The 57,671-nt window shown below is 66.5% G+C and carries 39 protein-coding genes and 1 tRNA gene (1 of these 40 cut by a window edge); 25 read left to right on the forward strand and 15 right to left on the reverse strand.

From position 1 onward, the window contains the following. Positions 1 to 2: 2 nt before the first annotated feature. Together ASE88_RS15060 and ASE88_RS15065 are read right to left on the reverse strand one after the other, a co-directional pair. Positions 3 to 2,321 (reverse strand): 3-hydroxyacyl-CoA dehydrogenase/enoyl-CoA hydratase family protein, encoded by a 2,319-nt coding sequence (locus ASE88_RS15060; protein WP_056479667.1) that lies wholly within the window; start codon positions 2,319 to 2,321, stop codon positions 3 to 5. Next, positions 2,321 to 3,457, reverse strand: coding sequence for a thiolase family protein (locus ASE88_RS15065; RefSeq protein ID WP_056479023.1), 1,137 nt, complete (start codon positions 3,455 to 3,457; stop codon positions 2,321 to 2,323). The genes ASE88_RS15060 and ASE88_RS15065 overlap by 1 nt, the downstream gene beginning before the upstream one ends. Before the next feature lie 132 nt (positions 3,458 to 3,589). Here ASE88_RS15065 and ASE88_RS15070 point away from each other — a divergent pair, with 132 nt between their 5' ends. Further along, positions 3,590 to 5,275 (forward strand): long-chain-fatty-acid--CoA ligase, encoded by a 1,686-nt coding sequence (locus tag ASE88_RS15070; protein WP_056479670.1) that lies wholly within the window; start codon positions 3,590 to 3,592, stop codon positions 5,273 to 5,275. Continuing rightward, a complete protein-coding gene (locus ASE88_RS15075) occupies positions 5,272 to 5,664 on the forward strand; it encodes a MerR family transcriptional regulator (protein ID WP_056479026.1) in 393 nt (130 codons plus the stop codon). The genes ASE88_RS15070 and ASE88_RS15075 overlap by 4 nt, the downstream gene beginning before the upstream one ends. 132 nt (positions 5,665 to 5,796) lie before the next feature. Here the strand turns inward: ASE88_RS15075 and ASE88_RS15080 are convergent, their stop codons facing one another. Both ASE88_RS15080 and ASE88_RS15085 read right to left on the reverse strand, forming a co-directional pair. Further along, complete coding sequence (locus tag ASE88_RS15080) at positions 5,797 to 8,268, reverse strand: PhoX family protein (RefSeq protein WP_056479029.1); 2,472 nt, start codon at positions 8,266 to 8,268, stop codon at positions 5,797 to 5,799. A gap of 50 nt (positions 8,269 to 8,318) precedes the next feature. Next, entirely contained in the window at positions 8,319 to 10,745 is a 2,427-nt protein-coding gene (locus ASE88_RS15085; protein ID WP_056479032.1) for a TonB-dependent receptor, read from the reverse strand. 169 nt (positions 10,746 to 10,914) lie between these two features. Between ASE88_RS15085 and ASE88_RS15090 the strand changes: the two genes are divergently transcribed. Further along, a complete protein-coding gene (locus ASE88_RS15090; protein ID WP_056479035.1) occupies positions 10,915 to 12,591 on the forward strand; it encodes an alkaline phosphatase D family protein in 1,677 nt (558 codons plus the stop codon). 159 nt (positions 12,592 to 12,750) lie between these two features. Here ASE88_RS15090 and ASE88_RS15095 read toward each other — a convergent pair. Next, positions 12,751 to 12,827, reverse strand: a tRNA-Pro gene (locus tag ASE88_RS15095). Positions 12,828 to 12,839: 12 nt separating this feature from the next. On the opposite strand from ASE88_RS15095, the gene ASE88_RS18990 reads away from it, so the two are divergent. Genes ASE88_RS18990 through lepA form a run of 4 tightly spaced genes read left to right on the forward strand, consistent with a single transcriptional unit; the run spans position 12,840 to position 17,195 of the window. Continuing rightward, on the forward strand, positions 12,840 to 13,415 hold the full coding sequence (locus ASE88_RS18990) for a hypothetical protein (RefSeq protein ID WP_156357036.1): 576 nt from the start codon (positions 12,840 to 12,842) through the stop codon (positions 13,413 to 13,415). Between the two features lie 4 nt (positions 13,416 to 13,419). Continuing rightward, on the forward strand, positions 13,420 to 14,565 hold the full coding sequence (locus ASE88_RS18995) for an aminopeptidase (protein WP_056479040.1): 1,146 nt from the start codon (positions 13,420 to 13,422) through the stop codon (positions 14,563 to 14,565). Beyond that, positions 14,538 to 15,329, forward strand: a complete 792-nt coding sequence (locus tag ASE88_RS15110; protein WP_056479043.1) for a methyltransferase — start codon at positions 14,538 to 14,540, stop codon at positions 15,327 to 15,329. Before ASE88_RS18995 ends, ASE88_RS15110 begins: the two co-directional genes overlap by 28 nt. 45 nt (positions 15,330 to 15,374) lie before the next feature. Continuing rightward, positions 15,375 to 17,195 (forward strand): translation elongation factor 4, encoded by a 1,821-nt coding sequence (lepA, locus tag ASE88_RS15115; protein ID WP_055877500.1) that lies wholly within the window; start codon positions 15,375 to 15,377, stop codon positions 17,193 to 17,195. 154 nt (positions 17,196 to 17,349) lie between these two features. Here lepA and ASE88_RS15120 read toward each other — a convergent pair whose 3' ends face one another. After that, on the reverse strand, positions 17,350 to 17,571 hold the full coding sequence (locus ASE88_RS15120) for a hypothetical protein (protein WP_156357038.1): 222 nt from the start codon (positions 17,569 to 17,571) through the stop codon (positions 17,350 to 17,352). A gap of 303 nt (positions 17,572 to 17,874) precedes the next feature. Here ASE88_RS15120 and ASE88_RS15125 point away from each other — a divergent pair, with 303 nt between their 5' ends. From ASE88_RS15125 to ASE88_RS15150, 6 genes are all read left to right on the forward strand, one after another. Then, positions 17,875 to 20,181 (forward strand): TonB-dependent receptor, encoded by a 2,307-nt coding sequence (locus ASE88_RS15125; protein WP_082466597.1) that lies wholly within the window; start codon positions 17,875 to 17,877, stop codon positions 20,179 to 20,181. A 355-nt stretch (positions 20,182 to 20,536) separates the two neighbouring features. Next, positions 20,537 to 23,905, forward strand: coding sequence for a polysaccharide deacetylase family protein (locus ASE88_RS15130; protein WP_056479047.1), 3,369 nt, complete (start codon positions 20,537 to 20,539; stop codon positions 23,903 to 23,905). Positions 23,906 to 24,068: 163 nt separating this feature from the next. Further along, positions 24,069 to 24,824, forward strand: a complete 756-nt coding sequence (gene modA / locus ASE88_RS15135; RefSeq protein ID WP_056479050.1) for a molybdate ABC transporter substrate-binding protein — start codon at positions 24,069 to 24,071, stop codon at positions 24,822 to 24,824. Further along, positions 24,825 to 25,514: a molybdate ABC transporter permease subunit gene (modB, locus tag ASE88_RS15140; RefSeq protein ID WP_055877486.1), complete on the forward strand. Its 690-nt coding sequence runs from the start codon at positions 24,825 to 24,827 to the stop codon at positions 25,512 to 25,514. Beyond that, positions 25,504 to 26,115, forward strand: a complete 612-nt coding sequence (locus ASE88_RS15145) for an ATP-binding cassette domain-containing protein (protein WP_056479053.1) — start codon at positions 25,504 to 25,506, stop codon at positions 26,113 to 26,115. Before modB ends, ASE88_RS15145 begins: the two co-directional genes overlap by 11 nt. Positions 26,116 to 26,234: 119 nt before the next feature. Further along, positions 26,235 to 26,687, forward strand: coding sequence for an SRPBCC domain-containing protein (locus ASE88_RS15150; RefSeq protein WP_056479676.1), 453 nt, complete (start codon positions 26,235 to 26,237; stop codon positions 26,685 to 26,687). A gap of 116 nt (positions 26,688 to 26,803) precedes the next feature. Here the strand turns inward: ASE88_RS15150 and ASE88_RS15155 are convergent, their stop codons facing one another. Further along, positions 26,804 to 29,062, reverse strand: a complete 2,259-nt coding sequence (locus tag ASE88_RS15155) for an alpha-galactosidase (RefSeq protein WP_235527959.1) — start codon at positions 29,060 to 29,062, stop codon at positions 26,804 to 26,806. Between the two features lie 184 nt (positions 29,063 to 29,246). Between ASE88_RS15155 and ASE88_RS15160 the strand changes: the two genes are divergently transcribed. The 4 genes from ASE88_RS15160 to ASE88_RS15175 are packed head-to-tail and all read left to right on the forward strand — an operon-like array spanning position 29,247 to position 34,832. Then, positions 29,247 to 30,800, forward strand: coding sequence for an aldehyde dehydrogenase (NADP(+)) (locus ASE88_RS15160; protein WP_056479056.1), 1,554 nt, complete (start codon positions 29,247 to 29,249; stop codon positions 30,798 to 30,800). 56 nt (positions 30,801 to 30,856) lie between these two features. Continuing rightward, positions 30,857 to 31,849 (forward strand): AraD1 family protein, encoded by a 993-nt coding sequence (araD1, locus tag ASE88_RS15165; RefSeq protein WP_056479059.1) that lies wholly within the window; start codon positions 30,857 to 30,859, stop codon positions 31,847 to 31,849. Positions 31,850 to 31,851: 2 nt separating this feature from the next. Beyond that, complete coding sequence (locus ASE88_RS15170) at positions 31,852 to 32,778, forward strand: Gfo/Idh/MocA family protein (RefSeq protein ID WP_056479062.1); 927 nt, start codon at positions 31,852 to 31,854, stop codon at positions 32,776 to 32,778. Positions 32,779 to 32,813: 35 nt separating this feature from the next. Next, positions 32,814 to 34,832: an MGH1-like glycoside hydrolase domain-containing protein gene (locus ASE88_RS15175; protein ID WP_056479065.1), complete on the forward strand. Its 2,019-nt coding sequence runs from the start codon at positions 32,814 to 32,816 to the stop codon at positions 34,830 to 34,832. A 124-nt stretch (positions 34,833 to 34,956) separates the two neighbouring features. On the opposite strand, the gene ASE88_RS15180 is transcribed toward ASE88_RS15175, so the two are convergent. Then, the gene (locus ASE88_RS15180; RefSeq protein WP_056479068.1) at positions 34,957 to 38,238 is read right to left on the reverse strand and encodes a glycoside hydrolase family 2 TIM barrel-domain containing protein; all 3,282 of its coding nucleotides are present in this window, start codon (positions 38,236 to 38,238) and stop codon (positions 34,957 to 34,959) included. A gap of 97 nt (positions 38,239 to 38,335) precedes the next feature. Beyond that, positions 38,336 to 41,182, reverse strand: a complete 2,847-nt coding sequence (locus tag ASE88_RS15185; RefSeq protein ID WP_082466567.1) for a TonB-dependent receptor — start codon at positions 41,180 to 41,182, stop codon at positions 38,336 to 38,338. A gap of 124 nt (positions 41,183 to 41,306) precedes the next feature. Between ASE88_RS15185 and ASE88_RS15190 the strand changes: the two genes are divergently transcribed. Continuing rightward, positions 41,307 to 42,881 (forward strand): tryptophan halogenase family protein, encoded by a 1,575-nt coding sequence (locus ASE88_RS15190; RefSeq protein WP_056479682.1) that lies wholly within the window; start codon positions 41,307 to 41,309, stop codon positions 42,879 to 42,881. Then, a complete protein-coding gene (locus ASE88_RS15195) occupies positions 42,878 to 43,612 on the forward strand; it encodes a SapC family protein (RefSeq protein WP_055877453.1) in 735 nt (244 codons plus the stop codon). The genes ASE88_RS15190 and ASE88_RS15195 overlap by 4 nt, the downstream gene beginning before the upstream one ends. 139 nt (positions 43,613 to 43,751) lie before the next feature. On the opposite strand, the gene ASE88_RS15200 is transcribed toward ASE88_RS15195, so the two are convergent. After that, positions 43,752 to 44,447, reverse strand: a complete 696-nt coding sequence (locus ASE88_RS15200) for a TetR/AcrR family transcriptional regulator (RefSeq protein WP_082466568.1) — start codon at positions 44,445 to 44,447, stop codon at positions 43,752 to 43,754. A 105-nt stretch (positions 44,448 to 44,552) separates the two neighbouring features. Between ASE88_RS15200 and ASE88_RS15205 the strand changes: the two genes are divergently transcribed. Together ASE88_RS15205 and ASE88_RS15210 are read left to right on the forward strand one after the other, a co-directional pair. Continuing rightward, the gene (locus ASE88_RS15205; protein WP_235525705.1) at positions 44,553 to 45,755 is read left to right on the forward strand and encodes an MFS transporter; all 1,203 of its coding nucleotides are present in this window, start codon (positions 44,553 to 44,555) and stop codon (positions 45,753 to 45,755) included. A 37-nt stretch (positions 45,756 to 45,792) separates the two neighbouring features. Further along, positions 45,793 to 46,806: a zinc-dependent alcohol dehydrogenase family protein gene (locus ASE88_RS15210; protein WP_056479076.1), complete on the forward strand. Its 1,014-nt coding sequence runs from the start codon at positions 45,793 to 45,795 to the stop codon at positions 46,804 to 46,806. 270 nt (positions 46,807 to 47,076) lie between these two features. On the opposite strand, the gene ASE88_RS15215 is transcribed toward ASE88_RS15210, so the two are convergent. After that, a complete protein-coding gene (locus tag ASE88_RS15215) occupies positions 47,077 to 48,360 on the reverse strand; it encodes a DEAD/DEAH box helicase (protein WP_055877445.1) in 1,284 nt (427 codons plus the stop codon). 306 nt (positions 48,361 to 48,666) lie between these two features. Here ASE88_RS15215 and ASE88_RS15220 point away from each other — a divergent pair, with 306 nt between their 5' ends. Continuing rightward, positions 48,667 to 49,137: a nucleoside deaminase gene (locus tag ASE88_RS15220; protein ID WP_056479079.1), complete on the forward strand. Its 471-nt coding sequence runs from the start codon at positions 48,667 to 48,669 to the stop codon at positions 49,135 to 49,137. 16 nt (positions 49,138 to 49,153) lie between these two features. On the opposite strand, the gene ASE88_RS15225 is transcribed toward ASE88_RS15220, so the two are convergent. After that, positions 49,154 to 50,035, reverse strand: coding sequence for a polysaccharide deacetylase family protein (locus tag ASE88_RS15225; RefSeq protein ID WP_056479082.1), 882 nt, complete (start codon positions 50,033 to 50,035; stop codon positions 49,154 to 49,156). Positions 50,036 to 50,235: 200 nt separating this feature from the next. On the opposite strand from ASE88_RS15225, the gene ASE88_RS15230 reads away from it, so the two are divergent. Next, complete coding sequence (locus ASE88_RS15230; RefSeq protein ID WP_056479085.1) at positions 50,236 to 50,652, forward strand: secondary thiamine-phosphate synthase enzyme YjbQ; 417 nt, start codon at positions 50,236 to 50,238, stop codon at positions 50,650 to 50,652. Between the two features lie 123 nt (positions 50,653 to 50,775). Beyond that, on the forward strand, positions 50,776 to 51,390 hold the full coding sequence (locus ASE88_RS15235) for a CC0125/CC1285 family lipoprotein (RefSeq protein WP_056479089.1): 615 nt from the start codon (positions 50,776 to 50,778) through the stop codon (positions 51,388 to 51,390). Positions 51,391 to 51,560: 170 nt separating this feature from the next. Here the strand turns inward: ASE88_RS15235 and mfd are convergent, their stop codons facing one another. Both mfd and ASE88_RS15245 read right to left on the reverse strand, forming a co-directional pair. Next, positions 51,561 to 55,031 carry a transcription-repair coupling factor gene (gene mfd / locus ASE88_RS15240; RefSeq protein WP_056479092.1) on the reverse strand — a complete coding sequence of 1,157 codons (3,471 nt, stop codon included), beginning with the start codon at positions 55,029 to 55,031 and terminating at the stop codon, positions 51,561 to 51,563. Positions 55,032 to 55,151: 120 nt separating this feature from the next. After that, complete coding sequence (locus ASE88_RS15245; protein WP_056410591.1) at positions 55,152 to 55,418, reverse strand: succinate dehydrogenase assembly factor 2; 267 nt, start codon at positions 55,416 to 55,418, stop codon at positions 55,152 to 55,154. Positions 55,419 to 55,490: 72 nt separating this feature from the next. Between ASE88_RS15245 and recG the strand changes: the two genes are divergently transcribed. Then, positions 55,491 to 57,542, forward strand: a complete 2,052-nt coding sequence (gene recG / locus ASE88_RS15250; protein ID WP_056479095.1) for an ATP-dependent DNA helicase RecG — start codon at positions 55,491 to 55,493, stop codon at positions 57,540 to 57,542. A 4-nt stretch (positions 57,543 to 57,546) separates the two neighbouring features. Here recG and ASE88_RS15255 read toward each other — a convergent pair whose 3' ends face one another. Further along, on the reverse strand, positions 57,547 to 57,671 hold the 3' end of the coding sequence (locus ASE88_RS15255) for a PilZ domain-containing protein (protein ID WP_235525703.1). Its footprint extends 217 nt past the window's final position; the window shows 125 of its 342 coding nt (coding positions 218-342); its start codon lies off the right edge, out of view; it ends in the stop codon at positions 57,547 to 57,549.

The raw sequence follows: 57,671 nt of genomic DNA on the forward strand, positions 1-57,671 counted from the left end.
CGTCAGTTCCGCAGCGGCTTGCCCGTCTGCAGCATGTGCACCACGCGCGCCTGCGTGCGCGGATCCTTCACGCTCGCCATGAACGCCGCGCGCTCGAGGTCGAGCAGCCGGTCCTCGGTGACGGTGTCGACCAGATCGGCCTCACCGCCCGTCAGCACCTCGGCAAGACGATCCGCGACGACAAGGTCGTACTCGGTCGCCATGCCCTTCTTGTGGAAGTCCGCAACCGCCATGCTCAGCCCCGTACGACCGCTTTCGCCCGCCAGCCGGAAGGTCGGCGCCTCCGGTGCGACATAGCCCTCGACCAGCGCCAGCGCCTTGGCCTTGGCGTCCGCGAGCAGGCGGTCGCGGTTCATCGTGATGCCGTCGTCCTTGCGCAGGATCATCATCTCCTTCGCCTCCGCCGCCGACTTGGCGACCTGCGCGGTGGAGACCGCCTGGAACACCTTGGTCAGCACCGGCATCGGGCCCTTGGGGAGCGTACCCGACTTGGTCCAGCGATCGAGCATCTCGCCATTGCCGCCCCAGCCGGGGACGAGCCCGACGCCGCATTCGACGAGCCCTGCATAGGTCTCGGCATGCGCCTGCACCGCGTCCGAATGGAGCAGCACCTCGCACCCGCCGCCGAGCGCGAGGCCCGCGGGCGCGCTGACGACGGGGAAGGGGGCGTATTTGAGCGCCTTGTACGCCTGTTGCCCGCCTTTGACGCTGGCCTCAACCATGTCCCACAGGCCCGCCCCGACCGCGAACATCGCCGCGCCGAGATTCGCACCCGCCGAGAAGTTCGACGCCTCGTTATACACCACCAGCGCCTTGAAGCGCTCGCGCACGACCGGGATTGCCTCGTTGATGAGCGCGACGACCTGGTCGTCGAGCGCGTTCATTTTGGTGTGGAACTCGAGCGCGGCGACACCGTCGCCGACATCCCAGAGCGACGCCGACATGTTGTGGAGGATCGGCTGCGAGCGCAGCTTGATGTCCTCGAGCAGTTCGACGCCGTCCGCGCGCGGCACGTCGGCATAGTCGCCGCCCGTCGTGAGATACTGGCGGTGGCCATTCTCGACGCGGTAGAACGGACGATCGCCCGCGGTCGTCAGGATCGCGGGAACGTCGCGGCCTTCGTCGGCAAGGCGCGCGGCAAGCACGCCCGGCCCCATACGGTCGATCAGCTCGAACGGCCCGTATTTCCAGTTATAGCCGAGCTTCATCGCGTCGTCGATCGCGACGATATCGTCCGCTGCTTCACCGACGAGCATCGCCGCATAGGCCAGCGTGTTGCCGAGGATCGTCCAGGCATAGGTGCCGATCTTGCCGGGCTCGGCGATCAGCGCGGCGAGCTCCTTGCCCGTTTTGCCGGGCAGCTCGGCGGGCTTGGCCTCAGGGCGGTATTCGCCGGTCGCGAGGTCGAGCGACAGCTTGGTGCGAGTCGCCTTGTCGAAGCGGTAGAAGCCGCCCTTGCCCTTGCGGCCGGTAAAGCCCTCGGCGATCATCTTGTCGACCAGCGGCATGTCGCGCACCGTATCGAAATAGGGATCGCCCGCGGGCAGCGTGGAGGAGAGGCTCTTCGACAGCAGCGGCATCAGGTCGACGCCGACGAGGTCGACGAGCCCGAAGATCCCGGTCTTGGGCACGCCCATCGGGCGGCCGCCGATCTGGTCGGCCTCCTCGACGGTCAGCCCCTGGTCCATCGCTGCGTTGATCGCGATCGCCAGCCAGTAGGTGCCGATGCGGTTGGCGATGAAGCCCGGCGTGTCCTTCGCGCGGACGATGCGCTTGCCCATGAAGCGATCGACGAAATCCTCGACCTTCTCGGCGACCGCGACATCGGTGTGCACACCGCGGACGATCTCGACCAGCCGCATGTAGCGCGGCGGGTTGAAGAAGTGCGTGATCAGGAAGTCGGCCTTGAACTGGTCCGTCCGCCCCGCGACGAGGTTGCCGAGCGGGATCGTCGAGGTGTTCGATGAGACCGCGGTGCCCGGACGCTTCAGCGCCTCGAGCTTGGCGTAGAGCGCCTGCTTGATGTCGAGCCGTTCGACGATCGCCTCGACGATCCAGTCGCACTCGGCGACGCGGTCGAGATGGTCGTCGATGTTGCCCGTCTCGACCAGCTTGGCCGCGCGCTTCGACATGAAGGGCGCGGGGTCGGTCTTGAGCATCTTCGCGACCGCGCCCTTGGCGACCGCATCGCGATCGTCGCCGTCACGGGGCACGATGTCGAGCAGCAGTACGGGAATGCCGGCATTGGCGACCTGCGCCGCAATACCCGCACCCATGACGCCTGCGCCAATGACGCAGACCTTCTTGGCCTGATCGACCATCATGCGCGCTCCAGCACGGTTGCGATGCCCTGACCGCCGCCGATGCACTGCGTCGCGAGCGCATAGCGGCCGCCTTCGCGTGCCAGCAGCGCGGCGGCCTTGCCGACGATCCGCGCGCCGGTTGCGCCGAGCGGGTGGCCGATCGCGATCGCGCCGCCATCGAGGTTGATCGTCTCGTCCTTGAGGCCAAGATCGCGGATGCAGGCGATCGCCTGGCTGGCGAACGCCTCGTTGATCTCGACCACGTCGAGGTCGGCGACGGTGATCCCGGCACGCTCGAGCGCCTTCTTCGACGCGCCGATCGGACCGAGGCCCATCGTCTCGGGTGCGCACCCCGACACGCCGATCGACTTGATCCGCGCGAGGATCGTCAGCCCGTGCTTCTTGGCGAACTCTTCCGAGGTGACGAGCACCGCGGACGCGCCATCGGTCAGCGGCGACGACGTGCCGGCCGTCACCGAACCTTCCGCGCTGAACGCGGGCTTCAGGCCGGCAAGCGCTTCGGTCGTGGTCCCGGCGCGGATCGTGCCGTCCTGGCTGACGGGGCCGGCCTTGGTCTGGATCGTCACGATCTCGTCGGACAGGCGACCATCGGTACGCGCCGCGGCGGCCTTGTCCTGGCTCTTCACCGCGAACGCGTCCTGTTCGGCGCGCGTGATCTGGTATTGGCGCGCGACGTTCTCGGCGGTCTCGCCCATGCCCATATAGGCGCCGGCGCTCTTCTTCGCGAGCGCCGGGTTGGGGAGGGGGTTGTAGCCGCCCATCGGCACGCGGCTCATCGATTCGAGGCCCGCACAGATGAACGCCTCGCCCGCGCCGACCACGATCTGGCCGTAGGCGATGTGGATCGCGCTCATCGACGAGCCGCAGAATCGGTTTACCGTCATCCCGCCGACCGAAATCGGCAGGTCGGCGATCTGCGCGATCAGCTTGGCGACGTTGAGGCCCTGCTCGCCCTCGGGGAAAGCGCAGCCGAGGATAATGTCCTCGATCTCGGCGGGATCGACGCCGGTCTTGTCGAGCAGCCCGCGAATCGTCTGCGCGGCGAGGTCGTCCGGACGGACACGGGCGAGCTCGCCCTTGCCGGCGAGGTGGAACGGCGAACGGGCGTACCCGGCGATGACGACGTTGGTCACGATGATCCTCTCATATTGCGGTCGCCCCGCATTGACGCTTGCGGGTTACCCTTAAGGTGCGATACCTCACCTTTACGTCAAGGTGAAGCGGCCGACAATATGGCTTACGCACATCGAGTTATGGAGAGCGAGATGCAGGACACTTCCGGGGGCAAAGCGATCGGCGCGCCATTGCTGGGCGAACCGCGGTTGTTGGGCGACATGCTCGATACGTCGGTCCGCCGGTTCGGGTCGCGCAACGTCCTCGATTTCATGGGGCGCACGCTGACCTATGCCGAACTCGGCGAGTCAGTCGACCGCGCCGCGCGGGGCCTTCAGGATCTCGGCGTCTCAAAGGGGACACGCGTCGCGCTCTGCCTGCCCAACACGCCTTATTATCCGATCCTGTTCTTCGCGATCCTCAAGGCCGGCGGAATCGTCGTCAACGTCAACCCGCTCTATGTCGAGCGCGAGCTGGCGCATCTGCTCGAGGATTCGGGCGCGACGATCATCGCCACCTGCGACATCGCCGAAATTCATGCGCGCGTGCTCAAGGTCGCCGGGCAGATGGGCGTAAAGCACGTCATAACCTGCCCGATCGCCGGCGCGCTGCCGACGCTGAAGTCGATCGCCTACCGGATCTTCAAGCGCGCTGAGATCGGCCACGCGCCCAGCGATGCGCGCCATTGCACGTTCGACTCTCTGCTGAAGGCAAAAGGTGCGCCAACCCCCGTCTCGGTCTCGCCGAACGAGGTCGCGGTGCTGCAATATACCGGCGGCACCACCGGCGAGCCCAAGGCGGCGATGCTCAGCCACGCGAATCTGGTGTCGAACGCCGATGCGATGATGGTGTTCGTCGGCGGCGAGCAGCCCCATCAGGACCGGGTGCTCGGCGCGCTGCCGCTGTTCCATGTCTTCGCGCTGACGACCGTGCTGACCTATTCGATCCGCGCGGGCGCAGAGATGATCCTTATGCCGCGCTTCGAACTCGGTCAGCTGCTCAAGACGATCGACCGCACCAAGCCGAGCTATTTCCCCGCGGTGCCGACGATCTACGCCGCGATTACGACCGCTGCCGAGACGCAGAAGATCGACCTGTCCTCGATCCACGCGTGCATCTCGGGCGGCGCGCCGCTCCCCGCCGAGGTCCGCACCGCGTTCGAGGCGGCGACTGGCGCCAAGCTCGTCGAGGGCTATGGCCTGTCCGAAGCCTCGCCGATCATCACCTGCAACCCGATCGACGGCGTCAACAAGCCGGGCTCGGCGGGCTTGCCGTTCCCCGGCACGACGATCGAGATCCGCGACCGCGAGGACCCGACCCGGCTGCTCCCGATCGGGGAGAATGGCGAGATTTGCGCGCGCGGTCCCCAGATCACCCAAGGCTATTGGCACAAGCCGGCGGCCACCGCCGCGCTGTTCGCGGACGGGGCGCTGCGGACGGGCGACGTGGGGCACCTCGACGAAGACGGCTATCTGTTCATCGTCGACCGGATCAAGGACCTGATCCTCGCCGGCGGCTACAACGTGTATCCACGGGTGATCGAGGAAGCGTTGTATGAACACCCCGCCGTGCTCGAGGCGGTGGTCATCGGCGTGCCCGACAAATACCGGGGGCAAGCGCCCAAGGCCTTTGTCGTGCTGGCCGAAGGGGCGGTGGCTACCCCGTTAGAACTGCGTGATTTTCTGCGCGACAAGATCAGCAAGATCGAGCTTCCCCGCGAGGTGGAAATCCGCGACACTCTGCCCAAGACGTTGATCGGCAAGCTATCCAAAAAGGAACTTGTCGCAGAAGAGGCCGCCAAGGCCGCAGCGTCGGAGGCGAGGGGAGTGAACGCGTGAACGACCGACAGGACGATCTTACCGGCATACAGGAGGTCTCGCGCATGCTCGGCGTGAGCGCGCGCACGCTCAGATTCTACGAAGACAAGGGACTGATCGAACCGTGTCGGATCGGCACGACGCGCGTCTACACGCGGCGCGAAGTGGCGCGGATGCAGCTGATCCTGCGCGGCAAGAGGCTGGGCTTCACGCTGCGCGACATCGAGGAATTCCTCGACCTCTATGACGCCGATCCGCAGCATGTCGAACAGATGCGCGCGCTAGCCGAACGCTGCCGCCAGCGCATCGACCTCCTCGATGCGCAACGCGACGCGATCGTCCAGACGCGCGACGAACTGGAGAAGATCGAGCAGGAGGCGCTCGCGCGAATCCCGGACGAGGCGATCTGACACCTTAGACTATTCGTGAGGTACGATCGGCAAGCCTATGATTACGCCACCACCCCGGCCTCCGCCGGGGTGGTGAAATGCTGGTTCTCCCCCTTGTGGGGGAGGCTCGGCAAAGTCCGCGGGCAGCGAGGCTTAAAGCCCCACCACACCCCCATCGTTCTTCGTGATCACGATCGTCGCCGACCGCGGCCGCGAGGGGCTAGTCACCGTGCCCGCCTGGTTCGCCGGCCAGCTGCTGGTGATGTTGGTCGGGCCGCCATTCTCGCCCGGATGCTGGATGTTGACGAACAGCGACCGGCCATCGGGGGTCGAGTGGATGCCCGTGATCTCGCACTCCTTCGGCCCGACCAGGAAGCGCCGCAGCGCCGCCCCCGGTGCCTTGCCGATCCGCGTCGTCACCGAGCCGGTCGCCGCACCGATCGTGTTGGTCACGGTCCGCGTGCCCCCGTCGTTGACGATGCCCGGCACCGAGGCGAGCAGCATGCAGTTGGTGACATCGGTAAAGGCGCCGTCGTCGGTCTCGATCCACATCACCGGCGCGATCGTCCCCGACGCGTTGCTCGGCAGGCCGAACCACAGACCGTCGGGCGACGAGAAGTCGTTGGTCGCATCGAGACCCGATAGGTTGATGTTGGTCGCATCCAGATCGGAGCCTGCGCCGAACGCATAGATGTCCCACGCGAACGTCGTCGCCTCGGACGTATCACCAGTTTCGCGCAGGCGGATGATGTGTCCGTTGGCGTTGCCCGTGGTCTGTCCGCCGGTGGTCTTGGGATCGACATAGGCGCGCGGGTTGGGCGCATCCGCGGTCGCGACGGTGCGCGACGAGTTGTTGGTCAGCGTGCAGTACATCTCGCCGGTCGCGGGATTGACCGCGGTCCATTCCGGCCGATCCATCCGCGTCGCACCCAGCGCATCCGCGGCAAGGCGCGTGTTGATGAGGACGTCGACCTGGCTGGCGAACGGATAGGCTGCATTGGCCGAGGTGAGGGGTCCCTGGCCGAACACCAGCGGCAGCCACTGGCCGCTGCCGTCCGCTGCAAGCTTCGCGACGTACAGCGTTCCCGTATCGAGATACTTGTCGCCGATCGCGAGACGGTTTGCCGCGGTGGCATCCGCCGTCGCCCAGGGCGTCGCCGACACGAACTTGTAGATATACTCGTTCTGCGCGTCGTCGCCCATGTAGAAGGCGGGCTTCACGCCAGCGATCGTCCGGCCGATCTGGCACCCCTCATGGTTCATGCGGCCCAGCGCGGTCCGCTTGCGCGGGGTCGAATTGGCATCGAACGGATCGATCTCGACCACCCAGCCATACTGGAAGATCTCGTTGCGGAAATCGCCGGTGCCATCGGCCGGTGCGCCGGCCTGTGCGGTGATGTTCCAGCGGGCATAGAGCGTGCTGGTGGTGTCCGCGGGCGTCACCGTCGACCACCCGTAATTCCCGCCGGTGTTGCTCTCGGACTTGCCGTAGCGCGCCAGCGACGTGTTGGCCTTCACGCCGGCCGGGCCGCTCGCCGCGCGACGCACGCCGTCGCCAACTTCGCGCCGGAAATAGCCAACCCAATTCTCTTCGTTCGTCAGGTACGTGTTCCACGGCATCGTGCCGTTTGCACAATTGTTGATCGTGCCGCGGCCCGTGGTCGCGTCGGGCGAATAGCGCGTCTTGAGGCTGTCGGCACCGCGGACCGGCCCCGAGAAGCTCATTGGCGTCAGCGGCGTGATGCGACGGTTGAACGACGAGGCGGTCGTATAGCTCCAGGCGCTGGCGCGGTTGATCTCGATCACCGACACACCATGGCATTCCATCTCCTTCAGCGCCTCGGCCTCGGGGCGAACGCCACCGGTGTTGGTCGGGCCGTTCGGATGCAGATACGCCTGCGTGATATTCTCGTGGTTCAGCACGAGCAGCCCGCGCGTGTTGCCGTTCGCATCGGGAGTCCCGGTCGCCGACAGGCCGAAATAGCTCATGCCGTCGTGATGATCGCCCGCACGTTTCGAGAAGGTCGCGTCGGTGCCGTCATTGGCATAGGCGCCGACGCCACTGCCGATCGGGTCGCCGAGCCGGTACAGGACCGTCACGGCATAGCCCGACGGCACGGCAACGACGTCGGCGAGGCTCTTCGCGACTGCGGTGAAGCCGAGCGATGCCGCGCCGACCGTCACGCTGGTGGTCGCCGTGACCGATCCGCTTGCCGACACGGCGGTGAAGACGAAGCTCAGGACCGTCCCGGCCGGAGCGCCGGGAACGACGAACGTCGCGGTGGCGGTCGTGGCGCCGGCGAGCGTGACCGCCGGACCTGCGGTCTGCGACCAGCTCACGCTGTCGACCTGGCCGATCGCAGCACCGGTCAGCGTCGCGACGCGCCCGGCGGTCGCGCTGCCACCGGCGGTCGCGGTCACCGTCACCGGGTCCGAGCCGCCGTCATTATCGTCATCGCAGCCGGTCAGCAGCATGCCGCCGAACACCGCCGCGGCGGTTGCCGACATCCCGCCCATCAAGGTCTGGCGGCGGGAATAGCGCACCGCGATCAGGTCGTTGAGATGCGGGTTGGCGCTTGGATTGGTGTCGATATCGCCGTCGGTGTAGATGGTCTCGAACGTCATGCTTGGTCCCCCCAGGGATGGTTGCGTGGTAGTGAAACGATGCGTGGCAATCAGAATTTCGCGCCCAGTTCGATGCCGTAGAAGCGCGGCTCGCCGGCGATGTAGGTCGGGATGCCGAAGCCGCCGCCGGTGTTGCCCGCGTCGATCAGGTAGCGCTTGTTGGCGGCGTTGCGGACGAACCCGCCGACGCTGTAGCGACCCTGCGCGAACTCGAGCCCGGCACGCGCGTTGACGAGCATGTAGCCGGGCGTGCTGATCGCCGGGTTATTCGGCAGTTCGAAGAACACCTTCGACCGGTAGTTGATGCTTGGCGTCGCATAGAGCGTCGCGCCACCGACCGGCAGCCGCAGCATCAGGCCGCCCGACGCCGTCGTATCCGGCTGGAGGCGGAAGCGATTCCCTGCGAACGAGCCGGCGGGCTTGTCCGCGATCCCGCCATCGATATACGCGAACGTCGCGAATACGGAGAGGTACGAGGCGAGCTTCAGATTGCCTTCGAGCTCGACGCCGAGATTCTTCGCGGAGCCCGCGCTTTGCGTCCGTGCCGAGCCGTCGGGCTGCGTCACCGAGACCTGGAAGCCGTCATAGGTCTGATAGAACACCGACGCGGCGCCGCTGAACGGCCCGACCCGCCCCTTGATGCCGCCCTCGTAGTTCCAGACATTCTCCTGCGGGACGACCTGCAGGTTCGGGCCGACGCCGAACGCGGTGGTCTGCGCGGCGAGCTGGACGACCGGGGACCGGCGCCCCTTGCTGATCGTGGCGTAGAGATTGACGTCGTCGTCGAGCTTCAGCAGCGCGTTGAAGCGCGGCAGGATCGCGGTGAAGCTCTTTTCGGCAACGAACTTGTTGCCGTTCGTGTTCGCGGTGCCGAGCAGGCTGGTGCGGACGCCGAGCGATGCCAGGATGACCGAATTCGGCTGGACCGACGTATAGCCCGACTGACGATCTTCGATCAGGATGCGTGCGCCGGCGGTCAGCTCGAGCGCCGGCACCGGAATGTAGGTCGCGTCGGCGAACACCGAATAGGTGTCGTTGTTGCCGAAGTTGGTGAACACCGACGAATAGGGGATCGCGGTTGCCCGGCCGCCGGTCAGGACCGCGGTCGCGCGGGTTGCCGGGATCGTGCCGTTGGGCGCCACGCACGACGTGCCGGTCGGGATGCCGGCGGCGTTCAGCGCGGACCGGATCTGCGCGAAACTCGTGTTTACCGAGCAGGCGAGATACGTGCCTTCCTCCGTTGCGAACGGCACGCGTTGAAAACCGTTTTCGAAGAACGCGTTCCAGCCGACCGAGGCGCGGTATTTCGGGCCTTCGAAGGCGAACCGGCTTTCGTGGCTCCACTGGTCGCCCTTAGCGTCTTCGGCGAACTCCAGATACGCGGCGGGGCCGCCATCCGCATCGAACACCTCGTTCGAATCGAACCGGCGATAGCCGTTGACGGTGGTGAACGTGATCCCCGGCGACAGGTCCGCGGTGATCGTCAGATTGGCGTCATAGACGTTGCGGGTCAGCCCGAGCTTGCGCGCGCCGAGCGTGGCCGCGCTGTAGGGCGACCCCGAGAGTTCGGCATAGCCATAGTCGCCGGTCTGGCCGCCGGTCGGGGCATGTGCGCGGCTCTTGAACGCGGTGCCGGGGTTGCGCTGGCCGTCATAGGTGAGGACGAGATCGGCGGTGATGCTGTCGCTCGGGCGATAGCGCAGCGAGCCGCGCAGCCCGCGCTGATCCTGCCCGTTGAGATCGTCCTGATCGACGCCGCCCTGATTCTGGTTCGGCACGTTCGCGTCGCCGGCGATGTTGCGGACATAGCCCTTGCGATATTTATACGCGAAGGCGAGGCGGCCCGAGAGCACGTCGTTGCCCGCGTTCAGGAAGCCCGACACCTGCGTGCGGTCGAAATTGCCGTATGTCCCGTTGATCGCGCCCGAAAACCCGGCTTCGGGCTTCGCCGAGATCACGCTGATCGCGCCGACCGCGGCAGCGGTGCCGAACAGCGTGGCCTGCGGGCCCTTCACGACCTCGATTCGCGCCAGGTCGAACAGGTCCTGATACGCGCCGCGCGACCGGCTGATGTCGATGCCGTTGTAATAGAGCGTGACGCGTGCGCCCTGCTGCGACGAACCATTGTCCGAGGTGATGCCGCGGATCACGAAGCCGGGGTTATTCGCGCTCTGCTCCTGGATCTGGAGGCCGGGGATATACGCGGCGACCTCGCTCAGCGAATTGACGCCGATCGACGCCATCTTCGCGCTGGTGACCGCGGTGACGGTAACCGGCACGTCCTCGATCCGCTGCTCGCGCTTCTGCGCCGTGACGACGATCTCGTCGCCGGCCGTGCCGGCGGACTGCCCACCCGCCCGCGCATCGGCCTGCGTGCCGGCTTGCGTGCCGGCCTGCGTACCGGCTTGCGCCAAGGCTGCGGTCGAGCAGGTCGTGGCAAGCGTCGCAAGTGCGAGCCGCGTGAAGATACGTGTCATGAAGTCCCCCGTGTCGATGGTGAGGCAGTAGGGACGCTGCGTGACGTTTCGACGTCGTGATGATGAAGCGATGATGACGGTTTCGTAACGAGCGTGTCACATCGCTGCCACCGCGCTGTCTTCGACCGTCGCTAGCAGGCGGCGACACCCGTTACGAAAGCACGAGACGATGACGATCAACCGCCGCGAGGCCCTGAAGACCGCCCTGAAGCTTGCCGGCTCGAGCGCCACGCTCGTGCTGCCCGCGGTGACGCAGGCGGCCGGGACCGCCAAGATCGGTTTCGATCACGGGGTGGCGAGCGGCGATCCCGCGGTGGACGGGGCAATCCTCTGGACGCGCGCAACGCCGGTCGAGCCGACCCAGGCCGGCGATATCGCGCTTACCTGGCACGTAGCCGAGACCGCGGGGGGCAAGGCGGTCCGCTCGGGCACCGTCACGGCCCGCGCGGCCCGCGACTTCACGGCCAAGGTCGACGCGACCGGGCTCCAGCCAGGCCGCGAGTATCGCTACTGGTTCGATGCCGCGGACGGCACGCGCTCGCCCGTCGGGCGGTTCCGCACGCTGCCCAAGGGCAAGGTCGCCGACGTCGTGATGGCGGTGGTCTCGTGCCAGCTCTACGCGGGCGGGCTGTTCAACGCCTATGACGCGATCGCCAAGCTCGACCGGCTCGACGCCGTGCTCCATCTCGGCGACTATATCTACGAATATGGCGTCGACGGCTATGGCGCGGACATCGCCAAGAAGATCGGCCGCTTCGTCGAGCCGCGCCACGAGATCGTCAGCCTCGCCGATTACCGGATGCGCCACGCGCAGGTGAAGCGCGACGTCGACATGCAGGCCGCGCATGCGCGGGCCGCGTTCATCTGCGTGTGGGACGATCACGAGGTCGCCAACGATGACTGGATGCACGGCGCCGAGAACCACGATCCCAAGACCGAGGGCGATTGGGACGCGCGCAAGGCGGCGGCGATGCAGGCCTATTTCGAATGGATGCCGATCCGCGATCCCAAGCCCGGCCAGCCCTGGGCGGCGATCAACCGCAGCTTCGATTTCGGCGATCTCGCGACGCTGGTGATGGTCGAGACACGGTTGCTTGCGCGCAGCGAACAGGTCGCGTCGAAGGGTGAGGCGATCACGCCTGCCGACTATGCGCCGATGCTGGCCGAACGCGCGCGCGACGATCGCGAACTGCTCGGCCCCGCGCAGCTCGCCTGGGTCGAGAAGACGATGGCGACGTCGGTCGCGGCGGGCAAGCCGTGGCAGGTGCTCGGCAATCAGGTGGTGATGGCCAAGGTCGCCGGCCCCGACATGGAACGCCAGCTTGGGCCGGTGAAGTTCGCCGAGACGATGGCGACACTGCCGGCGATCTGGCGCGAGCGCTTGACCGCGAGCATCGCCTCGTATCGCGCCGGCCTGCCGTTCGGATTCGACAGTTGGGACGGCTATCCGGCTGCGCGCGAGCGGCTGTACGCGGCGTTCAAGCGCGCGAAGTCGCGGCCCATCGTGCTGTCGGGGGACAGTCACGCGGCGTGGGCGAACGACCTGCACGATGCATCGGGCAGGCTGGTCGCCGCGGAGTTCGGGTGCACGGCGATCACCAGCCCGTCCTATGGCTCGCTGCTCCCGGGTATCGGCGCGCAGATCGCCGACGCCAATAAGGGCGAAGTCCGCTTCTGCGATCAGGTCGGCAAGGGTTTCACCATGCTGACGCTCACACCCGAGTACGCGACGGCTGATTCCATCACGGTATCGACGGTGATGGCCAAGCCCTACACGCAAGCCACCGCCGCGCGGTTCCGTGCGCATGCGGATCGCCCCTCTGCGCCTCTCGAAAAGATCGGCTGAACCCACCGACGATCCTCCCTTGGCATGGGGAGGATCAGGTTCGGCGCTGGTCAATGGCGACCGGACGACGACCGCCGCTTACCCTTTCGGGTACCGCGTTGCGTCAGTCGAAAGTCGTGCTCGGGGAAGGGGGGCAAAGGCCCCGAAAAAAACCGGCAATGGTCGGGGCGATAGGATTCGAACCTACGACCCCTGGACCCCGAGACCAGTGCGCTACCAGACTGCGCCACGCCCCGACAACATTGCCGGTGAGCGCCCTAGCCGCGCGCCCGATTGCGATCAAGACAAATATCCGCCGCGCGGCCGATCTCTGCCGTCGGCGACGATCCGGGACTGCCGCGTCGGGGAAGCTGCACCGGGATGGTGGCTCTTTTTCAAGGTCATCCGGGTACCTGCGCCGCGTCCCCGCCATCCCCGCGCGTTTTGCCTCCGAAACGGAGTGGGCGGCGATTGTCCACGGCATCGCGCGGGCGCAGCGTCCTTGCAACGCGGAAGGCCGGCACGATCCGACGTCGCGTTCCCTCGACGATAGGAGAGCAGACATGCCTAGTGAGACCGAGATCAAGGAAATCGTCGCCCGCGTTTCCGCGCAGGTGATGAGCGAAGCGAAGACCAACGAGAAGGTCTTTCGAATCGGCGATCTCAGCGCGCACGTGACCGAGCTCGCCAAGGGCCGCGACGAAGCCTGGAGCGTTACCTACAGCACCACGTCGGCGCAGCTCGACGCATCGCGCATCAATCCTGTCGACCAGGTGGCATGGTCGATCAGCTACAGCACGTCGAAGCCGACGATGACCGAGCGCGGCATCGAAAAGAAGAGCTAGGGCGATGGACGAGAAGATCTGGCGCGGGGTTCAGTCCCTGCTGGACGCCTATGTCCGGATCGCCGGCGGCGACACCGCGGTCATCCTGTATACCAGCGATAGCCACCGGTCCGCCGCCCTCGTCTGCGCCGCGCTGGAGATGCGCGGGATCGCGGCCGCCCGCGTATGGATGGCGCCGCTCGTCGATGCGGGGTTTGAGGCGCGACTGCGCGCCGAACTGCCCGCGATCGAGACGTTCGGCGGGCGCCTCATCCTGTTCTCGTTCGAGCGCGACACCTTCTCGCATACCGGTGCGCTGACGCGGGCGCTCGCTGCCTATCCACCGGCACGGCTGCGGATTTTCCGTTCGATCAGCGCGAGCGACAGTCTTTTCGCCGATGCGCTGCTGGCGACGCCCGAGGACCTCTCACGCCGCAACGTCGCGCTCCTGACGCGGCTGACGCGCGCCCGGCATCTCCGGATCACGACGCGGGGTGGCACCGATCTTGACGTGACGCTCGATGCCAGACACCGCTGGATCAGCAACCGCGGGCGCGCGCGCGACGGCGGGACGGTGATCCTGCCGGCTGGCGAGGTGGCCACCTTCCCCGCGCGGATTTCGGGCGTCCACGTCGCCGATTTCGCCTATAACGTGAACGCGATCACCGAGGACGATGTACGGCTCGAGCGCTTCCCGGTGACGATCGAGATCGACGGCGGGCGGGTCGTCGCGTATCGCTGCGAGGATGCGCGGACGATGCGGTTCCTCGACGCCGCGCTGACGACGCACTGCGCGTATAATGTCGGCGAACTCGGCTTCGGGACCAATTTCGGGATCGGCGAACCGATCGCGATGAACTCGCACATCAACGAGCGTCGTCCGGGTGTCCATCTCGGGCTTGGTCAGCACAACCAGGATCCCGGCGTGGTCGGTTATCAGTGTGCGATCCACCTCGATCTGATCGCGCGTGGGGGGATCGTCGTGGTCGATGGTGGGGGCGACGTGATCGATCTCGAGCAGTTGGTACCATCGGACGCGCCGCACCCAGAAAGCACCCGCGACGAGGACGTCTTCTCGCCCGACGCGCTGTCGATCGAGGACGGCGATTGCTGCGGGCTGCTGGCGGACGGCGTGCTGATGCCGTGCCCGGTACCGCTGGCCGCGGCGTGAACTACTGGAGCGCCGCGCCCGGTCTCGCCGACGCGTTCGGACCGGCGGGTGCCGACGGCGCGACGAGCATCCCGCTCGAGCTGACGATCCGCACGCTGGCGGCGATCTTGCCCGATCGGCCGTTGCGCGTGGTCGATCTGGGCGGCGGCGATGCGGTGCTGGCGATTCGGCTCTCGGCGATGAACCATGCGGTGGTGGTGCAGGATATCGATCCGCACATGATCGCGCGCGGCGAGCAACGGCTCGCGCGACACCCGCGCGCGATTCGCGATCGGATCCGGCTGATCTGCGCGGACGGGGCGACGATCGCGGCGGATCAGGTCGAGATAGCCGATCTCGTCTGCTGCCACAGCGTGCTGATGTACGAGGATGATCCGGCGCCGCTGGTCCGCACCAGCGTCGCGCTGTGCAAACCCGACGGGCTCGTGTCGATCATCGCGATCAATCCGGCGGCGGCCGCGATGCGCGCCGGGCTGGCGGGACGGTGGCGCGAGGCACGGATCGCGCTGGAGACGGGCGACGACGCGCACGGCCCCTATGCCGCGAGCCGCAACCACGCACGCGAGACGATCGTGGCGTTGCTCGCGGCGGCGGGCGCCGCGGTCGTCGCATGGTCGGGAATCGGCATCTTCACCGATCACCATAGCGGCGCGATCGTCGCTGATGATCCACAGGAGGTGCTGCGCGCCGAATGGCTGGCGGGCCGGCAGGATCCGTATCGGCAGGTCGCGCGCTGCTATCACCTCATTGCACGCAAGACATAAGGCCACCGTCTATCGCGCGCGCGGCGTCGCTGCTAGGAGCGCGGCATGACTCCGCTCGACCGCATCCGCAATTTCTCCATCATCGCCCATATCGACCATGGCAAGTCGACGCTCGCCGACCGCCTGATCCAGCAGACCGGCGGGCTGACCGCGCGCGAAATGTCCGAGCAGGTGCTCGACAATATGGACATCGAGAAGGAGCGCGGGATCACGATCAAGGCGCAGACCGTGCGCCTCGCGTATAAGGCGAAGGACGGTCTCGATTACGTCCTCAACCTGATGGACACGCCGGGGCACGTCGACTTCGCCTATGAGGTGAGCCGCAGCCTCGCCGCGTGCGAGGGCGCGCTGCTCGTGGTCGATGCGGCGCAGGGCGTCGAGGCGCAGACGCTCGCCAACGTCTATCAGTCAATCGAGCATGATCACGAGATCGTGCCGGTCATCAACAAGATCGATCTGCCCGCCGCCGAGCCCGAGAAGGTCCGCAAGGAAATCGAGGACGTGATCGGCATCGACGCGTCCGGCGCGGTGCTTGCGTCGGCGAAGTCGGGGATCGGGATCGAAGACATCCTCGAGGCGATCGTCACGAAGATCCCGCCGCCCAAGGGCGACCCCGAGGCACCGCTCAAGGCGATGCTGGTCGACAGCTGGTACGATCCGTATCTCGGCGTCGTCATCCTCGTCCGCGTGATCGACGGGGTCCTGAAAAAGGGCCAGCAGATCAAGTTCATGCAGACCGGCACGATGCATCTGGTCGACCGGGTCGGCTGCTTCCGCCCCAAGATCGAGCAGCTGACCGAACTCGGCACGGGCGAGATGGGCTTCATCACCGCGCAGATCAAAGAGGTCGCGCAGACTCGCGTCGGCGACACGATCACCGATGCGAAGCGACCTGCGCTTGAGGCGTTGGCTGGCTTCAAGGAAGTCCAGCCGGTGGTGTTTTGCGGGATGTTCCCGGTCGATGCCGCCGAATTCGAGAAGCTGCGCGAGTCGATCTCCAAACTGCGGCTCAACGATGCGTCCTTCTCGTTCGAGATGGAGACGTCGGCGGCGCTGGGCTTCGGCTTCCGCTGCGGGTTCCTCGGGCTGCTGCACCTGGAGATCATCCAAGAGCGCCTTACGCGCGAGTATGACCTAGACCTGATCACGACGGCGCCGTCGGTGGTGTACGAGATCGAGCTGACGCACCCCGATCCCGCGGGCACGACGCATATCGAGTTGCACAACCCCGCCGACATGCCCGAGCCCAACAAGATCGCGACGATCAGCGAGCCGTGGATCGAAGCGACGATCTACGTCCCCGACGAATATCTCGGCAGCGTGCTCAAGCTGTGCCAGGATCGCCGCGGCATCCAGAAGAACCTTACCTATGTCGGCGGTCGCGCGCAGGCGACCTACGAGCTGCCGCTCAACGAAGTGGTGTTCGATTTCTACGATCGGCTGAAGTCGATGTCGAAGGGCTATGCCAGCTTCGATTATCACCAGATCGGCTATCGCGAGGGTGACCTCGTCAAGATGGGTATCCTCGTCAACGAGGAGCCGGTGGACGCGCTGAGCATGATCGTCCACCGCGGCACTGCCGAAGTGCGTGGTCGCGGCATGGTCGAACGGCTGAAGGACCTGATCCCGCGGCATCTGTTCAAGATCCCGATCCAGGCGGCGATCGGCGGCAAGGTGATCGCGCGCGAGACAATCAGCGCGATGCGCAAGGACGTGACCGCCAAATGCTATGGCGGTGACGCGAGCCGCAAGAAGAAGCTCCTCGAAAAGCAGAAAAAGGGGAAGCTGAAGATGCGCGAGTACGGCTCGGTCAGCATCCCGCAGGAAGCGTTCATCGCCGCGCTTCGCATGGGCGACGACGCGTAGGCGAGGCCGCCAATTTTCCACATTGGGGGGCGGGACGACGCTAACGTTCCGCCGCGAGTTTCGTCCGAGTGCGCGCGGCTAGCTGAAGCCGGGAGTCGCTAGCGCGCGCCGGACCGACGGGCGGGTGGCTGGTTCGCCTGCCACCACTGTGCCGTCATTCATACGTCGCCATGCCAAGTGCGATGTAGCTGATGCACAGGATGATTCGGGACAGCCAGGCGATCTCGCCATGCAGAACGACGGTGGTCGCGATTGCGACGATCCATCCGGCCGTGATCGCCCAGGCCTGCCACGCGAAAGGGAACGGGAAGATGCCGCCGGTCGCACTCGGTTCGAACCAGCCCGAGTGGCGGACGGTCAGCCAAAATCGCATCAACAGGTCCATATGGCGAGGCTAGCATGCCGTCTCGGCCAGTCGCCATCGGCAAAAATATCGCACCGTGTTGCAAAGCTGTGCTTGCCCGGCCGCGCGGTCACCAACTGTCATCATCCTAACACAATCCCCGCCTAACCGCCGGCCTGGGGAGTGAGCGTCGCGAGGCGTCCGCGCGTCGTCCGGGGAGGGCGGGCGAGGGCAAGCCGCGACGTTGTATTTTGGGATGTGCGGCCGGTCGTCAGGGACGGCGCCGCACGATTGGGGAATATCATCTTGAAGATTTCGGTCGTTAAGTCGGCGCTGATGCTCGGCGTCGCGTTTGGTTCGGTTGTGGGTGGCACGGCCGCGTTCGCGCAGGTCGCGGCGGTTCAGGATCAGGCTACGCAGGCAGCCCCCGAGGAAGGCCTTGGCGACATCGTGGTGACCGCCGAGCGTCGCTCCGAGAACCTGCAGAAGGTGCCGCTGTCGGTCGGCGTCGCATCGGGCGATGCACTGCGCGCCTACACCGCCGGTGGTGATGACACGCTGCTCGCGCTGTCGGGCCGTGTCCCGGGCCTGTACGTCGAATCGACGACCGGCCGCATCTTCCCGCGCTTCTACATCCGCGGACTTGGCAACATCGATTTCTACCTCGGTGCGTCGCAGCCGGTCACGATCATTCAGGACGACGTGATCCTCGAGCATGTCGTACTGAAGTCGAACCCGGTCTATGACGTCCGCCAGGTCGAAGTGCTGCGCGGGCCGCAAGGGTCGCTGTTCGGCCGCAACACCACCGCCGGCATCATCAAGTTCGACACCAACAAGCCTACCAACGACTTCGACAGCCGCGCCTCGGCCTCGGTCGGCTCGTACAACAGCGTCAGCCTCGACGCCGGTGTCGGTGGCCCGCTGATCAAGGACCTCCTGGCGATCCGCCTGTCGACTCTGATCCAGCACCGCGCAAACTATATCGACAACGCGTTCGCGGGCACCAGCCAGGACAGCACCGCCACGCCGCGCAAGGACGCGATGGGCGGCTTCGACGATCGCAACGTCCGCCTCCAGCTCGCGCTGACTCCGGGCACCGCCTTCTCGCTCGACCTGTCGGGCCATGCGCGCTGGTATGACGGCACCTCGACGCTGTTCCACCGCGCCGCGCTCAAGTCGGGCTCGAACGACGTCTCCGCCGAGCCGCGCAACACGGTGTCCCTCGACGAAGGCAACGACAACCTGCAGCGCTACACCACTTATGGCGGTTCGGTCCGCGCGACCTACGACTTCGGTCCGGCCGCGCTGACGTCGATCACCGCGTACGAGACGACGTCGGGCTTCAGCCGCGGCGATACCGATGGCGGTGCGGGTGCGAACTTCCCCGTGCGCGGGGTCGCCAACGGCTTCGGCCAGTCGCAGGGCCAGATCCGCGATCTCGATCAGTGGTCGCAGGAAGTGCGGGTCGCCGGCACGCCCGGCGGCCGTTTCAACTGGCAGGTCGGCGGCCTGTATTTCGACAACCGCGACATCACCGACTTCTACCAGCGGACGTTCTTCCTGACGACCGCACAGCGCAACCCGAACAACTGGGTGCGTCTGCACGACGTCAACACGTCGTGGTCGGGCTTCGGGCAGGTCAGCTACGAGCTGGTCGACAAGCTGACGCTCACGCTCGGCGGTCGCATCACCGAGGACAAGAAGCGCACGCAGCTGCTGAAGCCGGTGCAGAACGTCGCCGGTGTCAGCCAGTATCCGGCCAATTTCCGCACCGACGTGACGCTCAAGGCGACCAAGCCGAGCTGGGATGCGAGCCTCCTGTATCAGGCGACCCCGGACGTCAGCGTGTACACGCGCGTCGCGCAAGGCTTCCGCGGACCGACGATCCAGGGGCGTTCGGCGGTTTTCAACTCGGACTTCTCGACCGCGAAGTCCGAGACGATCCTGTCGGGCGAGGCCGGCGTGAAGAGCCGGCTGTTCGACAACACGCTGACGCTGAACGCGACGGTGTTCGCCTACCGCGTCAACGACATCCAGCTCAACGGCAACGACGTCAACGGCAACGGGATCCTGTTCAACGGCAACAAGGCCGATGCGTACGGCATGGAAGCCGAGGCGAACTGGAAGCCGGTGCCCAACCTGACGCTCGGCGCAGGGCTCAGCCTGTTGCACAGCGAAATCCGCGACAAGACGACCGAGGTGCAGGTCTGCGCGCTCAACAATGTCGTCGTCTGCACGCCGTCGCGAACGCCGCGCGCGGTTCCCGGCGCGTTCGGCACGACGTATCTGGTCAAGATCGACGGCGAACCGCTGCCGAACGCGCCCGAATACAATGTCGACCTCACCGCGCGCTACGACCAGCCGCTCGGCAATGGCGGTCGCGCGTTCATCGCGGGCGACTTCAACATCCAAGGCTATACGCAGTTCGTGCTGTACAAGACCAAGGAGTTCACCGCGAACGGCAACTTCGAGGGCGGCCTGAAGATCGGCTATGCAGCACCCGACGATGCGTATGAACTGTCGGTGTTCGCACGCAACATCACGAACGAGAAGAATCTCAAGGGCGTGATCGAGAACTACATGGCGGCGGTGTTCAACGAGCCGCGGATCATCGGCGTGTCGCTGAGTGGCAAGTTCCGCTGATCGGGTAGGGAGGCCATCAATCCTCCCCCGCAAGGGGGAGGTGGCCGGCACTTGCCAGACGGAGGGGGAGGCCATCAATCCTCCCCCGCAAGGGGGAGGTGGCTGGCACTTGCCAGACGGAGGGGGAGGAATGCGATACAGACGTGACGTGTCTGCCTCCGGCGCCACCTCCCGCTGGCGGGTGAGGATAGCTTCGAATCAATAGGCGGGCTGCCCGGTTCGGCGCATCGCGGCACGGCCCGGCCTGTTCTTAACGGTACCGTGACGCATTTGTCAGCAGCGTACGTCTTTCACGCACTGTAGCGGCCTGGAAAAGCAATTTGCCGTTTCCCTTCCGCCGGTTGATATTCGTCCCATGTCGCTCAATCCCGTCTTCTATGATGCCAGTGGCCGTCGGCGTCGGCGCTTCACCTTCGGCGTTGCTGCGTTCGTCATATTGTTGCTGCTGTCGATTGCGGTGTTCGCTGTCTCGATCGGCGCCGTGCCGGCGGCGCCGTTGTTGCCGATCGAGGCCGAGCATCCGGCGTTGCACAAGCTGCCGGCCCCGCGGGGTGGCATTCTTCGCCAGACGCGCCGCGACCTGAACTCTTACGCGAAGCAACTGTTCGGGACGAGCGCGGCGAAGCCCGGCGTCGGCAATGGCGCCAACCCGCAACTCGCGATCGCCTTCCACGCGCCATGGGACGAGGCGAGCACCGCCAGTCTCGCGCGGCATGTCGAGCAACTCGACTGGCTGATCCCCGGCTGGGTCTCGATCACCGGCAAGGATCACCACATCACCGTGTTCCGCGACCAGGCGGGGCGCGACATCCTCAACAAGGCGGTCCACCGCCCGATGATCCTGCCGATGGTGCAGAATGCGGTCGACGGAAACTGGGACGGCGCGGGCAGTGCGGCGTTGTTCGCCGACCCGAAGGCGCGTTCGGCGTTCCTCGACAAGCTCGTCCCGTTCCTCAGCGCGAACCATGCGGGCGGCGTGTTCTACGATTTCGAGGATCTGCCGGTCACCGCGCAGCCCAATTACCGTGCGTTCCTGGCGGAGACGCGCGCGCGGTTCGCGCCGCGCGGCTGGGTGGTGGCGATCGCCGCGCCGGTCGCCAATCCGGACTGGAGCCTGCCGGCCTACGCCAAGGTCACCGACAAGATCTTCCTGATGGCGTATGACGAGCACGAGACGAGCGGCGCCCCCGGGCCGATCGCGTCGCAGCGCTGGTTCGCGCGGATGGTCGCCGACGCAGCGCGCGGTATCCCACCCGCCAAGCTGGTCGTCGCGATCGGCTCCTACGCCTATGACTGGCATGCCGGCGCCGATGCGGGCAAGGGCGACGCGCTCGACGTCGAGGAGGCGTGGCAGAACGCCGCCGATTCGGGCACGATGCCGACCTTCGACAAGGCCAGCGGCAACAGCAGCTTCGCCTATTCGGAAGGCGGCGTGCAGCATCAGGTCTGGCTGCTCGACGCAGCGTCCGCGTACAACCAGATCGCGTTCCTGCAAAAGGCTGGCCTCGGCAGCGTCGCGCTGTGGCGGCTCGGCTCGGAGGATCCCGGGCTCTGGTCGATCTGGGGCCGCGATCACCGCAAATTGCCGGTTCCCGATTCGATCGACGCGATGCCCGCGGGCACCAATGTCGATATCGAGGGCAGCGGCGAGATCCTCAAGATCGCCGCCGAACCCGTCACCGGCATCCGCGACGCGGTCCCGGCGAAGGACGGCACGATCGCCGACGTCAACTTCACGCGGATGCCGTCGCCTTATGTCGTGGTTCGGACCGGCTATCGCCCCAGACAGATCGCGCTGACGTTCGATGACGGCCCCGATCCCGAATGGACGCCGCAGATCCTCGACGTACTCAAGCACGAGCATGCGCCGGCCACCTTCTTCGTGATCGGCGAGAATGCGCTGACGCAGCGCCCCCTGCTCGAACGCATGGTCGCCGAGGGCCACGAGATCGGTAGTCACACCTATACGCACCCCAACCTCGCCAACGTCTCGACACGGCAGGTGAAATACGAACTCAACGCGACGCAGCGGCTGTTCCAGGCGTTCACGGGGCGCTCGCTCCGCCTGTTCCGCGCGCCCTACTTCGGCGATGCCGAGCCAAGCACCGCGGACGAGATCCTGCCCGCGCTCGAAGCGCAGCAGCGCGGCTATATCTCGGTCGGCCTCCACGTCGATCCCGACGACTGGAAGCGGCCGGGCGTGCAGGCGATCATCGACCGCACGATCGCCGGCGTCGAAGCGGGCAACCCGGAGCGCAGCGGCAACGTCATCCTGCTCCACGACGCCGGCGGCAATCGTGCCGAGACCGTCGCCGCGCTGCCGGTGATCATCGAGCGGCTGCGGGCGATGGGCTACAGCTTCGTCCCCGTCTCGACGCTGGCCGGGCTGTCGCGCAACCAGTCGATGCCGGTAATCTCGTCGAGCGACCGAGTCGCGGCGGTCGCCGATCTCGCGCTGTTCAGCACGCTTGGCGGTATCGTCGTCGCGCTGCGCTGGATCTTCGGGATCGCGATCACGATCGGCATCCTCCGCGCGCTGGCGCTCTCCGCGCTCGCGCTGATCCAGGCACGGCGCGAATTGAAGACGGTGTTCCCGGCGATCGATCCGTCGCGGTTCGTCACCGTGATGATCCCGGCGTTCAACGAGGAGCGTGTGATCGTCCGCGCGGTACAGGGCGTGCTCGCGTCGACCGACGTCGCGATCGAGGTGATCGTGATCGACGACGGTTCGAGCGACGGCACCAGCCGCGTGGTATCCGACGCGTTCGCGGGCGACGACCGCGTCCGCCTGTTGACGCTTGAGAATGGCGGCAAGGCACGCGCGCTCAACCGCGGGCTCGAACTCGCGCGCGGCGAGATCGTGATCGCGCTCGACGCCGACACGCAGTTCGAGCCGACGACGATCGCCCGGCTCGCGCGCTGGTTCGTTGATCCCAAGCTTGGTGCAGTCGCGGGCAACGCCAAGGTCGGCAACCGCGTCAACCTGATCACCAAATGGCAGGCGCTCGAATACATCACCGCGCAGAATCTCGAACGTCGCGCGCTGGCCCGCCTCAACGCGATGACGGTCGTTCCGGGGGCGGTCGGCGCGTGGCGGCTCGCGGCGATCCGCAGCGTCGGCGGCTATCCCGACGACACGCTCGCCGAGGACCAGGATCTGACGATCGCGATCCAGCGCCATGGCTGGACGGTGCAATATGACCAGTTCGCGATCGCCTGGACCGAGGCACCCGAGACGATGCGCGCGCTGGCGAAGCAGCGCTTCCGCTGGGCGTTCGGGACGCTGCAATGCCTGTACAAGCATCGCTCGGCGATCGGCCGTTCGCATCCGCGCGGGCTTGGCTGGGTCGGGTTGCCGCAGGCGATCGTCTTCCAGATCCTCCTCGCCGCGATCTCGCCGATCATCGACCTCGCGCTGCTGGTCAGCTTTGCCTCCACCTATGTCGCGGTGCAGGCGCATGGCTGGGAGCAGACCAGCCACGACGTCTACACGATGCTGGCTTACTGGCTGATCTTCACCGCGATCGACCTGCTCGCGGCGACGATCGCCTTCGCTCTCGAGCGCAAGGAACGCTGGCGGTTGCTGTGGCTGCTGATCCCGCAACGGATCGGCTACCGGCAGGTCATGTACTATGTCGTGCTCAAGGCGATCGCACAGGCGTTGCGCGGGCCTTTGGTCGGCTGGGGCAAGCTGGCGCGAACCGGTCGCGTGACTGCGCGTTGACGCGGCGCCGGTCCGACCTTCCCCGCAAGGACAAGAAGCCGAAGCGTCGCCACGTCGACCGTCGACCACCATTTCGCGCGCGCAACATATCAGCGTCGATGGCGTTATGACCGCGGCCCATATATCCCTGGCGATCATGGGCGCTGATCATCGGGGTAAGTGAATGCGGTATTCGATCGTCGCGACAGCGATAGGGGCCAGCCTCGTGGCGAGCGGCGCGCAGGCACAGCGTCCGCCCCTCGTCCTCGCCGCCGCATCGTTGCAGGAATCGTTGACGGCGGCCGCCGACGCATGGGCCAAGCAGGGCCATGTCAAGCCGACGATCTCGTTCGCCGCCTCGTCCGCGCTCGCACGGCAGGTCGAGGCGGGCGCGCCGGCCGACCTGTTCGTCTCGGCCGACGAAGAGTGGATGAACGCACTCGCGAAGAAGAACCTGATCGTCGCCTCGACCCGCGTGACGTTCCTCGGCAACCGCCTGGTCGTGGCAGCGCCGGCGGGGAGCAGGGTACGTATCCCCGTACGACCTCCCGCGGCGCTCGCCCGCGTGTTGACGACCGGACCGCTGGCAATGGCGGATACGGCGGTACCGGCGGGTCGATATGGTCAGGCATCGCTGGAGACGCTCGGCGTCTGGGCGCAGGTCGCGCCGCGCGTGGTGCGTGCCGAGAATGTGCGCGCGACGCTGGCGTTGGTCGAGCGCGGCGCCGCACCGCTTGGGATCGTCTATGCGACCGATGCGAAGGCCTCTGCCAAGGTCCGGATCGCGGGCGTTTTTCCCGAGCGCACCCACCCTGCGATCACCTATCCCGTCGCGCGCCTGAAGACGTCGACCAACCCCGAGGCGGAGGCGTTCCGGCGGTTCCTGGTCTCGCGTGCCGGCAAGGCGATCTTTACCCGCTACGGGTTCTCCGCGCGCTAGATGCTCGACGCGGCCGAATGGGACATCGTTGCGCTGTCACTCAAGGTCGGCGGCGTGGCGATGCTGGTGACGTTGCCGATCGCCTTCGCGCTGGCGTGGCTGCTCGCCCGCGTCCGGTTTCCGGGCAAGGTCATCGTCGACGCGGCGATCCATCTGCCGCTGGTGGTGCCGCCGGTCGTGACCGGATGGCTGTTGTTGCTCGCGTTCGGGCCCAATGGCCCGATCGGCGCGTGGTTGCGCGACTGGTTCGGTGTGACCGTGCTGTTCCGATGGACGGGCGCCGCGATCGCCGCGGGCGTGATGGCGCTGCCGCTGATGGTACGCGCGATGCGGATCTCGATCGAGGCGGTCGACCGGCGGCTCGAAAATGCCGCGCGGACGCTGGGGGCAGGGCCGTGGCGCGTGTTCTGGACGCTGACGCTACCGCTCAGTGTGCCCGGCGTACTGGCCGGTGCCGTGCTCGGTTTCGCGCGGTCGATCGGCGAGTTCGGCGCGACGATCACGTTCGTGTCCAACGTTCCCGGTGAAACGCAGACGCTGCCGCTCGCGATCTACTCGGCGTTGCAACAGCCTGGCGCCGATGCGCTGGTCTGGCGATTGTCGTGCGTGTCCGTCGCGTTGTCGCTGCTCGCCCTGATCGGATCCGAATTGTTGACGCGCCGGGCGGGACGGGGCCTCCATGTCCTTTGAGATCGATATCGACAAACGGCTCGGCGATGCGCACGTCTCGTTGACGCTGCACGCAGGCGAGGGGGCGACCGTGTTGTTCGGCCCCTCGGGTATAGGCAAGTCGAGCGTGCTGAACATGGTCGCCGGACTGCTTCGGCCTGATCGCGGTCGCATCGCGGTCGATGGCGACACGCTGTTCGATGCAGACCGGGCCGGCGGCGTCGATGTCCCCCCCGAACGCCGTCGCGCGGGCTATGTCTTCCAGGAGGCGCGGCTGTTCCCGCATATCCGGGTGCGGGCGAACCTCCTGTACGGGGCGGGCGGCAAGGTCGACGGGTTCGAGCAGGCGATCGGTTTTCTCGGTATCGGCCATCTGCTCGACCGTTGGCCGCGCACGTTATCCGGCGGCGAAGCACAGCGCGTCGCGATCGGTCGCGCACTGCTGAGCCGTCCGCGCTTCCTGTTGCTCGACGAGCCTCTCTCCTCTCTTGATCGCGCGCGTCGCGAAGAAGTCCTGCAAGCGATCGAGCATGTCCGCGATGTGCTCGAACTGCCGATCCTGATGGTCACGCACGACCCGGCGGAAGCCGAGCGGATCGGTACGCGGGTCGTCCGGATGTGAGGCCGGCGTTGTCGCCACGCGGTAGATGTCACGCCGAACTATGATAGGATCCCGCCGGCTCCCATGACGCGCCGGCGCGGCGATGTCGCGGGGTCCGTTGCTTGGAACGGAGCGTGATGATGACGGGCGAACGATATGAACTGGCAATCGAGCGGTACATCGACGCGCCGCTCGAGACGGTGTGGCGGACGATGATCGACCGGTTCGAGGAGTGGTTCTGCCCCAAGCCCTGGCGCGCCGAGGCGCGCATGCTGGAATGGCGCGCGGGCGGACGCAGCCACATCGTGATGCACGGCCCGAACGGCGAGGAGATGCCGAACGAGGGCATCGTGCTGGCGTTCGAGCCTAACCGGCGGTTCGTCGTCACCGATGCGTTTACCGGGGATTGGCAACCCGCCGGACCGATGATGGTAGGGCTGTTCGAGGTCCAACCCGATGGTGATGGCACGCGCTATCACGCCAGCGCGCGACACTGGACGCGCGAGGCGATGGAACAGCATCGTGCGATGGGCTTCGAAGAGGGCTGGGGTGCCGCGGCGGACCAATTGAAGGCGTTGGCCGAACAGGATTGAGACGCGGCCGGACGCGACCGGTCGTCGCGATGATGACGGGCGATTCTGGCCGTTGTGCCGTCTCGCTGCGGGCTCTGCGGCGATCATGCTCGAGATCGACGCAGAGTCCGCGGCCGTCATTTTGCCGCGTCGAACACGAATGCGGCACCGACGAAGTCGCCTTTCAGCGGCGCGCGAAGGCCGCGCTCCATCCAATATGCACCGCTCGCGCGCGCAGGAACGCCCTCGGGCAGCACGCCACCGCCGAGGATCGACACGCGGTAGGTGACGCTCGGATCGAGACCCTGCGGATGGTTCGGCGCGGGATTGTCGCGCCACATCGACGAGTGCAGCATCTGGAACATCACGCCCTGGCGGCGGTCCTGCGCGACGTACATCGTCGCCGACGTCGCATTGTCGGTCGAGGGCGGATCGATGCGATAGAGCTGGCCGCGCTGCACCGTCTGCCGGATCGTCTTGTACGCGGCGACCCATTTCGTCGCGGTCGCGAAATCCTCCTGCTGCCACTTGTCCAGGTTCGCACCGATGCCGAGACCGCCCTGCATCGACGAGAGGAAGCGGTAATCGAGCGACGTCGCCCGCGTATTCGCCCAATTGGGGCTGTCCGTCACCCACGCCATCATCACCGATGTCGGATAGGCCTGCGTGAAGCCGTCCTGGATCATCAACCGGTCGGCGGGGTCGGTATTGTCCGACGGCCACACTTCGTCGGTCAGTCCCAGGATGCCGAGATCGACGCGGCCGCCGCCCCCCGAACAGCCCTCGATCTCGAGCTTGGGGTGGCGTCGCCGCAGCTCGGTCAGGATGTGATAGAGGTTGCGGACATAGTCGACATAGACGCGCTGCTGATCCTGCACCGGCATGGCGGGCCAGCCAGCCTCGGTCCAGTTGCGATTATAGTCCCATTTCAGGAACGCGATGTCGTTCTCGCTGACGAGCGTGTCGAGCACGCCGAGCAGATGGTCGCGGACATCCTTCCGCGCGAGGTTGAGCACCAGCTGGTTGCGTCCCTCGGTCCGCGGCCGGCCGGTGTAGTTCAGCACCCAGTCGGGATGCGCGCGGTACAGGTCGCTGTCGACGTTGACCATCTCGGGCTCGACCCAAAGGCCGAAATCCATTCCGAGCGTATGGACCTTGTCGATCAGCGGCTTCATTCCGTTCGGAAACTTCGTCCGGTTGACCGTCCAGTCGCCAAGCCCGGCCTTGTCGCTGTTGCGCGCGCCGAACCAGCCATCGTCGACCACGAACCGCTCGACGCCGATCTTCGCGGCCTTCTCGGCAAGCGCTTCCTGCCCCGCCTCGGTCACGTCGAACGCGGTCGCTTCCCAACTGTTGTACAGCACGGGGCGGAGCTTCGCCTTGACGCCGCCGGGCATGATGTGCGCGACCTCGAACCTGTGGAATATCCGCGAGGCACCACCCATGCCGGCATCCGAATAGCCGGCATAGAAGATCGGCGTGTCGAGCGTCTCGCCAGGCTTTAGCGACCACGAGAAGTCGTAGGGATTATACCCGCCCATCACGCGGATACGGCCGAGATTGTCCTGGCCGACGCTGATCCGGAACGACCCCGACCAGGCGAGCGCGCCGAACCAGACCGGGCCGTGCGCTTCGCTGGTGGCCCCCTGCTTGCCGATCGCGAAATAGGGATTGTTGCCGTGACCGGTCGATCCGCGCCGGCTTTCCAGCACGGTCAGCGCCGGCGTGATCGCGACGTCCTTCTTCTGCCACTCCGCGGCATGGCGGCCGGTCAGGTAATGCAGCCGATAATCGTCGCCGACCGGCAGCGTGAAGACCGCCGACGCGATCTGGTCGACGCGCACCGGGCGGCTGTCGCCGTTACGCACCGATGCCGACCGCGCGAGCACGCCCGTCTCGGGATCGATCGTGTAGCGCAGCGTGACGCTGAGCGGACGCCGGATGTCCGCGAGTTCGATGATCAGCGTCTCGCCCTGCACCGAATGCGAGCGATATTTGAGGACCAGGTCGCGGTTGCCGTCGGCGAAGATCGTCTTGATCCCCGGATCGTTGACCAGGCCTTCGCCCTGGCCCGGATATTCCTGCAGCGTGACGGAGCCCGCGGGATCGAACCCGGACAATTCGCCCGGCGCTTTGACCAGCACCGGGTCGCCGGTCTTGACCGGATCGGTCGAGACAAGCGGGTCGCCGGCCGCAAGCGAGGCACCCCAGTATAGCGGCTGGAGATAGCCCTTGTCGTCGACGCCCATCGCATAGGTGACGCCGGCGCCGTCGAGCCGGAAGATCCTGGCACCCGGCGGGGCGGACACTTTCGCCTGCGCCGCGGTGGTGAAGGCGGTGGTCGCGAACACCGCCGTCATGATCCCCGACGCGACGACCGATCCCGAGTTCCGCATGCCCTGTCCCCCCTGTGTCGCATAGGTCCGATACGGCCCTGCAAACGATTGAGGTCGTGGTATGATAAATCCCGACGGGATGGCAAGCGCGTTGCGCATGCCGTCTGTTTTGTGCGCTCGACACGCGCTGCGATTGCCAAACCGGGTGGCGCCCGATATGTCCGAGTAATAAGGAGTTGCCGCTATGACCGATGCGCAGACACGCGAACGCCCGACCGATACAGCCGGGTTTTTCTCCATTGATTCGACTACTGGCCAGCCTGTCGGCGACGCCTTTGCGGTCCACGATGTGGCCGCCGTCGCGGCGGCGTGCGCCGCGGCCGAGGCGGCGTTCGACGCATATCGCGCGACCGACAACGACGCGCGCGCCGCGTTCCTCGAACGGATCGGCGACGAGATCGTGGCGATCGGTGACGTGCTGATCGAGACTGCGATGCGTGAGAGCGGCTTGCCGCGCGCGCGTCTGGAGGGCGAGCGCGGTCGGACCGTCGGCCAGCTGAAACTGTTCGCGGGCGTCGTCCGGCGCGGGGGATGGATGGGCGTGCGGATCGATCCGGCCCTGCCGGATCGCGCGCCGCTGCCGCGTCCCGATCTGCGACTGCGGATGATTCCGCTGGGCCCGGTCGCGGTATTCGGCGCGAGCAACTTCCCGCTCGCCTTCTCAACCGCAGGTGGCGACACCGCCTCCGCGCTCGCGGCAGGCTGCCCGGTCGTGGTCAAGGGCCACCCCGCGCATCCGGCGACGGGCGCGCTGGTTGCCGACGCGATCCGCAAGGCGGTCGTCGCGTGCGGCATGCCCGATGGTGTGTTCGGGCATCTGGTCGGGCCGGGCAATGATCTCGGTGCCGCGCTGGTGCAGGATCCGCGGATCGCCGCGGTGGGCTTCACCGGGTCGCGCAGCGGTGGCCTAGCGCTGGTGAAACTGGCGCAGGCGCGCGCGGTGCCGATCCCGGTCTATGCCGAGATGTCGAGCATCAACCCCGTGCTGCTGCTGCCTGAGGCGCTCGCGGCCCGCGCGGACGCATTGGGAACCGCGTTCGTCGGATCACTGACGATGGGGGCGGGACAGTTCTGCACGAATCCCGGGCTAGTGCTCGCGATCGATGGCGCAGACCTCGACGTCTTCGTTGTCGCCGCAGCCAAGGCGATGGCGGAGGCTGGCGCGGCAACGATGCTCACCGGTGGCATCCACGCCGCCTATGAGAAGGGTGTCGCCGCGCTGTCGGGCCACGGCGCGGTGAAGACCGTCGCGCAGGGCAAGGTCGGCGAGGGCATCGCGCAGGGGCAGGCTGCGCTGTTCGAGACGACCGCTTCGCAGTTCCTCGCCGATACGGCGCTGGGGCATGAGGTGTTCGGCGCTTCGTCGCTGCTCGTGCGCTGCCGTGACGAGGCCGAGATGCGTGCCGTGCTGATCGCCGCCGAGGGGCAGTTGACCGCGACCCTTCAGATGGACATGGGCGACACCGATCTGGCCGCGCGGCTGATCCCGGTGCTGGAGCGGAAAGCTGGGCGGATCCTCGCCAATGGCTGGCCGACCGGTGTCGAGGTGGCGCATGCAATGGTGCACGGCGGGCCGTTCCCGGCGACGTCGGACGGGCGCACGACGTCGGTCGGCAGTCTGGCGATCGATCGCTTCTTGCGCCCCGTATCCTACCAGAATCTGAGTGCGGCCTTGCTGCCTGCGGTGCTGCGGGACGACACCGACGCGCCGCGCCTGATCGACGGTGTTCCCGCCTGACCCTGAGACTGCGACGGCGCACCGTAACAACGGCGCCGTTCGAACGGAGAGAGAGTATGACTTTGCGCATTTTGCAGCACCGCGCAGCCGACGGCACGCGATCGGTGATCGCGGCGACCGCCGATGCGGCGCACTTCGTGACCGGCGTGGACAGCGTTCGTGCGCTTGCCGCACGCGCGATAGGAGCCGGGACCGACCTGGCCGGCGCCATCGACTCCTGCGGCTTGGGGACCACGGTCGATATCGCCGCGGAACTCGCTGCAGGTCGACTGGTGTCGCCGATCGATCATGACGACGCCGCGCACCTGATCATGACGGGCACAGGCCTGACGCATCTCGGATCGGCGGAGGGACGCGACAAAATGCACCGCGATGCCACCGCGGCTGAGAGACAGACCGACTCGATGCGGATGTTCCTGGAGGGGGTCGAAGGCGGCAAGCCGCGCGCCGGCGAGACCGGGCAGCAGCCCGAATGGTTCTACAAGGGCGACGGATCGGGCCTGGTTGCCCCTGGCTCGCCGTTGACCATGCCCGCGTTCGCGAAAGACGGCGGCGAGGAGCCTGAGTTGGCCGGCATCTATGTGATCGGTCCGGACGGTACGCCGTTCCGGCTCGGGCTGTGCCTTGCCAACGAATTTAGCGATCACGTCACCGAGCGCCACAACTACCTGTGGCTGGCGCATTCGAAGCTGCGTGAGGCCGCGCTCGGTCCCGAGCTGCTCGTCGGCACGCCGCCCGATCATGTCGAGGGCACAAGCCGGATCCTCCGCGACGGCGAAACGCTCTGGGAAAAACCGTTCTTGTCGGGTGAAGCGAACATGTCGCACACGCTCGCCAATCTCGAGGCGCATCATTTCAAATACGCGCTGTTCCGCAGACCGGGTGACGTCCACGTCCACTTCTTCGGCACCGCGACGTTGTCGTTTGCCGACGGCGTGACGACACGCGAGGGCGATGTGTTCGAAATCGAAGCCGCGCCGTTTACGCTGCCGTTGCGCAATCCGCTGGCCAAGGCCGCCGCCACTACTGTCGCCGTACGGAGCCTGTGAATATGGACGTCATCAAGGTCGGCATCGTCGGCATGGGCAAGATCGCGCGCGACCAGCATCTGCCCGCGATCCACGGCAACCCCGACTTCACCTTCGCCGCGACCGTCAGCCCGAACGATCCCGGCGTCGCGGGTATCGCGCACTACAAGACGCTTGACGCGCTGCTCGCCGATGGGCCGGTCGTCGATGCGGTCGCGCTCTGCACCCCGCCGCAAGTGCGCTACGATCTAGCCGTCGCGGCGCTCGCACGGGGGCTGCACGTCTTCCTCGAAAAGCCGCCCGGCGCGACACTCGCCGAGGTGGCCGCGCTCGAAGAGGCGGCCGCGAAGACCGGGGCGACGCTGTTCGCCGGTTGGCATTCGCGGTTCGCGGCGGGTGTCGCGCCTGCCAAGGCGTGGCTCGCAGACAAGCGGATCGTGCGCGTCTCGATCGTATGGCGCGAGGATGTCCGCGTCTGGCATCCGGGACAGGCGTGGATATGGGAGCCGGGTGGTCTTGGCGTGTTCGATCCGGGAATCAACGCGCTGTCGATCGCGACCGAAATTTTGCCCAATGCGTTTTTCCTGTCGTCCGCCACGCTGTCGACGCCTGCCAATCGGGCCGCGCCGATCGCCGCCGACCTGGCGTTCCGCGACACGACCGGGGCACCGATTTCGATGGACCTCGACTGGCGCCAGACCGGCCCGCAAAGCTGGGACGTGGTCGTCGAAACCGACGCTGGCACGCTCAGCTTGGCCAAGGGCGGCGCGGTGCTGACGCTGCCGGACGGCGTTCAGCACGCCGACGACGACGAATATCCGGGGTTGTACGCGCGGTTCGCGACGCTGATTCACGAGCGTCGTAGCGAAGTCGACACGCGTCCGCTCCAGTTGGTTGCCGACGCCTATCTGCGGGCGCGACGCGAGACCGTCGAAGCGTTCGACGATTGAGGCGCGGGCGGCGTCTCACGACGAAGGAGAATAGGATGCGGAACGGTCGACCGGCGAAGCGCCTCGCGCTGTTGGCTCTGGCGCTGGCGGGGCTGGGCACACCGCTCGCCGCCGCGGGCCTCGACGTCCAGCGAATCGCGCACGCGCGCTTCGGCAACGATGCGCCCTGGTATGTCGACCGCATCCCGTTCTTCGAGTCCGCCGATCCGCAGATCGATGCAGTCTATTACTACCGCTGGGCACTGTTCCGTGCGCATCAGCGCGATCTGGGCGCCGATGGCTATATCTCGACTGAATTTCTCGACGACGTCAGCTGGCAGCTCGAGCCCTATGCCAGCCTGAACGACGCAACCGGCTTCCACCTTGGCGAGGGGCGTTGGCTGCGCGACCGGCGGTACGCGGACGATTATATCGCGTTCATGTATGCACGCGGCAACGACCGCCACTTCACCGATTACATGGCGGACGCGGTCTATGGCCGGTTCCTGGCCGATGGCGACCGCATAGGCGCGACCCGCTATCTGGCGGCGATGCGGCGATTATATCGCGCGTGGGACGATCATTATGATGCGACCAAGGGGCTCTACTGGGTCGAGCCGCTACTCGACGCGACCGAATACACGATCTCGTCGATCGACGCGTCGGGCGGCAAGGACGGCTTCCGCGGCGGGGATTCGTTCCGCCCTTCGATCAACGCCTATATGTACGCCAACGCCCGCGCGATCGCCGCGCTGTCGCGGATGGTCGGCGACACACAGGGCGCCGCCGATTTTGCGGCGCGTGCCGACGCCATCAAGGCGCGTGTCCAGCGGGACCTGTGGAGCCCGACGCTCGGTCATTTCATCGATCGGTACAAGGTCAACAACGAGTATGTGAAATACTGGCAGCCGATCCGCGGACGCGAGCTGGTCGGCTATCTTCCTTGGACCTTCGACCTGCCAGATGACGGCGCGCGCTATGCGGGGGCGTGGGCCCATATGATCAAGCCCGACGAATTGCGAGGCCCGGCGGGTCTGCGCACGGTCGAGCCGTCCTACCAGTATTATATGCGGCAATATCGGTACGAAGGCACGCAGGAAGAGTGCCAGTGGAACGGCCCGATCTGGCCGTTCCAGACCACGCAGGTGCTCACCGGCATGGCTAATCTGCTCGATCACTACCGGCAATCGGTGGTGACGCGGAGCGATTACATGCGGCTGCTGCGGCAATATGTTGCGCTGCACTACCAGGGTGATCGGCTTGATCTGGAAGAGGATTATCACCCCGACACTGGGCGCCCGATCGTCGGCCTTGCGCGCAGCCACCATTATTTTCACTCGGGGTTCGCCGATCTGATCCTGACCGGGCTTGTCGGGATCCGCCCGCGCATGGACGACGTGCTGGAGGTCAATCCGCTGCTGCCCGCCGCCGGCGATCCACAGGCGCTCGCCTGGTTCCGTATCCAGGACGTGCCGTACCACGGACACAGCGTCGCGGTGACGTGGGATGTCGATGGCCGGCATTATCGCGGCGGGGCCGGGTTGACGATCGAGGTCGATGGCCGCCGCGTCGCGCACCGCGACGATCTGGGACGGCTGAGCGTGCCGGTGACCCGTGTGCGCGCACCCATCATCGATCGCCCGATCGACCAAGCGGTGCAACTCGTCCGCAAGGGCTATCCCAAGGGGAGCGCGTCGAGCAACACGGACCCCGAAGCCGTTCACGATGCCATCGACGGCCGTCTCTGGTTTTTCCCCGAACTGCCCAATGGCTGGTCGTCCGCACCATCGCCGGCGACGCAATGGTACGCGGTCGATTTTGGCAAGCCGGTAGCCGTATCACGCGCCGAACTCGCCTTCTTCGCCGACGCCAAGACCTTCAGCGCGCCCAGTGCCTATCGGCTCCAGGCCTGGATCGGTGAGGGATGGCGCGATATCGACGCGGTCTCGGATCGCCCGATCGGCAACGGCATCACCCGTGCGCGGTGGAAGGGCATGACGACCAGCAAAGTCCGGCTCCTGATCCGGCAGCCGAGCGGCAAACGTACGCGATTGGCCGAAATCAAGATCTTCTGAGCGGTCGTCCCGAACGCTGCCGGGCGGACCAGGTCGCGGACGACCATACGCCAGCGTTCCCCGGGCGTCATGCCGCCGGATCTGGGGGGCGGATCGGCCGACGACCCGTCCCCCGTGGCTGCGTTCACTCTCCCGTGGTGGCGGTCGCCGGGCTCGCCTTGTCGGGCGTCGTGCCCTCGCCCGCGAACGGGGTCAGGCGGAACGTCACTGCGGTAGGCGCGAGCGGAACACGATAGGCGGGGAAGGGCTTGCCAACCTCGCTCCATTCCGTATCGCCGCCGACACCCCATTGCGCGGCGTCGACCAGCAATGTGACCTGGCCGTGTGCGACCACGTCCGACGACTTCCAGCTGCCCGGCGTTTTGCGGTCGAGATCGGCATAGGGGAATGCCAGCGCGTTCATCATCAGCGGCCGGTCGCCCTGGACGCGGACGCCGCCCGCGGCACCCGACAGTTCCATCCAGCGGACATCGACCTTGTTCCCAGTCTCTTGCGGGCGGATATAATCGTGGTTCTGCGCCGCGATCGCACCGCGCCACAGGCCGATCGGCGCCGAGGTCTTGCGATCGACATAGCTCTCGTGTGGCCCGCGACCATACCATTCGGCGGTCGTCATATCGGTCGGCATCGCGAACGCCATGCCGATGCGGAACGGCCCGGGCAGGTCCTGCTTGATCGGGACGAAACGGCCGGCGACCCCGACCGATCCGTCTGCCGCCATCGTGTAGCGCGTCTCGAACGACGCTGCGCCATCGCCCAGATCGAAGGTCGTGACGATCGCGTTGGCACCGCGATCGGCCACGACCGACCGCACCTTCCGGGCGTCGCTCATCGTCTTCCACATGGCCAATTGCTTGTCGGTGCCAATGCCGATGTCGTTGTCGGTGACTGCGCGCCAGAAATGCGGCTGACCGCCGCTGGCGAGGGTGCGACCGTCCTTGATATAGGCGGTGACCAGCCCGGTCTTGCGATCGATTGCGAGCGACGCGCCGTTCGCGGCTAGCGTCAGGCCAGCGTTCGTCTGACGCACGGCAACCCCATTCGCCTCGGCGGTCGGCACGGCCGTCGGCGCCGACGACAGTGCGAACTGCTCGAACCCGAGCATCGTGCCGCCCGGTACCAACGGCACCGCGCCGTCTTTCGCGCGGACGCTGACGGTCACGAAATACTCGGCACCGGGGCGCCGAGCGACCGTCGCGACCGGCAACGTGATCGTCTCGGCGGTGCGCGCCGCGGTGGTCAGCCCGGGCAGCTTGCCCGATGCGACCGCGATGCCGTTCTCCTGGATGGTCCAGTCGAAGTCGAACCCCGAAAGGTCGCGGAAGTCATGCCGGTTGCGGACAACGACCTTGCCGCTTGCCGCATCGAAGCCGTCGAACTGGACCGGTGCGTACACCTTGCGAAGTTCGTAGAAGGCGGGGTTCGGCGTGCGATCCGCCTGAAGCAGGCCGTCGCCAAATTCGATGTCGCCGCCCGGATTGGGGCCGTATTCGCCGCCATCGCCCCAATAGCGCTTGCCGTCCTTTGTGTAGCGATACATCGACTGGTCGACCCAATCCCACACGAACCCGCCCTGCAGCTTGTTCGGGTGCGCGTAGATCGTGTCCCAATATTCCTTCAGGTTGCCGCCCGAATTGCCCATCATGTGCGCATATTCGCACTGGATCATCGGCTGCTTGAAGTTCCAGTTGGTCGCGTAATCCTCCAGCTTGACGACCGGATCGTACATCGGCGCATAGATGTCCGCGTAATAATTGGGGCGATGGTCGCTGACGCCCTCATAGGTGCCCCAGCCGAGATAGCTGATCAGGCGATTGGGATCCCGCGCCCGCGCGGCGGCGGCAGCGGCCTCGAAATTGGGGCCGATGCCGGCTTCGTTGCCAAGCGACCAGAAGATGATCGACGGGTGGTTCTTGTCGCGCTCGACCATGTTGACGACGCGGCTGACATGCGCATCCTTCCACGCGGGATCAAAGCCGACCTGGAACTTGGCGCGGGACTCGGGGTGCCGGTTGCCTTGTTCCATATACGCATGGCTCTCGATATCCGCTTCGTCCATGACGTACAGACCATAGCGATCGGCGAGTTCGTAGATGTACGGATCGTTCGGGTAGTGCGAGGTGCGGAGCGCATTGATATTGGCGCCCTTCATCAGCCTGATGTCGCGTTCCATCGATTCGTGGCTGACGACGTGGAAAGTCTCGGGATCATGCTCGTGGCGGTTGACGCCGCGGATCGTGATCGGCTTGCCGTTGACGGTGACCTGCCCGTTCTTCATCGCCACGGTGCGAAATCCGATCGCCTGCGCGGTCGACTGGATCAGGCGGCCCTTGGCATCAGTCAACTCGACGAGCAGCCGATACAGATTGGGCGTTTCCGCGGTCCAGGGCTTCACGCCGGGCACTCGACCGGCCAGCGTCACGGTGCGCGCGTCCTTGCCGGCAGGGACCGCGACGCGGCCTTCCAGCACCTGGCGGTCGCCGTCCATCAGCACGTAGCGGGCGCTGCTCGCGAGACCCGGCGTCACCGCGAGATCGAGGCCGAGCACGCCGTCGCGATAGTCATCGGACAGCGCGGCATGGACGAACGTGTCGCGGATCCGCGTTGGCGGCGCGGCCATCAGGAAGACCTCGCGCTCGATCCCCGACACGCGCCAGAAATCCTGATCCTCGAGATAGCTGCCGTCGGACCAGCGGTGGATCTGGATCGCGACGGTGTTGCGGCCCGGCTTTACATAGCGGGTGACGTCGAACTCGCTCGGCAGCTTCGAATCCTCGGAATAGCCGACCGGCTGACCGTTGACCCAGACCTGATATGCAGAGCCCGCCGCGCCGATATGGAGGATGACGTCCTGGCCCTGCCAACCCGGCGCGATCACGACGTCGCGGCGGTAGGAGCCGACCGGATTCGTTGCGTGCGGGATCAGCGGGCGGTTGGCGGGGAAGGGGTAGGTGATGTTGTTGTAGCGCGGCTGGTCATACCCCTCGGTCTGCCAGTCGGCGGGAACCTTGATCGTCTTCCACGCGGAGGCGTCGTAATCGGGGCGCTCGAAGCCGGTCGGCACCGCGTCCGAGCTTGGCGAAAACTGGAACTGCCACGCCCCGTTGAGCGACTGGAACCGCGCGGACTTCGTACGATCCCCCGAGATGGCGGCATCGCGCGTCTCGAACGGAAAACCGGTCGCGCGCGCCGGCATCTTGCCGCGCGCGAACACCGCAGGATTCTCCCAGTCCGGCCGCGTCGGATCGACCTGCACCGGCTGGACCCGCGGCGGCTGGGCGCCGGGCAGCTCTGCGGGCAGCTCGGCGGGAGCCCCGGCGGGGACCTGCGCGCGTGCGGCGCCGATAGCGGCAAAGTCACCGATCGCGACGATCGCGACCGCACCGAGGAAACCGAATTTTTTCATGCCGAGATCTGGTCCTTGTCAGTCGCTCTTGTACCGAGCGTAGAGGGCGGGGGCAGGATCGTCACCCGATCCCGCCCCCGCGCTGGTCTTTGGGGTATCAGAACGAGAAGCGCACACCTGCGTCATAGCGCGGTCCGAAATTCTGGTACGTCAGCACCTGATTGTCGAACCGGCCGGTGGTGATGTACTTCGCGTTGAACAAGTTGGTTCCCTCCAGGAAGACCTGCGCGAACGGCGTGACGTTGACCGCGACACTGCCGTCGAACTGACCATAATCGCGCACGAACACAGGCTCGTTGCCTGGCCCGCCGGCCAGCGTCTGAAGGAACCGCTCGCGACGGTTATAGGCGATCCGCGCCGAGATGCCGTATTTCTCATAGAAGACGGTGGCATTCTGCGAATTGCCGATGCCTTCCGCGGCGAACGACGTGCCGACCTGCGTGACGTCGAATTCGCGGTTGGTCTTTACGAAGGTCGCGTTCGCCTGGACACCGAAGCCGCTCAGCACGCCGGGCAGCCAGTCGAAGGTGTGCACGAGGTTGAGCTCGAGCCCCTTGACCTTGAGCGACTGCGCGTTGCGCGGCCGGCGGACACTGAACTTCGCGGTGTTCGGGCCGACGATCAGACCACCGACCGGAATGTTGCCCGCGTTGGCGATCGGGAACAGTTCCTCGCCGAAGCTCTGGACGATGAAGTCGTCGATCGTCTTGTGGAAGACGGCCGCCGACAGCGTCGTCGTGCTGGTCGGGTACCATTCGAGCGACGCGTCGTAGTTCGTCGCGCGATAGGGTTTCAGGTTCGGATTGCCGCCGCTCGCGGTCAGCGTGGCGGGACGCAGCGTGTCGTAGCTGAGGCTCGGCGCCAGATCGCCGATCGCCGGGCGGGTCAGCGTCTTGTACGCCGCCAGACGCATCTGGAACTTCGGCGTGAAGCTCAGCTTCGCGTTCAGATTGGGCAGGAAGTTATTGTAGGTCGAACGGCTGTTGACGGAGACGCCGACGCGATTGTTGGCATATACGCCGTTATAGATCGTCGGGTCGCCCTGCACCGGCAGCAGATCGGTCAGCAGGAGCTGCTGACCGCCCGATACCAATTCGGTATATTCATAACGCGCACCGACGTTGACGAACCACGGCATCCCGCCGACGTCGCCGTCGAGGTCCATGTCCGCATAGCTCGCATAGACGATCTCCTTGACGCGGTTGGACGGCTGGCGTGACACCGCATAGCCGTTGCTGGCCGCAAACAGTGCAGCGGTGGTGCCCACTGGCTGGTTGCGCGCGCGATCGAGCGCGGCCGCAGCCGACGCGCTGGTCAGGAACGCGAAATAGCGATTGGCATCGAACTGGAGAAACTGGGTGGGCGCCTGGCCGCTGCTGGCACCTAGCGAATTTGGCGAATACGGGCTCAGCAGCGCAGGGTCGGCGGAGGTCGAATAGCCGCAATAGACGCAGCCGACGTTCGGATCGGAGGTGATCGGCACGTTGCTCTTGTCGCGCGAGGTGCGGTTCAGGCCGAAGCGGATGGTGTCGATAATTCCCCAGCCGGGCTTCCAGTCGGTGTTCCAGCGATATTCGGTCACCTTCTCGGTGACGTCGTTGCCGTTGATCCCGGCGATGTGCGTCTTGCCGCGCGACGGATCGGTCAGCGCGCCGGCCGTATAGCCGAAGGTCGACGGTATATCGTCGTCGCCCGCGGCGGTGAACGAATAGGCGGTTGGCGTCCCGATCACCGCGAAATAGCTCTTGCCGCCGCCCGCGTTCTTCGCGCGCGACCAGGTGGCGTCGAACACCATGTGGACCTGATCGTTCGGCCGCCATTCGGCGTTGAAGCCGCCTTCGTAGGTCTTGGTTTCGCGAACCGCGCCGGACGAGATGAAATCGGCGTTGCCGTTGGTCGTCAGCGATGTGATCGAGCGATTGCCGTCGATCGTCGCCGCGGTGTAGCTCGATGGTTCGAACCAGCTGCCGAGCGCATGCGTCTGGCTATCGCTCTTGAAGCGATTGAACAGGCCGTCGACGGTAAAGGTCAGCTCGTCGGTCGGCGCGTATTGCGCCACCAGCGTTGCACCGAGGCGGGTGCGGTCGTCGGTGGTGGTGCCGACATTCTGGTTGCGCGGCGCGTAGACGTTGGCGAACAGCGGCGTGGCGGTCGGTCCGACCGTCGTGTTCGGGATATAGCCATCGGTGGTGATCGACGTGACCGCAGCCTTCCGGCGCTGGTACGACACCGAGCCGAGCAGGCCGAGCTTGCCGTCGGCGAACGTGTTGCTGAGCAGGCCGAACAGCTGTGGCGTGAACTTGTCGCTGTTCTTCTCGTAATTCGCCTTGCCGGTGAAGACGCCCTTGAAACCCTTGAGCGCGAGCGGCTTGGGGGTCTGGAGGTTGATCGTCGCGCCGATGCCACCGCTCTGCAGGGACGCCTGCGAGCTCTTGTACACCTGCGCGCCGCTGATCAGTTCGGCGGGCAGAAGGTCGAACGAGAACGACCGGTTGTAATTATCGGAGGCGAAGCTGCGGCCGTTGAACAGGACGGTGTTGAAGTTCGGACCAAGGCCGCGGACCGTGACCGACTGGCCTTCGCCGTTGCTGCGGTCGATCGCGACACCGGGAATGCGCTGGAGCGATTCGGCGACGTTGGCGTCGGGGAACTTGCCGAGATCCTCGGACGAGATCGCATCGAGGATACCGGCGGCGTCGCGCTTCTGCGCGGCGGACGATTCGATGCTGCGACGGATGCCGGTGACGACGATGTCGGTTTGGCCGGCGTCGGTCTGGTCCGGCAGGGTTTCGGATGCGGTGGTCTGGGTATCCGCCTGTGCTGCCTGCGCGATCGCGGGGACCGCGGCGATCAGCGCGCCCATCGCGCTGGCGAGGCCACACGCCGTGTACAGCGTCTTATACTTCGATTGCCCGTATTTCCGCATCGCTCTCCCTTTCGACATTGATCTTGTCCCGCTTCGCTTGAGCGGATTACAAGGATTGGCTACAGTATTATCTTATAAATACAAACCCAAAAAATGGCGTATGGGACCGCAGCGCTGTAAGCTGCGGAAAACAGGAGAAGCGATGCCGGACGCGGACAATTCCCCAAGTGCGGTGCAGACCGTGGTGGTGGTCGGAGGGGGCTCCGCGGGGTGGCTTGCGGCGTGCCGGCTGGCAGCGCGCTCGGTCCAGACCGGGAGCAGATTGACCGTGCGGCTGGTCGAATCCACCAACGTGCCGAGCGTCGGCGTCGGGGAGGGGACGTGGCCGACGATGCGCAACACGCTGCGCAAAATCGGCATCGACGAAACGACCTTCATCCGGTCGTGCGACGCCGCACTGAAGCAGGGCGCGCGGTTCGTTGGCTGGACCGACGGCAGCGCCGACGACGCCTACTACCACCCCTTGAATCCTCCCGCAGGCGCCGGCGACATCGATCTCGCCCCCTATTGGCTCGGCCGACCGATCGCAGGTGCGAGCGCCGATGCGGCAAGCTTCGCCGACTGGGTCGATTACCAGGCGGCATTGTGCGACGCGGGACTCGCCCCCAAGACTATCACCGCCCCCGAATATGGCGGCCACGCCAATTATGCGTACCACCTCGACGCGGGCAAATTCGCGACGCTGCTGCGCGATCACGCGGTCAATTCGCTTGGTGTCGAGCATGTTCTTGGCGATGTCGTTCGTGCCAACCAGGCGGACAACGGCGATATTTCCGATGTCGAACTGGCCGATGGACGCAGGCTGGCCGGCGACCTGTTCGTCGACTGTTCGGGGTTTGCCGCGCTGCTGATCGGCGGGGTGTACGATGTCCCGTTCCGCAGCTGTCGCGACATATTGTTTGCCGATCGCGCGCTGGCAATGCAGATTCCCTACCAGACCGAGCACGATCCGATTGCCTGCCACACCATCTCCACCGCGCAGGACGCGGGCTGGATCTGGGACATCGGGCTGTGGACCCGGCGTGGCGTCGGCCATGTCTACAGCAGCGCGCATACCAGCGACGACGAGGCGGAGGCGGCGTTGCGGCGTTATGCCGGGCCTGCCGCCGAGCAGCTGCCGGTTCGCAGGATCACCTTCGAGGGTGGCCACCGCGAACGATTCTGGCAGAACAACTGCGTGGCGATCGGTCTGTCCGCGGGGTTCATCGAGCCGCTCGAGGCGTCGGCGCTGATGCTGATCGAGACCTCGCTCGATGCGCTCGTCGACCGCCTGCCGCAGACGCGATCGACGATGGATGCGGTCGCGCGGCAGTTCAACGCGACGTTCCAGCATCATTGGCAACGGATCATCGAGTTCCTGAAGCTGCATTACGTCATCACGCAGCGCCGCGATACGGCGTTCTGGCGCGACAATGTTGCCGCCGCGTCGATCCCCGACGGATTGCAGGAACGGCTCGACCTCTGGACGCACCATTCGCCTGCACCGCAGGATTTCGCGCACGCCCGCGAGGTGTTCTCCTGGCCGAGCTACCAATATGTCCTTCACGGGATGCGCTTTGGCGGAAGCTATCGCGGCCAGCCCGCCACCGCCGAGGGTAGTTCGGCCGCCGCGCTCGTCGCGCGCAACGCCCGCGTGCGCGCCGAGCTGGTGAGCAAGATGCCGCGCCACCGCGATCTGCTGCGTGCGGTCCGCGAACACGGGCTGCAGCGGGTATGAGTATCGTTCGCCCGCTCAACCTTGCGGATCACGCATCGCTTCGCTTAGACCACACCGTGGTCGGTCCGGCGCAGCGTATCGTCCAGATCGGCCTGTCCGAAATACCGCTGGTCGCTGCCGACATGCCGATCTGCCTCGCCAAGGACGCGACCACCGGCAGGTTCAACCTCGTTGCACTGGTCGGTCTGGTCGATCCCGCCAATCTGTTCGTCCATGATCGCCACTTCCACGCGACCTATTGCCCGCGTGCGCTACAGCTGACGGCTTTCCGGCTCGATGCAGACGGAGCCGCCGGATTGGCGGTCGACGCGAGCGATCCCGCGGTCGGCGCTGCGGGCGATCCGCTGTTCCAGGGCGGCGCGCCGACTCCGCTCGCAACCGGCATTGCGGCGGCGCTGGAGCGGCTGGTCGTCGATATCGGCGCGGCGCGGGAGCTCGTCGAGCGTTACGCGGCGCTGCGCCTGATCCGGCCGCTGCATCTCGTGTTGCAGGATGACGATCGTGAAGACCACGTCATAGACGGGCTATACACAATCGGTAGCGAGCAGCTGATGCAGCTGAGCGACGACGCGGTCCTGCGCTTGCACAGGTCCGGTGCGCTCGCGTCGGCCGCGCTGCTCACCGCGTCGCTCGCACAGGTCGAGCGGCTATGCCAACTCCATACTGCGCGTGGCGGCCGCCCGCTGCGCATCGCCCGCCTGGCAGCCGACGATGGCCTGGGCGCGTTCTGACTCCTGCCGTCCATTGCATTCGCGGCGGTCAGCCGGGCTGGGATATGAGGGTTGGCCGCGTTCGGGATACGCCTACCGTGACGATGCCCGACACCGATACTGGTGCGGCCGTGATCGCGACTGTTGCTTCCGGGACTTATCAGTTTCTGGGCGAGAGTCCGCGTTCGACCGGCGCCGCATTCGGCGCCGCGTTCGGCGCTGCAGCCGGGTTGCCGGGCTGGGCCGGCGAACCGATGCGATGACGATCCCACGCCGCCATCGCATACCCAATTCCGGCGCGGATCGTGTCCGCTCCCACGCCGTCTCGCGCCTGGATCGAAACGCCCAGCAATAGCCCATCGTAAAGCGCGACCAGCCCTGCGACGTCCGTAGTGAGATCGAGATCGCCCGCGGCGACACCCGCGGCGATGCACCGGTGCAACGCCTGTCGCGTGACCTCGCGTTCGGCTTTGGTCAGGGCCCTGATCGACGCGCCCGCCTCGGATGAGATTGTTGCGGACAGCGTGATCATGCAGCCCTTGGGATGCGCAAGGTCGGTCTGCACCGCGACCGATGCCACCAGCGCCTGTTCGAGGCGGGCGCGTGGCGCTAGCCGGTCGTCGTCGAGCGCGCCGACGATCCCACCATGGCGATCAAGATAGCGCTCCAGCGTTTCGCGGTAGAGCGCTTCCTTCGAACCGAACGCCGCATAGAAGCTTGCCGATGAGAGGTCGCCCATCGCGTGACGCAACGTGAGCAGCGATGCACCCTCATAGCCGTGTTCCCAGAACAGGTGCATCGCGCTGTCCAGCGCCGCATGCCGATCGAAACCGCGCGGTCGTCCGCTTCGTGCCATAGGTCTCCGCTCCCGAAGTTTTAGACTAATCGATCCATTATTCGTTGACAAGTCGGCGATGGGGGCCGAACGGACTGGATCAATCGATCCAGAAGTGAGTATCCCGTGCGGCCATTGCCCATCCCGACCGATGCCGGCGCGAGCGAGACGCTGCCGATCTCCGCGCTGCTGGCGCTGGCGATGACCGGGTTCACCGCGATCCTGACCGAGACGCTTCCCGCCGGGCTGTTGCCGCACATGGCGGCAGGGCTGGCGGTATCGGAATCGCTCGCCGGGCAGACCGTCACGGTCTATGCGGTAGGGTCGCTGCTCGCGGCGATCCCGCTGACGCTGTACACGCAAGGCTGGCGGCGCAAGCCGACATTGCTCGTCGCGATCCTCGGCTTCCTGATCTTCAACTGTGTTACCGCGATGTCGACCTCCTACGTGCTGACGCTGGTCGCGCGGTTTATGGGGGGAGTCGCGGCGGGGCTCGGCTGGGGAATCATCGCGGGTTATGCGCGGCGGATGGTCGTCGCGCCGTTGCGCGGCAAGGCGCTGGCGATCGCGATGGTCGGCACGCCGCTCGCGCTGTCGATCGGCGTCCCGCTGGGCGCGATGCTGGGCACCACGCTCGGCTGGCGGATGGCGTTCGGGTTGATGTCGATCACGACGCTGGCGCTGATCGGCTGGGTGTTATGGCAGGTGCCGGACTTTCCCGGTCAGCCCGCCGAACAGCGGCTGTCGATCGTACGCGTATTCCGCACGCCGGGCGTACGCACCGTGCTCGTCACGCTGTTCGCATGGATCACCGCGCACAATATCCTGTACACCTATATCGCGCCGGTTGCTGCGCTGTCGGGCGTGCAGCGCAGGCTCGATCTGGTGCTGCTCGCGTTCGGCGTGGCCGCGCTGGTCGGGATCTGGGTGACAGGCGTGCTCATCGATCGCGCGCTGCGACCGCTCGTGCTGGTCAGCCTGACGGCATTTGCGTCGGTGTCGCTGGCGTTCGCGCTGTTTGCGAGCGTCCCTGCGGTGACGATCGTCGCGACGATCCTGTGGGGGCTGTCGTTCGGCGGCGCCGCGACGCAGCTTCAGACGGCGCTGGCCGATGCCGCGGGCGAGGGCGTCGATCTTGCGAACGCGATGCTGACGACGGTCTGGAACGGGGCGATCGCGGCGGGGGGCATCATTGGTGGCGTGATGCTCGAGCATGCCGGCGCCGGCTCGCTCGCCTGGGCGGTGCTCATCCCGACGCTGGCCGCGCTCGTGGTGGCGGTCCAGGCGCGCCGCTACGCCTTCAAGCCCGGTCCCAGGGCCTTCGCATAATGCGCGCTTCGCGCGCACTTTACAGGAGACTAATCCGATGAAAGCCTATCAGATCGGCGCCCAGGACGGCATCGACGCCCTCGTCGCGACGACGCGACCCGAACCCGTCGCCGGGCCCGGCCAAGCACTGGTGGCACCGCGTCTCGTCGGCTTGATCAGCCGCGACGTGCAGCTGTTGCGCGGCGTCTACGGCGCTCGCCAGCCGGCGACGCGTATTCCGATGTCGGAAGGCGTCGGCGAGGTCGTCGCGATCGGCGAAGGCGTAACACAGGTCGCGATCGGCGACCGCGTCGTCTGCGGCCATTTCGCGAGCTGGGTCGATGGTCCGTTCCGGTCGGACGTCTTCGCGCACGATATCGGCATCACCCACGATGGCTGGCTCGCCGAGCGCGTCGTGCTCCCGGCTGCGGCATTGATCCGCGTGCCTGACGCACTGGCCGATGCCGATGTCGCGGGGCTCGCCTCCGCCGCGCTCACGGCCTGGAATGCCCTGATCGAGATTTGTCACGTCAAGCCCGGCGACACTGTCCTCTGCCTCGGCACCGGGAGCGTCTCGCTTGCCGCATTGAAGATCGCCAAGGCGCGAGGGGCGCGCGTCGCGATCACCTCGTCGCACGATGCCAAACTCGCGACCGCGCGCACGCTCGGCGCGGATATCGCGATCAATTACCGGACTTCGCCCGACTGGGCGGCCGAGGTGATCGCGCAGACGGACGGGAAGGGAGCCGATATCGTGATCGAAACCGGTGGCGCCGATACGCTGGGCCGGTCGATCGCGGCGGCGGCGACCAGCGCGCGGATCATCGTCATCGGTGTTTCCCCGGGCGAGGGCAATGCGATCCCCGACTATCTGTCGCTCATCCTCAAGAACGTCACCATCCGCGGGATCGCCAATGGCAGCCGCGCGATGTTCGTCGACCTGCTCGACGCGATGGTTGCGAACGGTATGACAACCGTCGTCGACCGTGTTTTCCCGTTCGCCGAGGCACCGGATGCGGTCCGCTACTTCGCCGCTGCCGGACATCTTGGCAAGGTGATGATCGCGGTCTGACCTTACCCATCGTCAGGGGCACGAAGTCAGCGCCGCGCCCCTGACCGGCGCGCGGTCCGCCGGGACGACGACCGCCACGCTCCGCCGTGGATAAAGGCCGCTACCGGCATGGCGCCAAACCCGTGTCGAGATACCCATCGGTTCTGCGAAACGCAGAGATTGCCGGCGCCCGCGACGCGGGGGCAGGCACCGCCGTGGTCCAGGTGGGGGGCCGCAGGGCGGCCGGGCCGGCGCAAGACGGCGCCCGCTCGCCACCCAAATGCCGTCGCGTCAGGCGGCCTTTGCCGCCATCCGTGCGGCGAGCTTCTCTTCTTCGGTCCAGACCTTGCGCTCGCGTGGCGCCTTCACCGGCTTGACCTGCTTGACCGCGCCGCCGCCGAGCACGGGTGCGCGCTTGGTCGAGTGCCGCGCCACCTCGCAATGCCATTCGTGATCGTCCTGCACCGTCAGCGCGCGACCGATCTCCCGTTCGACATCGTGCAGCCAGGCGCGCTGCTCGGCATCGCACAGCGTGATGGCGAAGCCGCTGCGTCCGGCGCGCCCGGTCCGGCCGATCCGGTGGACGTAGCTTTCCGGCAGGCTCGGCAGGTCGTGGTTGAAGACGTGCGTCACCGTGTCGACGTCGATGCCGCGCGCCGCAATATCCGTCGCGACGAGAACCTGCACGGTGCCCGCGCGGAATGCGTCCAGAGCGCGCTCGCGCTGACCCTGCGACTTGTTGCCGTGCAGCGCTTCGGCGGTGATACCGGCCTCGCCGATAAACGCGCAGACGTCGTTGGCGATGTTCTTCTGGAGCGTGAAGACGACCGCCTGGCCCATGTCGGGCGTGCGCAGCAGCGCGAGCAGTGCCGCCTTCTTGTCGGCCGCATCAAGGAACATCACCGATTGCGCGATCCGCTCGACGGTGGTCGATGGCGGGGCGATCTCGACGTTTACCGGGTTGCGAAGCAGGCTCTCGGCCAGCGCGGTGATCGATTTTGGCATCGTCGCCGAGAACAGCAATGTGTGCCGATCCGTCGGCAGCGTCGCGACGAGACGCTCGATGGGCTTGGCGAAGCCCATGTCGAGCATCTGGTCGGCCTCGTCGAGCACCAGCGCCTCTAGCGCGGACAGATCGCACCGCCCCTGATCGATCAGATCCAGCAGGCGCCCCGGTGTGGCGACGATGATGTCGACACCGGCCTCGAGCGCCTTGACCTGGTGGACCTGGCTCACACCGCCGAAGATCGTCATCACGCGCGGCGGCAGATGGCGGCCGAAGCTCTCGAACCCGGCGGCGATCTGCGACACCAGTTCGCGTGTCGGTGCAAGCACCAGGATGCGTGCGCCACCCTTTGGCGCTGGACGGGGACTCGCGGCGAGGCGGTGGAGCAGCGGCAGTGCGAACGCGGCGGTCTTGCCCGTGCCGGTCTGCGCCATGCCGAGCATGTCGCGCCCCTGAAGCAGCATCGGGATCGACTGGGCCTGGATCGGCGTCGGGTGCGCATAGCCTTGCTCGGTGAGCGCCTGCAGCAGAAATGGTGCCAGAGCGAGATCGGCGAAAGTTATGGTCATGGTCACGCGGCGCCTCCAGCGCTGAGCAAGGCTGCGCCGGTTTGGGCTTAGCGGTATGAGAGCGCGGGCTGTTAGTTTTTATGCTGCACTGCGTCAACGCGGAAAGGTGCAACCGAACACGAGCAGAGCCGTTTCTCCCGGCCTGGTTGGCCAGTGGTCGGCAGCGCGTACCTCGCGCGTCGTAGTCAAAGACTTGCACCCACCTGCCTGCGGTCGACACGTACCCTTCCGTCGCCCCGGATCCGCGAGGCCTGATCCTTCGTTTGTCGCGACAGGAACGCGGGCACGGTACAAGGAGGAACTTGCATGAACGACATCGACCTACAGCATCTCCGACGCTGCATCGAATTGGCGACCGAGGCCGTCGAAGCAGGCGACCAGCCCTTCGGCTCGCGCTTGGTCTCGGGCGAGGGCGATCTGCTGTTCGAGGATCGCAACCGGACCGGCGGCGGCGATCCGACCCGTCACCCCGAGTTCGCGATCGCGCGGTGGGCCGCCGAAAATATGTCGCCGGAACAGAGGAGGCACGCGGTCGTCTACACCTCGGGCGAACACTGCGCGATGTGCGCGGCGGCGCATGGTCTGGTGGGGCTCGGGCGGATCGTCTTTGCGACATCCACCGAGCAGTTAGGTGAGTGGATGCGCGAGCTCGGCAAACCACCGCTGGGCATCGCGCCGCTCCGCGTTACCGACGTTGTGCCGGGTGCGACGGTGAGCGGCCCGGTTCCGGCGCTTGCCGACCAAGTCCGTGCACTTCATGCCCAGGCCCGCAAATAAACGCGAGCCGCGCGGATCAGGCCGCCAAGCCGTTCGCGTCGACGTGCGCGGCGATCTCGCCCGCGGTCGTCCACCAGATACGTGGGTCGTTCGCCTCGCGTAGCGCGGTCAGCACTCGGGCGAGCGCGGGGACGCGGTGCGCCTGTCCCATGATATAGGGGTGGAGCGCTATGCCGAGTACCACCGGGCGGCGGTCGCATTCCGACAGGAGCTGGTCTACGCCGTCGCGGATCATCGTCGCGAACGTCTCCGCCTCCTGCTTGCGCTGGACGATCGCGGGCAGGTCGTTGATCTCCTGAGAATAGGGTATCGACAGCAGCCTGCCATGCTCGGTCGCAAATCTGGTGGGCTGATCGTCGTGAGCCCAGTCGAGAACGTAGCGATAGCCATTCTTGGCAAGCAGGTCGGGCGTGTCGTGGCTCTCCGAGATCCAGGGGCCCAGCCAGCCGGTGGGACGGACGCCGAGCGCCGCCAGCCGGTCGGTCACGTCCGCGATCATGTGGTTCTCGCGTGTGCGGGACACGCTGCCCTGCGCAGTGGCGTCGGTGGCGCCGTGCGCCGCGATCTCGTCGCCGCGGTCGCGACACGCCTCGGCCAGGCCGGGACAGCGATCGAGCACGTCGGCATTGAGGAGTGCGGTGGTGCGCAGACCCAGTCGATCGAACAGGTCGAACAACCGCCATGCCCCGACGCGATTGCCATAGTCGCGCCACGCGTAGTTCATCACGTCGGGCTGTGTCTGCGAAGGCGCCAGTTCCGCTCCCAGTCCGCCGCCAAAGTCGAACACTTCGTAATTGACGCCGAAATAGATGGCGAGGCGACGACCGCCGGGCCAATCATAGTCTGGACGGTCGACGATCGAGCGATAGGCATAGCGGTCATGGTGCGAGCGGGTCATTCTGGTGCAACGCGCGACCCGGGCAATGGTGGCAGCGCGGCGTTACGCATCGGCGATCGGCGCGCGATATCATGGACGTTGGCGAGCCGGCACCGACCTGCGACTGGACGAAACCGCGAATCGGCGCCTCGGCACGGCTCGCCGCGACAAGGGCGGGTCCGACCCCTGGAGCAACCGGCGGGACCGATCGTTATCCCGTCATGCGACAAGCCACGACACTGATCACGATCGACACCAGCCGGCAGGGCCTGGTCGATGTTACACACCGCATCGAACCATGGATCCGCGAACAGCGGATGACCGAGGGGCTGCTCACCGTATTCTGCCGCCACACCTCCGCGTCGCTGCTGATCCAGGAGAATGCGGCGCCCGAAGTCCGCACCGATCTCGAAGCGTATTTCGCGCGGATCGCGCCGGAGTCACGCGACTATCTGCATGACGACGAGGGACCGGACGACATGCCCGCGCATTTGCGCACCGCGCTGACGCAGGTCGCCCTCTCGATCCCGCTGATCGACGGCGGCCTCGCACTCGGGACGTGGCAGGGACTTTACCTGTTCGAGCATCGCCGCCGCCCGCATCGTCGTACAGTGGCGCTTCACCTCATAGGCGACTGACGCAGATCATGAAAAATGCGTCAGCGAGGTGGCGCATTGGAGCGATCCCGTTCATCAACCGTTCCACCACTGACGGCTAATAAGCGGCGTTTCGCCGCATTCGCCGCGAACGGAGACGACACCATGTTCAAGACACCGGGTCGCAAGGTCGCATTGGCAGCGCTCGCAACAGGCGCGCTGCTGCTGGCCGGATGCGCGACCGAGACCACCTATCGGCCCGCAACCGGGCAAGGGTTCAGCCGGACCGGCTATAGCGACCGCCAAATCGAGCCAGGCCGTTTCCTCGTCAGCTTTGCCGGGAACAGCGTCACGTCGCGCGACACCGTCGAACGCTATCTGTTCTTCCGTGCGGCCGAACTGACGCTGCAGAACGGCTATGACTATTACCTCATGGCTGACCGCGACACCAACCTCCAGTCGCGCACCTATTCGACGCCGGGGATCGGTGGCGGCTTCGGCTATGGCGGGTTCGGCGGCTATTGGGGCCCGTCGTGGCGCTATTACGGGCGCGGTTTCGGCTGGCGCAACTGGAGCCCGTATGGCGGTTTCGGCGGCGGTTTTGGCGGCTTCGGTGGTGGCCCATGGGGCAACGACTTCGACGTGCGCACGATCGACCGGTACGAGGCGACTGCTGAGATCGTGATGCGCAAGGGCCCGATCCCGCGCGACAACATCCGCGCGTTCGACGCCCGCAAGGTTGTGGACAGCATCGGACCGAGTGTCGTGCTGCCGAAGTAAGACATTTGTCAAAGCAGTAAAATGGCCGGGTCGCCCTCACGGGGGCCCGGCCTTTTCATGTCAGCCGTTTCCTGCGAACGCAGAAATCCAGGGTTGCTGAGGACTGCGTTCGTGACCCTGGGCTCCTGCGTTCGCAGGAGAACGGTAAACTCTTCGAAGACCGAACGGCGTTACCCCGCCGCCTTGGCCAGTCCCTTTGACAATTGTAGCGCACCGTGCAGCCGCGCTTTCGGGTCGCCCCACGCTCGCTGGAGAACCAGCTTGCTGTCGGGCCGCAACCGCGCGACGCCGTTAAGGCGCTCGACATACGCCAGCAGCTTGTCGACATTGGGCGGCGTGTCGTTGTGGAACGACACCAGGACCCCGCGCGGGCCGACGTCGATCTTCGACACGCAGGCGCGCTTCGCGTTCAGCTTGATCTCGATGACCTTGATCAGATTCTCGGTCGCGTCGGGCAGCGGGCCAAAGCGGTCGATCATCTCGGCGGCGAACGCCTCGATCTCCTGGCTCTCGTCGAGTTCGTTCAGGCGGCGATACAGCCCCATCCTGAGGTCGAGATCGGGGACATAGTCCTCGGGAATGAGGATCGGCGCATCGACCGTGATCTGCGGCGAGAAGTCCTTCGGGCGCGCGGACGCGAGGCCGCCCGACTTGGCGTCCATGATCGCCTCCTCGAGCATCGCCTGGTAGAGTTCGAAGCCGACCTCCTTGATATGCCCGGTCTGCTCGTCGCCGAGCATGTTGCCGGCCCCGCGGATGTCGAGATCGTGGCTCGCCAGCTGGAACCCGGCGCCGAGCGAATCGAGATCGGACAGCACCTTCAGCCGCTTCTCGGCGGTCACCGTCATCTGCCGCTCGGGTGGCGTCACCAGATAGGCATAGGCGCGCGTCTTCGAGCGGCCGACGCGCCCGCGCAGCTGATAGAGCTGGGCGAGGCCGAAGCGGTCGGCGCGGTGGACGATCATCGTGTTGGCGGACGCGATGTCGATCCCGCTCTCGATGATCGTGGTCGAGACGAGCACCTCGAACTTCTTGTCGTAGAAGGCGGACATGCGCTCCTCGACCTCGGTCGGCGACATCTGGCCGTGCGCGACGACGAAGCGGATCTCGGGCACCTGTTCGCGCAGGAAATCCTCGATCTCGGGCAGGTCGGCGACGCGCGGGGTCACGACGAAGCTCTGGCCGCCGCGATAATGTTCGCGCAGCAGCGCCTCGCGCAGGACGACCGGGTCGAACGGCATGATGTAGGTCCGTACCGCGAGGCGATCGACCGGCGGGGTCTGGATCACCGACAGCTCGCGGATTCCCGACATCGCCATCTGCAGCGTGCGCGGGATCGGCGTCGCGGTCAGCGTCAGCATGTGGACGTCGGCCCGGAGCGCCTTCAGCCGCTCCTTGTGCGTGACGCCAAACCGCTGCTCCTCGTCGACGACGACGAGGCCGAGCCGCTTGAAGTCGATATTCTTCGCGAGCAGCGCGTGCGTGCCGATGACGACGTCGATCGTGCCGTTCGCCAGCCCCTCCTTGGTCGCCTTCGCCTCGCTCGCGGTGACGAGCCGCGAGAGGCGGCCCATGTTCATCGGGAAGCCTTCGAACCGGCTGACGAAGTTGTTGTAGTGCTGGCGCGCGAGCAGCGTCGTCGGGCAGACGATCGCGACCTGCTTGCCGCCCATCGCCGCGACGAACGCGGCGCGCAGCGCAACCTCGGTCTTGCCGAAGCCGACATCGCCGACGACCAGCCGGTCCATCGGCTTGCCTGCGGACAGATCGGCGAGAACCTCCTCGATCGCGCGGTCCTGGTCCTCGGTCTCCTCGTAGGGGAAGCGATCGACGAAGCTGGGATAGCCGCTGGCGTCGGGTTCGAGCACGTCGCCGGGGTGGAGCGCGCGCTCGGCGGCGGTCGCGATGAGCTCGCCCGCGATCTCGCGGATCCGCTCCTTCATCTTCGACTTGCGACGCTGCCAGCCTTCGCCGCCGAGCTTGTCGAGCGATGCGCCTTCCTCCGACGAGCCGTAGCGTGAGAGCACGTCGATATTCTCGACCGGCACGTAGAGCTTGTCGCCGCCGGCATAGCTGAGCGCGACACAGTCGTGCGGGCTTTGGCCGACGGGGATCGAGGTCAGCCCCTCATAGCGACCGATGCCGTGCTCGGTGTGGACGACCAGATCGCCGGGCGTCAGCGTGGCGAGTTCGGCGAGGAACGCGTCGGCGGATTTCTTGCGCTTCTTGCGGTGGACGAGGCGGTCGCCGAGCATGTCCTGCTCAGTGAGGACGGCGACGCCCGGCGCGGTGAACCCGTGATCGAGCGGGAGGACGATGAGCGCGACGCCGAAGCTCTTGGCGGTATCGGCGACGCCGAGCGCCTCCTGCCACGTCTCGGCGTGTTTGCCGCCCTTCAGCCCGTGGTCGGCGAGCAGGCTCCCGAGACGTTCGCGCGCGCCGATCGAGTAGCTGGCGAGGATCGGCTTGCGGCCCTGCTTGCGCAGTTTTTCGACGTGATCGGCGACGGCCTCGTAGATGTTCGTCTGGGCGGCGCGTTCGGGGCCGAAATCGCGCGGGCCGTCGACCGCGAAGTCGAGCACGGTCGCGCTTTCCGGCTCGTGGAAGGGCGAGGTGATGTGCGCGGCGAACGCCTCGGTCGCGCCCGACCAGTCCTGCGCGTCGAGATAGAGCGCCTTGGCGGGCATCGGGCGGTAGCTGCCGGGTTGCGCGGCCTCGGCGCGCTTGCGGTTCTCGTAATAGTCGGCGATCGATTCGAGCCGGCTTTCCGCCGCCGCGGCGACACCGCTGTCGCGGACCAGCACGTCGTCGGCGCCGAGATGGTCGAAGAGCGTCGCCATCTTCTCTTCGAACAGCGGCAGCCAATGCTCCATGCCCGCGATCCGCCGGCCTTCGGAGATCGCCTGGTACATCGGATCGCCCGTCGCGGTTGCGCCGAACGCGTCGCGGTAGCGCGTGCGGAAGCGCTTGATCGAGTCCTCGTCGAGCAAGGCCTCGGAGGCGGGGAGCAGGACGAAGCCGTCGATCCGGCCAGTCGTGCGCTGGTCGGCGGCGTCGAAGGTGCGGACGCTTTCGATCTCGTCGCCGAAGAAGTCGAGGCGCAGCGCGTGGTCCTCGCCCGACGGGTAGAGATCGACGATCCCGCCGCGCACCGCATATTCGCCCTGGTCGTGGACGGTATCGGTGCGGACATAGCCGTTCGCCTGGAGCAACGTGGCGAGCTTGTCGCGACCGATCCGCTCGCCGGGCGCGAGCCGCGCGACGAGCTGGCGGATGCGGAACGGGGTGAGGACGCGCTGAGTCGCGGCGTTGGCGGTGGTCAGCAGCAGCTGCGGGCCCTTGGGCTTGCCCTGCAGGCGCTGCAGAGCGGCGACACGCTCGGCCATGACGCGCAGCGTGGGCGATGCGCGGTCGTAGGGGAGGCAGTCCCAGGCGGGGAAGCTCAGCACCTCGAGATCGGGCGCGAAGAACGCCGCGGTCGAAGCGATCGCGCGCATCGCCGCATCGTCGGGCGCGATGAACACCGCGCGCGTCTTCGCGGCGCGCGCGAGATCGGCGAGCAGCGACGGCTGGAACCCCGACGGCACGCCCGACAGCGTCAGCGGGGTCGTCGCGGAGAGAATACTGTTCAGATCTGGCATATTACCTCCCCGGCGAAGGCCGGGGTCCAATTGGAGAGGTGGTCGTAACGGCGGACTGCGGTCAATTACGATCGCCCACCATTTGGGCCCCGGCCTTCGCCGGGGAGGTGCTACGCGGCGTTACTTCACGACCGTGACGTAATTGATGTCGCGCATCGCCTGCATCATCGGGCCGTTCCATTCGGGTGGGCACGGAATCGAGCCGATCGCCCAGCCCATGATGTCGACGTCCTGCTCCTCCAGCAGCGCCTCGAACCAGTCGAGCTGCTCGGGCGTCCAGGTCCGGCCATAGGTTTCGAAGAAGCCGCCGATCATCATGTCGGCTTCGCGCGTGCCGCGGTGCGAGCTGCGGAAGCCGAGGCGCTTGAGGCGGGTTTCGTGGTCCATGATATCTCCAACGCCGATTGACCGGCGACCGCTGGCGGCGGGCGTCGGCTGGGCTATAGGGAGCAGATAGTCATGCGACCCGAAATCCTCAATCCGCTGTTCGCCGAAACCCTCGTCCTGAAAGGGGTGGGGCCTGCGCTCGCCAAGCCGCTCGACCGGCTGGGGCTCGCGCGCGTCGTCGACGTCGCCTTCCATCTGCCCACCGGCTATGTCGATCGGCTACCCCGCACCGAGCTGATGGCGAGCGACGCCGGGCGGATCATCGTGATCACGCTGACCGCGCGCGAGCACCGCGTGAGCGCGGGCCGAGGCCCGACACGCGTGCAGGCGACCGACGAGCATGGCAACTATGTCAGCCTCGTCTTCTTCGGCGGCAGCTCGGGCTGGGCGAAGAAGCTGCTGCCGATCGGCGAGGCCAAGCGCGTGTCGGGGCGGCTCGATGAGTACGGCCAGGAACTTCAGATCGTCCATCCCGACATCGTCGAGCAGGACGAGGAGTTGCGCGAGCGCGAGCCGATCTATCCGCTGTCGGAGGGGCTCACCTCGCGGCGGCTGGCGGCGCTGACGACGCAGGCGGTCGCGCGCGCGCCCGACCTCGCCGAATGGATCGAGCCGGGACTGAAGGCGAAACGCGAATGGCCCGGCTGGCACGAATCGCTCGCGCGGATCCATGCCGACCCGTCGGACGCGAAGGCACGCGAGCGACTGGCCTATGACGAGGTGTTCGCCAACCAGCTCGCGATGACGCTCGTCCGCGCCGACACGCGCAAGCGGCGGGGGCGGGCGCTGCACGGCGACGGACGGCTGCGGAACATGCTTAAGCTGCCCTACACGCTGACCGGCGCGCAATCGCGGACGGTCGGCGAGATCGAGGGCGACCTAGCGCAGACCGCGCCGATGCTGCGGCTGCTGCAGGGCGATGTCGGCTCGGGCAAGACGCTGGTCGCGGCGATGGCGATGCTGATCGCGGTCGAGGCGGGCGCGCAGGCAGCGATGCTCGCGCCGACCGAAATCCTTGCGCGTCAGCATTACGAGACGCTCAGGAAGACGCTCGCCGGGTTGCCGATCGAGGTCGGCGTGCTCACCGGGCGCGACAAGGGCCGCGTGCGCGAGGCGACGTTGATGGCGCTGGCGAGCGGCGAGATCGACATCCTCGTCGGCACGCACGCGATCTTTCAGGATGCGGTCGCCTACAAGGACCTCGCGCTGGTGGTGGTCGACGAGCAGCATCGCTTCGGCGTCGCGCAGCGAATGACGCTCCAGGCCAAGGGGATCGCGCCGCCGCATCTGCTCGCGATGACCGCGACGCCGATCCCGCGCACGCTGACGCTCGCGCAATACGGCGAGATGGACGTCAGTCGCCTCGACGAGATGCCGCCGGGCCGCCAGCCGATCGAGACGCGCGTGATCTCGGAGGACCGACTCGACGACGTGGTGAACGCGCTCGGTCGGCATCTGGCGGACGGGGGGCAGGCCTATTGGGTGTGCCCGCTGGTCGAGGAAAGCGAGAAGAGCGATCTCGCCGCCGCAGAGATGCGCGCCGAGGTCCTTCGTGTGCGGTTCGGCGACAAGGTGGCGCTGGTCCATGGCCGGATGAAACCTGCCGAGAAGGACGCGGTGATGGCGGAGTTCTCCGCCGCGCGCACAGCCGTTCTGGTCGCGACGACGGTGATCGAGGTCGGCGTCGACGTGCCCAACGCGACGCTGATCGTGATCGAGCATGCCGACCGCTTCGGCCTCGCTCAGCTTCACCAGTTGCGTGGTCGCGTTGGGCGCGGCACCGGGCGGTCTATCTGCCTGCTGATGCGCGGGAGCTCGCTCAGCGAGACGTCGCGCGCGCGCCTGGCATTGATGCGCGAAACGAATGACGGGTTCCGGATCGCCGAGGAGGATCTGCGGTTGCGCGGCGCGGGCGAACTGCTCGGCACGAAGCAATCGGGCGAGATGGCGTTCCGGCTCGCCACGCCCGACATGATGGCCGACCTGCTGCAATGCGCGCACGACGATGCGCGGCTGATGATCGATCGCGACGGCGGGCTGGAGGGGCCACGCGGTCAGGCGGCGCGCACCGCGCTCTACCTGTTCGATCGCGATGCCGGTGTCGCGTTGCTCCGGTCCGGCTGAAGCGTCAGATGTGCCGGATCATCACCGACAGCATCCCGTAATAGTCGGCGAGCGGGATCGTCCGTTCGAGCTCGCAGCCGATCCGGCCGCCGAGCGACCAGCGCACGACCGCCTCGACATCGCCGAGGA

The sequence above is a fragment of the Sphingomonas sp. Leaf38 genome (assembly GCF_001421825.1).
Taxonomy (GTDB): Bacteria; Pseudomonadota; Alphaproteobacteria; order Sphingomonadales; family Sphingomonadaceae; genus Sphingomonas.

Coding starts and splice junctions, on each gene's coding strand:
- ASE88_RS15130 (WP_056479047.1), top strand. CDS start 20,537: ATGTCGCTCAATCCCGTCTTCTATGATGCCAGTGGCCGTCGGCGTCGG.
- ASE88_RS15190 (WP_056479682.1), top strand. CDS start 41,307: ATGCCGGACGCGGACAATTCCCCAAGTGCGGTGCAGACCGTGGTGGTG.
- ASE88_RS15070 (WP_056479670.1), top strand. CDS start 3,590: ATGCAGGACACTTCCGGGGGCAAAGCGATCGGCGCGCCATTGCTGGGC.
- ASE88_RS15085 (WP_056479032.1), bottom strand. CDS start 10,745: ATGACACGTATCTTCACGCGGCTCGCACTTGCGACGCTTGCCACGACC.
- recG (WP_056479095.1), top strand. CDS start 55,491: ATGCGACCCGAAATCCTCAATCCGCTGTTCGCCGAAACCCTCGTCCTG.
- ASE88_RS15145 (WP_056479053.1), top strand. CDS start 25,504: ATGTCCTTTGAGATCGATATCGACAAACGGCTCGGCGATGCGCACGTC.
- ASE88_RS15175 (WP_056479065.1), top strand. CDS start 32,814: ATGCGGAACGGTCGACCGGCGAAGCGCCTCGCGCTGTTGGCTCTGGCG.
- ASE88_RS15200 (WP_082466568.1), bottom strand. CDS start 44,447: ATGGCACGAAGCGGACGACCGCGCGGTTTCGATCGGCATGCGGCGCTG.
- ASE88_RS18995 (WP_056479040.1), top strand. CDS start 13,420: ATGGACGAGAAGATCTGGCGCGGGGTTCAGTCCCTGCTGGACGCCTAT.
- ASE88_RS15225 (WP_056479082.1), bottom strand. CDS start 50,035: ATGACCCGCTCGCACCATGACCGCTATGCCTATCGCTCGATCGTCGAC.
- modA (WP_056479050.1), top strand. CDS start 24,069: ATGCGGTATTCGATCGTCGCGACAGCGATAGGGGCCAGCCTCGTGGCG.
- mfd (WP_056479092.1), bottom strand. CDS start 55,031: ATGCCAGATCTGAACAGTATTCTCTCCGCGACGACCCCGCTGACGCTG.
- ASE88_RS15155 (WP_235527959.1), bottom strand. CDS start 29,062: ATGCGGAACTCGGGATCGGTCGTCGCGTCGGGGATCATGACGGCGGTG.
- ASE88_RS15150 (WP_056479676.1), top strand. CDS start 26,235: ATGACGGGCGAACGATATGAACTGGCAATCGAGCGGTACATCGACGCG.
- ASE88_RS15060 (WP_056479667.1), bottom strand. CDS start 2,321: ATGGTCGATCAGGCCAAGAAGGTCTGCGTCATTGGCGCAGGCGTCATG.
- ASE88_RS15230 (WP_056479085.1), top strand. CDS start 50,236: ATGCGACAAGCCACGACACTGATCACGATCGACACCAGCCGGCAGGGC.
- ASE88_RS15090 (WP_056479035.1), top strand. CDS start 10,915: ATGACGATCAACCGCCGCGAGGCCCTGAAGACCGCCCTGAAGCTTGCC.
- ASE88_RS15125 (WP_082466597.1), top strand. CDS start 17,875: ATGCTCGGCGTCGCGTTTGGTTCGGTTGTGGGTGGCACGGCCGCGTTC.
- araD1 (WP_056479059.1), top strand. CDS start 30,857: ATGACTTTGCGCATTTTGCAGCACCGCGCAGCCGACGGCACGCGATCG.
- ASE88_RS15170 (WP_056479062.1), top strand. CDS start 31,852: ATGGACGTCATCAAGGTCGGCATCGTCGGCATGGGCAAGATCGCGCGC.
- ASE88_RS15080 (WP_056479029.1), bottom strand. CDS start 8,268: ATGACGTTCGAGACCATCTACACCGACGGCGATATCGACACCAATCCA.
- ASE88_RS15195 (WP_055877453.1), top strand. CDS start 42,878: ATGAGTATCGTTCGCCCGCTCAACCTTGCGGATCACGCATCGCTTCGC.
- ASE88_RS15245 (WP_056410591.1), bottom strand. CDS start 55,418: ATGGACCACGAAACCCGCCTCAAGCGCCTCGGCTTCCGCAGCTCGCAC.
- modB (WP_055877486.1), top strand. CDS start 24,825: ATGCTCGACGCGGCCGAATGGGACATCGTTGCGCTGTCACTCAAGGTC.
- ASE88_RS15215 (WP_055877445.1), bottom strand. CDS start 48,360: ATGACCATAACTTTCGCCGATCTCGCTCTGGCACCATTTCTGCTGCAG.
- ASE88_RS15220 (WP_056479079.1), top strand. CDS start 48,667: ATGAACGACATCGACCTACAGCATCTCCGACGCTGCATCGAATTGGCG.
- ASE88_RS15185 (WP_082466567.1), bottom strand. CDS start 41,182: ATGTCGAAAGGGAGAGCGATGCGGAAATACGGGCAATCGAAGTATAAG.
- ASE88_RS15160 (WP_056479056.1), top strand. CDS start 29,247: ATGACCGATGCGCAGACACGCGAACGCCCGACCGATACAGCCGGGTTT.
- lepA (WP_055877500.1), top strand. CDS start 15,375: ATGACTCCGCTCGACCGCATCCGCAATTTCTCCATCATCGCCCATATC.
- ASE88_RS15210 (WP_056479076.1), top strand. CDS start 45,793: ATGAAAGCCTATCAGATCGGCGCCCAGGACGGCATCGACGCCCTCGTC.
- ASE88_RS15180 (WP_056479068.1), bottom strand. CDS start 38,238: ATGAAAAAATTCGGTTTCCTCGGTGCGGTCGCGATCGTCGCGATCGGT.
- ASE88_RS15235 (WP_056479089.1), top strand. CDS start 50,776: ATGTTCAAGACACCGGGTCGCAAGGTCGCATTGGCAGCGCTCGCAACA.